Below are 48,084 nucleotides of genomic sequence, written 5' to 3' on the forward strand. Positions count from 1 at the left end.
ACGTCCTTCTTGATGCCGTCATAGACGAACCGGAAATCCTCCGGCGACAAGGGCGAGCCGGTAGAAGAGATGGTGCGCACGCTCCCCAGGTCGTGGCTCCTGATGGGCTTAAGCCCTGCCTTGCGCACGGAATCGATGAATTTCGCCGAGGTGCCGAAATAGGTCATCTTCTCGGCATCGGCGAAATCGAACAGCGCATTGCCGTCGGGATAGAAGGGCGAGCCGTCGTAAAGCAGAAGCGTCGCCCCCGAGGCGAGGCCCGAAACCAGCCAGTTCCACATCATCCAGCCGCAGGTGGTGAAATAGAAGAAGCGGTCGCCGTCGAGCAGGCCGGCGTGCAGCCGCTGCTCCTTGACGTGCTGGATCAACGTGCCGCCGGCCGAGTGCACGATGCATTTCGGGATCCCGGTCGTGCCGGAGGAGAACAGGATGTAGAGCGGGTGCGAAAACGGCAGCTGTTCGAAGGCAAGCGGTTTGGCGGCGAAGGGCGAAAGCGCTTCTTCCAGCGCCGCTGCCTTGTCGATGGTGGCGGCGACATCGACGGATGTGCCGAGATAATCGACGATCAGCACCTTGCGCACTGTCGCCAGTTTCCCGGCCACCGCCCGGACCTTGTCGGCGACCTCGATTGCCTTGCCGTTGTACCAATAGCCGTCGGGCGCGATGAAGACGACCGGCTCGATCTGGCCGAAACGGTCGAGCACGCCCTGTTCGCCGAAATCGGGCGAGCAGGAGGACCAGACCGCGCCGATCGAGGCGGCAGCCAGCATGGCGGCGACCGTCTCGGGCATGTTGGGCATCATGGCGGCGATGCGGTCGCCCTGCCTGACCCCAAGCGCCAGGAAGAGCTGCTGCAGGCGCGAGGTGAGCGTGTTGAGCTCATTCCACGACAGCCGTCGCTCGACCTTGTCCTCGCCGCGAAAGACGATTGCCAGACCGCCGCCGGTCTTCTTCAGCAGGTTCTCGGCGAAATTGAGTTTCGCGTCAGGGAAGAACGCAGCGCCCGGCATCTTCTCGCCGTCGACCAGACCCCGCTCGCCCTTGTCGCCGACAAGTCCGCAAAAATCCCAGATCAGGCTCCAGAATGCCTCGCGGTCGTCGATCGACCAGCGATGAAGCTCCGAGTAGCTGGAGAGACCCTCGCCCGCCTTTGCCGCCGCGGCTTTCATGAAGGCGGTCATCGGCGCGGAAGCGACCTGGTCCTGCGTCGGCGTCCACAAGGGGGTGTCGGCGGCCATGATCGTTCCTCCCAAGCACGTCGCGATTGCGGCAGTTAAGCCTGACGCCGCATACGTCGTTGTCCCAAAACCGGCGTGGCGTTTCGGGGGTCGACAGGTTTATCGCTTATGCATACCGCAGCGCAGCAGAGCAAGATTTTGTTGGAATGGCCGGCAGATAAGCGGCGCAAATGCCATGGCAAGGCCATAAAGACTTGAAAAGCGTCAGCGCTCGGTTACACCCGTCGGGCGATTTTGTCGGCAATGGGAAGCATACGGGGCGAGATGTCATCATCTTTGATCCGGCGCGGGGTATGGGTGATCGGCGTTGCGGTGCTGGTCATCGCGCTCGCCGTCGCCACCCTGCCGCTGATTGCCTCGACGCGCATCGTGCGCGACCGCATCGCCTGGGAATTGAGCGCCTGGAGCGGCTTGCGCGTGACGATCGACGGCTCGCCGCGCATCGAGGTGTGGCCGAAGTTCCGGGCAATCCTCAGCGACGTGACGCTGTCGCAATGGACAGAGACCGACGCGCCGCCGGTGATCGAAGCCGAGCGTGTCGAAGTCGACCTCTCCGCCATGGCCGCCTTGCAGGGCGACGTCCAGTTCTCGACCGCAAGGCTGGTGCGGCCGACCATCAGGGTCGAGCGCACGGCGAGCGGTCTCTATCTGCCGCCGCTGCCGACGGGCGGCCGCATCACGCGCTCGATCGACACCGCGCGCGGCGTCGTCACCGCGAACCCGCAGAAGCCCGACCTCGGCAGACTGCCTTCCGATCCGTTCGGCACAGTCGAGTTCCGCGACGGCCGCGTCGTGACCTCGGCGGGCGGCAAGGACAGCGAGATCCTGAGCAGCCTCAGCGGCCAGGTGAACTGGGCGGCCATGAACAGCGACGCCACGCTCACGGCGACCGGCATCTGGCGTGGCGAGAGCGTCCAGATCGATTTTTCCTCGGCGAGGCCGCTGGTGCTGTTTGCCGGAGGCAACGCGCCCGTCACGCTTGCCTTCAAGGCGGCGCCCGCCACGCTCTCCTTCGACGGCGTCGCCTCGATGTCGGAGAACGCCTATCTGGACGGCCAGGCGAAATTCGCCGCCCCTTCGCTGAGACGCCTGCTCGAATGGTCGCAGGCCGGAATCGCGCCTGGTGCCGCGATCGGATCCATCTCGGTCGCGAGCAAGGTGACTGCGTCGTCGGGACGAGCGAAATTCGAGAACACGACGGTGGCGCTGGACAACAATCCCGGCATGGGAGCGCTGGACTTTTCGTTCAGCGAGGCCCTGCCCGTCATTTCCGGCACGCTTGCCTTCGATACGCTCGATCTTCGATCGTTCCTTTCCGCTTTCACGCCGATCGCTCCGGCCGGCGAAGCGGGCCCCGGCGAGATCGACACCAGCTTCGCCGACAAGATCAACCTCGATCTCAGGCTGTCGGCGGCGCACGCCACCGTCGGCCCGATACAGCTCGCCGACGTCGCCGCGACCGCGCAGGTGAAGAACGGGCTCGCCGTCTTCGACATCTCCGACGCCTCGGCCTTCAACGGCAACATCCAGAGCAGCCTGCGTTTCGACCGCAAACCGGACGGCACTCAGGTCGAGTTGCGGCTCCTGGCGTCGGACGTCGACACCGGCGCCTTCGCCACCGCGGCAGGAATGACGCGGCTGGTGCCGGTCGGCACCGGAACCGTCTCGATCATCCTCAAAGGGCCGGGCAAGGCCTGGGACTCGATCTTCGAGAACGCCGACGGGTCCTTCTCGGCGACCTTCGGGCCGGGCTCGCTCAACGGGCTCAACCTGCCCGCCTTCCTCAAGCACAACGAACAGGGCGGGTTCTTCGCTCTCGACGACGTCGCCGACGGTTCGCTGCCGATCGACGGCGCCGAGATCAAGGCGAGCATCTCGAAAGGCGTGGCGCGGTTGGACAAGGCCGAAGTCAATGCACAGAAGTACAAGATCTGGCTTTCCGGCATCGCCTCCTATACCGGGCGCGGGCTGGCGCTCTCCGGCGGCATCGTTCCGAACGGGCAGCCTGCGCAGCCACAGCCTGCGCAGCAACAGCCGGCGCAGCAACCAGCCGCCAGCGGTCAGGCAGCCGTGCAGGCGCCGCCGCCCCCAAAGCAATCGCTGTTCTTCGTCGGCGGCAACTGGAGCACGCCGTTCATCTCGCCGATCAGCCGGGGCGTTTCGGGCCAATAATTTCTGGAAAAGCGCGCAAGCGACTCTCCATCAGGGATAGGAAGGACAAGGCGCAAGCAGCGCCCCGTCCCTTGCTCCTCACCCGCGCTGGGCTGCCTGCTCGTCGCGCTGGCGCTGGACCTCGCGGCGCTTGTTGGCGATCGAGGCGATGATGACGCCGATGGCGACCACGGCGATCAGGATGGTGCAGGCGGCGTTGATCTCCGGTGTCACGCCGAGGCGCACCTGGCTGTAGATCTTCATCGGCAGCGTCGTGGCGCCCGGACCGGAGGTGAAGGAGGCGATGACCAGATCGTCGAGCGAGAGCGTGAAGGCCAGCATCCAGCCCGAAATGATCGCCGGCAGGATGACCGGCAGCGTGATCTGGAAGAAGGTCTTCACCGGCGGCGCGCCGAGGTCCATTGCCGCCTCCTCGAGCGAGCGGTCGAAAGTGACCAGACGCGACTGCACGACGACGGCCACGAAGCACATGGTGAAAGTGGTGTGGGCAAGCGTGACCGTGAAGAAGCCGCGGTCGAGCCCAACGGCCACAAAAAGCAGGAGCAGCGACAGGCCGGTGATGACTTCCGGCATGACAAGCGGCGCAAAGACCATGCCGGAAAACAGCACCCGCCCCCTGAAGCGCGTGTAGCGCGTCAGCGTAATCGCGGCCAGCGTACCGAGCACCGTCGCAGCGGTGGCCGAAATGACGCCGACGCGCGCCGTCACCCAGGTGGCGTCCATCAGGCCCTGGTTGTGGAACAACGACACATACCATTTGGTCGAGAAGCCGCCCCAGACGGTGACGAGCTTCGATTCGTTGAAGGAAAAGACGATGAGCAGCATGATCGGCAGGTAGAGAAAGGCAAAGCCGAGCACGATCGAGGTCATGTTGAAGCGGCTCCAGGTGGCGTTCATTTGCCTTGCTCCTGGGCGCGCGCCTGAGCCTGCTGGAAGAACATGATCGGAATTATAAGCACCAGGAGCAGGATGACGGCCACCGCCGACGAGACCGGCCAGTCGCGGTTATTGAAGAACTCGTTCCACAGCGTCCTGCCGATCATCAGCGTCTGCGAGCCGCCGAGGAGATCCGGAATGACAAACTCGCCGACGGCCGGGATGAACACCAAAAGACAGCCGGCGATCACGCCGGGCAGCGACAACGGGAAGGTTATCTTCCAGAAGGCGCTGGTCGGCGGGCAGCCGAGGTCCTTGGCCGCCTCGATCAACAAGTAATCCATCTTCTCCAGCGACGAATAGAGCGGCAGCACCATGAAGGGCAGGTAGGAATAGACGATGCCGATGAAGATCGCGTTGTAGGTGTTGAGAATCTGCAGCTTATCGCTGACGATGTGCAGCGACAAAAGTAGCTCGTTGAGGAGCCCTTCCGGCTTGAGGATGCCGATCCAGGCATAGACGCGGATCAGGAACGAGGTCCAGAACGGCAGGATCACCAGCATGAGCAAGATCGGGCGGACCGTTGCCGGGGCGCGCGCCATGCCATAGGCGATCGGATAGCCGACGATCAGCGTGAGTATTGTCGAAATCCCGGCGATGATCACGCTCGTCACATAGGCGTTGAAGTAGAGCGCATCCTGGGTGAGCAAGGTGTAATTGTCGAAATTGAGCTCCCGGAAGCCTGCGAAGTATCCGGAAATGCCGTCGCTGAAATCGAGCACCGGCATGTAGGGTGGCATGGCGATCGCCGTCTGCGACAGCGAGATCTTGAAGACGATGATGAACGGGACGAGGAAGAAGAACAGCAGCCAGAGATAGGGAATGATGATGACGAGGCGATCGACGAAACCCTTCGCCAGTTGGGTCGGCAATGCAGCTGTTTCGGCTGACGGAGAAGCGGCGGCGGCGATGTTGGTCATGGCTCGCTCCTACCTGGTCAGCACGACGCCGGCGTCCGGCCGGAAGGAAACCCAGGCGCGGTCGTTCCAGGTCAGCGGGTCCTCGGTGACGCGCGAGGCGTTCAATGCGCTTGCCCGCACCATCTGACCGTCATCGAGCTTGATGTGGTAGACGGTCATGTCGCCGAGATAGGCGACATCGTAGACCTCGCCCTCCAGCGCGTTGACGGCGTCGGCCGGCTTTTTCGACGAGACCTTGATCTTTTCCGGCCGGATCGCGAAGACGATGTCGGCGCCATTGGCGGTTTCGGCGGCGTTCTCGACGACGATCTGCGCACCGGTCGCGCCGGTGATGCGCGTCGTGTTCGCCGCCCGCTCGGCGACCTTGCCCTCGAACATGTTCACATTGCCGACGAAATGCGCCACGAAGCGCGAGGTCGGGGCCTCGTAGATTTCCGCCGGCGTCGCCACCTGCATCACCTCGCCCTTGTCCATGATGGCGATTCGGTCGGCCATGGTCATGGCCTCCTCCTGATCGTGGGTGACGACGACGAAGGTCAGGCCGAGTTCCTGCTGCAGGTCCATCAGCTCGAACTGCGTCTCCTCGCGCAGCTTCTTGTCGAGCGCGCCGAGCGGTTCGTCCAGAAGAAGGACCTTCGGCCGCTTGGCGACCGAGCGGGCCAGCGCCACGCGCTGGCGCTGGCCGCCGGAAAGCTGATGCGGCTTGCGCTTGGCGAACTGCTCGAGCTTGACCAGCCTGAGCATCTCGGCGACGCGTTTTTCGATATCGGGGGCAGGCATGCCTTCCTGCTTGAGGCCGAAGGCGATGTTCTTCTCCACCGTCATATGCGGGAACAGCGCGTAGGACTGGAACATCATGTTCACCGGCCGCTTGTAGGGCGGGATGCCGCGCAGGTCCTGGCCGTCGAGCAAAATGCGGCCGGCCGTCGGCTCCTCGAAGCCGGCGAGCATCCTGAGCAAGGTCGACTTGCCGCAGCCTGAGGCGCCAAGCAGCGCGAAGAACTCGCGTTCGAAGATGGTCAGCGACAGATTGTTGACGGCGGTGAAGTCGCCGAACTTCTTGATCACCTTGTCGAACTGGATATACGGCTTGGCGTTCGGATCATTCCATGGCGCGAAATCCCTGCGGATGCTGCCAAGCGATTTCATAGTCCCCACTCCGGTTCTGCTTGATAATCAAAAGAAAGCGACCCCGGCAGTTGGCTGCCGGGGTCGCGTCTCAGTCCTTATTGGCCGGTGACGATCTTGGTCCAGGTGCGCGTGATGATGCGCTGTGTCTTGGGATCGTAGGGCTGAACGGTATAGAGCTTCTGCACCGTCGCATCGTCCGGATAGATTGCAGGATCGTCCAGGATCGCTTTGTCGACGAATTGCTGCGAGGCCTTGTTGCCGTTGGCGTAGAGCACGAAGTTCGAGGACTTGGCAATCACTTCCGGCTTCATCATGTAGTTGATGAGCTCATGCGCCTCGGCGACATGCGGCGCATCGGCCGGGATCGCCATCTGGTCGAACCATATCTGGGCGCCTTCCTTCGGCACCGAGTAGCCGATCTCGACACCCTGCTTGGCCTCCTCGGCGCGGTTGCGCGCCTGGAAGACGTCCCCGGAGAAGCCGATGGCCAGGCAGATGTCGCCGTTGGCAAGCGCGTTGATGTATTCGGACGAATGGAACTTGCGGATATAAGGCCGGACCTTGAGCAGCGCCTCCTCGGCCTTGGCAATGTCGTCGGCAGACGTGCTGTTCGGGTCAAGGTTAAGATATTTCAACGCCGCCGGTATCATGTCGGCGGGCGAATCCAGGACATAGACGCCGCAGTCTTTCAGCTTGGCCAGCGTGTCCGGATTGAAGAATACGTCCCAGCTGTCGATCTTGTCGGTGCCGAGCGCGGCCTGCACTTTCTTGACGTTATAGCCGATGCCGACGGTGCCCCACATGTAGTTGACCGAATATTCATTGCCCGGATCGTATTTGGCGGTGCGCTGGGAAATGACGTCCCACATGTTGGAGATATTCGGCAGCTTCGACTTGTCGAGCTTCTGGAACACCCCGGCCTGGATCTGGCGGGCAAGGAAATTGCCGCTGGGCACCACGACGTCGTAGCCGCTGCCGCCAGCCAGCAACTTGGTTTCGAGGATCTCGTTGGAATCGAAGGTGTCGTAGACGACCTTGATGCCAGTCTGCTTGGTGAAGTCCTCGATGACGGAGCTGTCGATGTAGTCCGACCAGTTGAAGACGTTGACGACGCGGTCCTCGGCGTGACCGCCCATGGTGAAAAGCGTCAAAAATGCCGACGTCGCCGAAAGCCAGAGCGCTTTGCGGATCATACTGTTCTCCTTTGGTGAGTGTTCCCGTGCCGGCTCGTCGCGACATGGGCGCGGGACGGCGTTTGGTTCAGACTATTGAGCTTTCCGGGGAGCGAGAAGCGAGCGCGCCCGGCGGTGCTTCGGATCGTTGAGTAGCGGTTGCGGCCCTTGCATCCCTTCCAGGAAGGTGCCCGGGCGGCGTCAGCGGCATTCGCCGCGGCGTAAGCAGAGATATAATGATGCGGTCCGGCCCCGATGAGGCCGGCGGAGACACTTGGCAAGATACGCCTGTCTTGTTGTTGCCGTAATTGCAGCCTGCCCGCCCGGCAGCGGAGTTGTCAATGGGGAAGACTCCCGAGCGTCAATTGGGAGACGGCAGCCCGGTGATGCCGGGCCGCTCGGGCCGGGTCTGCCGCTTGAATTCAAATGCGATATGCACAAGCAGCGCCGTGACCACGACCGCGCCGCCGATGATGGTGCGCACCGACGGCACTTCGGAATGGACGAGCCACACCCAGATCGGACCGAGGATCGGCTCGAAAGTGCCGAGCAGCGCCGCGACGGCCGCCGGTACCAGCCGGGCGCCCATGGCGAAGAAGGCAAGGCCGACGCCGAGATTGATCACGCCGAAGGCAAAGAGGAAACCCATGTCGCGCCCGGAGACGGCGAATTCCGTGGCCTGGGAGGCGGCAAAAGCACCGGCCAGCAGCGCGCCGAGGCACGTGGCCGGCACCATGCGCACATGGGCGAAGCGCCGGGTGATCACGGTCGCGAACGAAAACATCACCGCGATCAACAGCGCCAGCCCGTCACCGATCGGCGAGACGGCGCCGCCCAAGGATTCGGAGACCATGATGGCGACGCCGGTGATGACGGCGGCAATGGCGACCCAGGTCCTCGGGCTCACACGTTCGCGAAACAACACCCAGGCAAGCAGGGCCGCCAGAAGCGGCACGCCGGCCTGCATCAACAAGATGTTCGCGACCGTTGTGTAGGCGAGCGCGACGATGAAGCTCGTCGAGGCGGTGGCGAAGCATAGGGCGACGCCGAGCCCCGGCAGGCCCATGTCGCGGAACAGTTTCCAGGTGCCCCGCCAGCCGTCGCGCCAGAGCATGAAGGCGATGAGGAAGGCCACCGCCCAGAGCGAGCGCCAGAACACCACGGTCCAGCTGTCGCCGACATGGATGAAGCGGGCGATGGTGCCGCCAAAACTCCACATCAGCGCCGACAGGAAGACCAGCAGCATGCCGATCCGCTCCTCGCGCGGCGAGACGGCAGGCAAGGCAACGCGACGCGACGCGGTATCGGTCATGGACGGGACTGTCAGCGATTTGCGAGCGGCACGATCCACTATGGACGACCAGACTATATCCCATTCGCGTAGCGCAAATGCCGGAGCCAGGCGTGATCCAGCATCCGCTGACCTGTAGGACAAAGCCGACCTCCGCTCCCTCGGGACCGCCGCAAGCTTTGGCGGCAAGCACTATCCCTGGAAATCGAAGGCGCTGAGGCCCGTCACCATCTCGTCGAGACCGAGCGGTCGCGTCACCGGCGGCTCGGCGCGCGCCAGGCAGCCGACGCGCTCGCAGAGCCTGCAGGCCGGCCCGACCGGCGTCGCGAATGCCGTGCCTTGCGCGGCCTTGCCGGCCGACGGTCCCGGCAGCGCCGCGCCGTAGACGATCTCGTCGCGAAAGGCGATATCGCAGCCAAGCAGAAGTGCCGTGCGCCGCGGCCGCTCGGAGAATGCGCCTTGCGGCCCTTCGAGCGTGCGGGCGATGCAAAGGAACTCGGCGCCGTCCGGCATTTCCACCGCCTCGACCAGAATCCGCCCGGGCTGCGAAAAGGCCGCATGGACAGGAAGCTTCGGGCAGGCGCCGCCGAAACGGCTTTGCGGATAGCCCTGGCTGCCCGCCTTGCGGAAGCGGTTGCCGGCATTGTCGACCTCCAGCATGAAGAACGGCACGCCCGCCGCGCCAGGCCGCTGCAGCATGGTCAGGCGGTTCGCTGCCTGTTCGAAGGACACGCCGAAACGGGAACGCAGAACGTCGATATCGTAGCGGGCGCGCATCGCTGCCGCATGAAAGGCCGGATAGGGCATCATCAACGCATGTGCGGCATAGCGGCCGAGCTCGAAGCGGGCGAGCCGGCGCGCCTCGTCGGTGCCGAGCTTCAGCGCCTGGATCTCGCTCGCCACGGCCACCGTCATGCGCATCAGGCTCGCCTCCATGGCGACCTCGCGCAACTGATCGAAGGGAGACAGCCGCTCGGACAGGAACAGGCGTTGCGAATGGCGATCGTAGCGCCTGCGCCAGTTCGGCATGGTGGCGACCGGCAGCACCTTGACCACGATGCCGTGCTCTCGCCTCAGCCACGCCTTCAGCGCGCCGAACAGGTCGTCGCCGGGATCGAGCAGCGAAATGAAGGCTTCGGCTTCCTCCTCCAGCGCGGTGAAATGGTTCGGCCGACGCTCGAAGGTCTCGTGGACTTCATCGACAGGCAGGCGCGTGCTGGACAATGAGGTTGCCCTGCCCTCCCGCGCCAGAAGCTCATTGAGATCCGACAGCCGCTCGGCCTGCTCACGATAAGCGCGAAACAATTTCACCATCGCGGCGGAAGCGTTCGGAGCAATCTCGGCGAGATCGATCAGCTCCTGGTCGCCCGGCAGCTCGCCGGCCAGCAACGGATCGCCGAACACTTCCTTAAGCGCGGCGATCGACCCTTTGGTCTCGCCTTGCAATTCGTGCGGGTCGATCTTGTAGACGGACGCCAGCTTGAGGATCAGCTGCACCGTCAGCGGCCGCTGGTTGCGCTCGATGAGGTTGAGGTAGGACGGCGAGATGCCCAGCCCTTCGGCCATCGCCGTCTGGGTCAGGCCCTTGGCGTTGCGAAGCCGGCGGATGCGCGGCCCGGCGAAGATTTTCTGGTCGGCCAATCAGCTATCCTTGACAAGATTTTACACGAAATGGTGCGATCTGCGGGAGCCACTCCTTTACAATCGTGACAAATTTACAGCACCAACCTGTCAAACGCAATACAGGTTTTCCCTTATTTTACCCGAAAATCTCCGGTTTTTCTGGCCCATTTTGCGTCGCAATGTAAATGATGTCACACGTCTACGGCGCCGGATACCTTCCCAGAACGCGCCATCCGAACAAGCAGAACCGATCTGGAGCAACCGATGACCGATTTTTACAACCTCGTCCCGTCCGCGCCGGAAGGCCGTTTCGACGGCATTGAGCGGCCCTACTCGCCGGAGGACGTGAAGCGGCTGCGCGGCTCGGTCCAGATTCGCCAGACGCTTGCCGAAAATGGTGCGAATCGGCTGTGGAAGCTCATCCATGAAGAAGACTTCGTCAACGCGCTCGGTGCCATGTCGGGCAACCAGGCCATGCAGCAGGTCAGAGCGGGCTTGAAGGCGATCTATCTATCGGGCTGGCAGGTCGCGGCCGACGCCAACACCGCGTCCGCCATGTATCCGGACCAGTCGCTCTATCCGGCCAATGCAGCGCCGGAGCTGGTCAAGCGCATCAACCGCACGCTGCAGCGCGCCGACCAGATCGAGACGTCCGAAGGCAAGGGGCTTTCGGTCGACACCTGGTTCGCGCCGATCGTCGCCGACGCCGAAGCCGGCTTCGGTGGGCCGCTCAACGCGTTCGAGATCATGAAGGCCTTCATCGAGGCCGGCGCGGCAGGCGTCCATTACGAGGACCAGCTGGCGTCGGAGAAGAAGTGCGGCCATCTCGGGGGCAAGGTGCTGATCCCGACCGCGGCCCATATCCGCAACCTCAACGCGGCCCGGCTTGCGGCGGACGTGATGGGCACGCCGACACTGGTGGTGGCGCGCACCGACGCGGAGGCGGCAAAGCTGCTCACCTCGGATATCGACGAGCGCGACCGGCCTTTCGTCGACTATGACGCCGGCCGCACGGTCGAGGGCTTCTACCATGTCAGGAACGGCATCGAGCCATGCATCGCGCGCGCTGTCGCCTACGCGCCGCATGCGGATTTGATCTGGTGCGAGACCTCGAAACCCGATCTTGAGCAGGCAAAGAAGTTCGCCGAAGGCGTGCGCAAGCATCATCCCGGCAAGCTGCTCGCATACAATTGCTCGCCATCGTTCAACTGGAAAAAGAACCTGGACGACGCGACCATCGCGAAGTTCCAGAAGGAACTCGGCGCCATGGGCTACAAGTTCCAGTTCATCACGCTGGCCGGCTTCCACCAGTTGAACTTCGGCATGTTCGAACTGGCGCGCGGCTACAAGGATCGCCAGATGGCGGCCTATTCGGAACTGCAGGAGGCCGAGTTCGCGGCGGAGGCCCATGGCTATACCGCGACCAAGCATCAGCGCGAAGTCGGCACTGGCTATTTCGACGCCGTATCGATGGCGATCACCGGCGGTCAGTCTTCGACCACCGCCATGCATGAATCGACCGAGCACGCCCAATTCAGGCCGGCGGCCGAGTGACGACAACACCAGAGGAAACGCCCGAAGGGCACTTACGTCGAGGAGAACAGCAATGGCATCGATAAGCCGCGTCAAGGAACGGGCAGAAGAACAGTCGAGCGCAATGAGCGTCGATCAGCAGGCGACGATCCGCATGCTGGCCAACGACCTGCACAGGCTCAACCAGTCTGTGATGAAGGCGGTCGAGGCAGGCGTGTCCGTGGAACTGGTGCGCTCCGCCAGGCACCATGGCGGGGACGGCAACTGGGGTGATCTTTTGATCCCAGTGATCGTCACCCACCAGAGCCACAGTTGACGTTACGTCAAACAATCTCCGCGAGTGTCTCCCGTGCGCTATACGTTCGGGAGACTATCGCTTTTTTTCGAATTTCAATCCGTGATAAGGCGTAGGACTTACGACGAATATTAGCCTTTCTTGTTATATTGTCGTCTTCGACTATTTCTGCTTGACACCGCTGGCGATCTCGCGCCAATTGCGCTCAGGTTTCAACCCTGCATTGAACCAGAGCGCCCGCCCGCCATGTGCCCCACCAATCGTGACGATCCTCGAAAACCAATAAAACCGGCGGAGCGTGGCGCGGCAGCGCGGCTGCCGGCGGACTTCTCCAAGGTGCTTGTGGTCGGCAAATCGTCGATCAACCGGGTCGTGGTGTCGAAGATCGTGGAGAAATCCGGGCTGAAGCCGATTTCGGAGTCGCCCGATACGGCCGAGAAAGCCCTGGCCGGCCTGGTGCCCGGCGTAGTGATCCTGGACGGCGGGCCGGACGACAAGGACTGCGACAGGCTGTTGTCCGGCATCGATGCGCTGCGGCGCGCTTCCGGCAAGGCGCTGCCCGCCGTGATCCTGCTCTCAACCAGGAATGGCACGCCAGACAGCCTCGGCCTGTCGAGCCTCGTGGACACCGTGGTTGCCAAGCCGATCACGCCCGAGAGACTGCAACCGGTGATCGATCGCCTGGTCGGCCGCGGCTAGACCGAACGGATTCACCCTGCTTTGGCGATGGCCTCGACCAGCGCCGGCAAATCGCCGAGATCTGATATCTCGCGAAAACGCGGCGCCGCGACGGGCGCCTCGGCATGCTCCACAGCCCAGGTAAATTCGTGCGGCACATGGATGCCCCAGCCGCCGGCCTCGATGGCCGGCACCACGTCCGACTTGAGCGAGTTACCGACCATCATGCTGTTTTGCGGACCGTCGCCATGGCGGCTGAAGATGCGGGCATAGGTGGCGGCGCTCTTGTCGCTGACGATCTCGACGGCATCGAAGAGATCGCCCATTCCCGACTGCGCGAGCTTGCGTTCCTGATCGAAGAGGTCGCCCTTGGTGATCAGCACCAGATGGTAGGAACCCGCAAGCTTTTCGACCGTCTCGCGCGCATGCGGCAGCGGCTCGATCGGGTGGCTGAGCATCTCGCGGCCGGCAGCCAGAATTTCGCCGATGACCGAACCTGGGACTTCACCGTTGGTAATCGCAACGGCCGTCTCGATCATCGACAGGGTAAAGCCTTTGATGCCGAAGCCGTAGAGGGCGAGGTTGCGCCTTTCCGCCTCGAGCAGCCTTGCAGCGATATGCTCATGATCGCCGTGTTCGGCCAGCAAGGCAGCGAAGCGCTTCTCGGTCATGCGGAAGAACTGCTCGTTCTGCCACAGCGTGTCGTCGGCGTCGAAGCCGATCGTGGTCAAACGTGGAGCGGACATGTGCAGACCCTTTGTGGATAGGCTCATCTAGACTTTGTTGCGCCGTGCCGCCAGCGACAAGACGGACGGCGCTTCGGTGCGACGAACCCCTGGGCCTCCCCTTCCCTTCCCCTATAGCGCCCGGCTATACTTCGAAATCCGCAACACAATCTGGTGAATGATGCCGCCTGAAAAAAAGGGAGTCCGTCCGTCGAGCCGGGGGGGACGCGCCCGCATGCCTGCCTTCCTGAAAAACGAACGCGGTGTGAAGAACTGGAAGGAAGCCAGCGCCTGGCTGGAGTGGCGCGGCATCGAGGACATCGAATGCATCACGCCGGACCAGGCCGGCGTTGCCCGCGGCAAGATGATGCCGTCGAAGAAATTCACCTCCAACACATCGCTGGCGCTGCCTTCGGCGGTGTTCATGACGACGATCTCCGGCGGCTATCCCGAAGACGGCAACGGCTTCCACTATCCGGAGGACGACGGCGACCTGAAGCTTTTGCCCGACCTTTCGACGCTGACCGTCGTGCCCTGGGAAGAAGACCCGACGGCCGCCGTGATCTGCGACCTCGTCCACCAGGACGGCCGCTCGGTGGAATTCACGCCGCGCAATGTGCTGAAGCGCGTGCTGGCCGCCTATGACGAGCGCGGCCTCAGGCCCGTGGTGGCACCCGAGATCGAATTCTATCTGGTGCGCAAGAACCCCGACCCGGACTATCCGCTGACGCCGCCCGTCGGACGCTCGGGGCGGCCGATCGGCGGCGGCGCCGGCTATTCGATCGCCGGCGTCAACGAGTTCGACGAACTGATCGACGACATCTACCATTTCTCCGAGCGGCAGGGCCTGGAGATCGACACGCTGATCCACGAGGAGGGTGCCGGCCAGCTCGAGATCAATCTGCGCCACGGCGATCCGATCGAGCTCGCCGACCAGGTCTTCATGTTCAAGCGGACCATCCGCGAAGCGGCGCTGAAGCACGAGATTTATGCCACCTTCATGGCCAAGCCCATCCAGGGCCAGCCCGGCTCGGCCATGCATATCCACCAGTCGGTCATCAACAAGAAGACCGGCAGGAACATCTTCTCGGCCGAGGACGGCTCCGAGACCGACGCGTTCTTCCATTTCATCGGCGGCATGCAGAAACATGTGCCGAACGCGCTGGTGATGCTGGCACCCTATGTCAATTCCTACCGCCGGCTGACCCAGGCGGCCTCGGCGCCGGTCAACAACAAATGGGGCTACGACAACCGCACCACGGCCTTCCGCGTGCCGCGCTCCGATCCGGCGGCGCGGCGCGTCGAAAACCGCATCCCGTCGTCGGACGCCAATCCCTATCTGGCGCTGGCCGCTTCGCTTGCCTGCGGGCTGATCGGCATGGTCAGCAAGGCCAAGGCTTCCGCACCGGTGCTGACCACCGCCAACGAAGACGAGATCGACTTGCCGCGCAGCCTGCTTGAAGCCGTCGACCTGTTCGAGGCGGACAAGGAACTGGGCGCGATCCTCGGCAAGTCCTTCGCCGCCACCTATGCCGCGATCAAACGGGCCGAGTTCGAGACCTTTATGGAAGTGATCAGCCCGTGGGAGCGGGAGTATCTGTTGTTGAATGTGTGAGCGGCGACTTCGTCGCGTGAATGGTGAATAGTGAATGGTGAGTAGTTTCATATTGGACGGGTGAACGCGGCCAGTGCGCCTTCGCAAAGCCATTCACCATTCACTGGCGTTCTCATGCCCTACCAATCCCCCATTTCCCCCGGCCGTTCCTGGTATGAGGATACGGCCGGGCCCCGCCCCGAGTATCCCTCGCTCGATGGCGATCGGACGTGCGACGTTGTCATCGTCGGTGGAGGCTTCACCGGCCTTTCGGCAGCGGCGCATCTTGCCAAGGCCGGCACAGATGTCGTGCTCATCGATGCCTACCGCTTTGGCGACGGCGCATCGGGGCGCAATGGCGGCCAGCTCGGCACCGGCCAGCGCGCCTGGGCTGAGGAACTCGAGACCGAATACGGGTTTTCACGAGCCAAGGCGCTGTTCGATCTCGCGGAAGAGGCCAAGACGCATCTTCTCGATTTCGCGACGGCCAACCGGATCGAGATCGACTACATGCCCGGCCAATTGTCGGTAGCGCATAAGAGGCGCTATGTCGACGACTACAAGGCCCATGCCGAGATCATGGGGAGCCGCTTCGGTTATCCGCACATCTCCTTCACGGATGCCGGCGAGACCGCCGAGCGTCTGGGCTCGACGCGCTATTTCGGCGGCACGCGCGACACCGGCACCGGGCATATCCACCCGCTGAAGCTGGTGATCGGCACGGCAAAAGTGGCCGCCGCGGCCGGCGCGCATCTGTTCGAGCGGACGCCCTCGACCGGCATTGTTTCCGCTGGCGGCAGGGTGAGGGTCACGACGCCCAAGGGCACCATCACAGCCGAGAAATGCCTGGTCGCGGTCAACGCCTATGGCGGCAATCTGGAGCCCGTCAGCGCCGCGCATATCATGCCGATCGGCTCCTTCATCGGCGCGACCGTGCCGCTCGACGCTCAGTCCAAGGTGCTGCCGGGTGGCGAGTCGGTGGACGATTCCCGTTTCGTCGTGCGCTATTTCCGCAAGTCGAAGGACGGCCGGCTTTTGTTCGGCGGTCGCGAGGTCTATGCCGTCAACGATCCGAAGGACATCCATATCCACATCCGCCGGCAGATCGCCGAGCTCTTTCCGGCGCTAAAGGATGTCGAGATCACCCATGGCTGGGGCGGCTATGTCGGCATCACCGTGCCGAGGAAACCGTTCGTGCGCGAGGTGATGCCGAACGTGATCTCGATGGGCGGCTATTCCGGACACGGGGTCATGCTCGCGAACTTCTTCGGCAAGCTCTATGCCGAAACGATCGCCGGCAACCGCGACCGGCTGAAGCTTATCGAGGACCTGAAGATTCCCGCTTTCCCGGGTGGCCGTCGTTTTCGCGCGCCGCTGCTGTTTCTGGCGCTCAACTGGTTCGCGCTGCGCGACAGGATTTGAGGCCGGACATCGGCAAAAGCCGTTGATTCGACAGGGCCGCTTCCCTAGCGGCACGTTGCAGAATCCTTAATGAACGCGCAGAATTTCGAAAAAAGGCGCACTGATGCCATAATCGGCGGCAAAAGATGCCGGTTCTGGGCGATAGCACGGGGATTTGCGCGGGCCTGCCCGCTGGAATTTCGGGACCGATGCCGATCAACCGCGAAATATTGCGGCAAGATCGAAAGAACGTCGGCCCGTTAGTTGGAGGTGGTTTAGTGTACGAGCCCTTCAGTTTCGGTGCGCCGGAACGACGGCGCTTCGCGGTGCAGTTTGGCTATGACATGCGGCCCTCGTTCTGGCAGGGTCTGCAGTCGAACGCGCATCTGGTGATAGCGGCCGTCGGCACCGCGGCGCTGCTTGGCGTGGCGGCGGTGGCGCTTTGGCTGGCCCTGCCGGCCAATGAACGGCAGGCGATCGCAAGCGCGGAGCAGACCGTGCCCGCGATGCCAGTCAAGACGAAGAAAATCGCCCCGGCCGCGGCGAGCGCCATCAGTGTCGCCGCGCCGCAAGCCGCGCGCAAGGCCGATGCGGTTTCGCCCGTGACTGCAGCCCGAGAAGCCACCATTCCGGCGCTGGCATCCAACAACCCCCGCTGGAACGGCACGGGTGGTGAGCCTGCGCCTGCTGCGGCAGATGCTCCGCCGGCCTCGTCCGCTCAGGCCGCGGATAAGCCGGCGACGCAGAGCGACAAGCCGGCCGTTGCGGCCTTCGCCGAATCCGCGCCGGCGAATGATGCTTCGAGCGCCTTGTCCAAGGTGGCCGCTCCCGCTGCGACAAATGATCCGCCGACCACGGAGAAAAAGGCGGACGACAAGATGGACGGCTCCCAGACCGCCGCCATATCGGCAACAAAACCGCAGGCTCTCGACGATCAGACGGCAGCAACCGAGGACCAGGCCAAGCCTGACCCTGAAAAGGTAAGCGCGGTCGCCAACGGACGTATCCTGCGGGCAGTGACAATGCGAGCAGGTCCAAAACAGAAGGCGGCCGCCATGCTCACCGTGCCCGCTAAAACTTCCGTGCAAGTGCTAAGCTGCAAGAAATGGTGCGAGATCGTCTATAACGGCAAGCGCGGCTGGATCTACAAAAGCTACGTCAAGACTGGCGCCTGATCCAGACATCGTTGGCGGCCTGCCGCCGCAACGTCAATTCAGATGCAGCGCCCGCCGTCGACCTCCAGCGCCACGCCGGTGATGAAGGCCGCCTCGTCCGAAGCCAGCCAGAGCGCCGCATTGGCGATGTCGAGCGGCGTCGAGAGCCGGCCGAGCGGGATCGAGGCGCGGAACTTCTCGCGGATCTCCGGCGTGTCGGCGCCCATGAACTTCTCCAGCATGCCGGTCTCGCCCGCGACCGGGCAGAGGCAATTGACGCGGATGTTCTTCGGCGCGAGCTCGACCGCCATCGACTTGGTGGCGGTGATCGCCCATCCCTTGGAGGCGTTATACCAGGTGAGGCCCGGCCGCGGCCTGATGCCGGCCGTCGAGGCCGTGGTGAGGATGACGCCGCCGCCCTGCCGGTCCATGATCGGCACAACGGCAAGGGCGGCATGATAGATCGCCTTCATGTTGACGGCGGTGATCAGGTCGAAGGTTTCCTCGTCGACACCCAGCATGTCGCCGTTGCGATGGGTATAACCGGCGTTGTTGACCATGATGTCGACGCGGCCGAAGGCGCTCTTGGCGGCATAGACCATCTCGTCGAATTCGGAGCGCTGCGACACGTCGGTTTGGGTCCAGATCGCGCTGTCGCCGATTTCCTCCGCCACCCGCTCGGCGCCTTTGGCGTTGAGGTCGGCGACCACGACACGCGCGCCCTCTTCAGCGAAGCGCTTCGCCATGCCCTCGCCGAATCCCGACGCCGCGCCGGTGATGATGGCCACCTTGTTTTCCAGACGCATGGTTTTCCCGCTCATTGCGATCATCCCGTCTCGAGGAGGGCGGCTGCCGCCATTCTCCCTTAGCTTTCGTCACATTCACGTTCTATGTTGCAGGCGCGAACGCTGCCGGAAAGCCATCGTTTGCCGACAAGCCTGCCGGTAGCGCCAGTGTCAAGGACACATGTGGACCCAATCAATGGCAAGAGGTTGGTCCTGGATGTGACACCATGGCACTGGAAAATTTAAATCGATTAGAATATACCAGCTGCGCTACCGCGACCGGCATCAAATCGGACTGACCATGACCAGCCAGATCATTCCCGTCGATCCCTTCGACTTCATCATCTTCGGCGGCACCGGCGACCTGTCGGAACGCAAGCTTCTGCCCTCGCTCTACCATCGCCAGCGCGGCCAGCAATTCTCCGAGCCGACGCGCATCATCGGCACGTCGCGCGCGAAAATGACCGACGCCGAGTTTCAGACCTTCGCTAAGAAGGCGATATCCGAGCACGTGAAGCAGGCCGACGTCGATGCCAAGGAGCTCGAGACCTTCCTGGCGCGGCTTTCCTACGTCTCGGCCGACGCGACCACCGGCGCCGGCTTCGACAAGCTCAAGAAGGCGATCGGCGACAGCGACCGCATCCGCGCCTTCTATCTGGCGGTGGCGCCGGCCCTGTTCGGCGACATCTCGCACCAGCTCAAAGAGCACAGGCTGATCACGCCGAACTCGCGCATCGTGCTGGAGAAGCCGATCGGGCGGGATCTCACCTCGGCGCGGGCGCTCAACGACGCGGTTGGCGATGATTTCCACGAAAGCCAGATCTTCCGCATCGATCACTATCTCGGCAAGGAAACGGTGCAGAACCTGATGGCGCTGCGCTTTGCCAATGCGCTCTACGAGCCGTTGTGGAATTCCGCGCATATCGATCATGTGCAAATCACGGTGGCCGAAACCGTGGGTCTCGAGGACCGCGTCACCTATTACGACAAGGCCGGCGCGCTGCGCGACATGGTGCAGAACCACATCCTGCAGCTGCTTTGCCTGGTTGCCATGGAAACGCCATCGTCGATGGACGCAGACGCGGTACGCGACGAGAAGCTGAAGGTGCTGAGGGCATTGAAGCGCATCAACGGCAACGAGGCGCCCAAGCACACCGTGCGCGGTCAGTATCGCGCCGGCGCCTCGGCAGGCGGAGCCGTCAAAGGCTATGTCGAGGAACTCGGCAAGGACAGCAACACCGAGACCTTCGTCGCAGTAAAGGCCGAGATCGGCAACTGGCGTTGGGCCGGCGTTCCCTTCTATCTCAGGACCGGCAAGCGGCTGGCGACCCGCGTTTCGGAGATCGTCATCGAGTTCAAGCCGATCCCCTATTCGATCTTCGGCGACAGCGCCGGTCCGATCTTCGCCAATCAGCTGGTCATCCGCCTGCAGCCGGACGAAGGCGTCAAGCAGTACATCATGATCAAGGATCCGGGGCCGGGCGGCATGCGGCTGCGCCAGATTTCGCTCGATATGAGCTTCGCGCAGTCCTTCCAGGGCCGGGCGCCGGACGCCTATGAGCGGCTGATCATGGATGTGGTGCGCGGCAATCAGACGCTGTTCATGCGACGTGACGAAGTCGAGGCGGCCTGGAAATGGATCGACCCGATCCAGAACGCCTGGGAAAGCGCCAGGCAGGAAGCGCAGGGCTATACGGCCGGCACCTGGGGCCCCTCGGCCTCCATCGCGCTCATCGAACGTGACGGACGGACATGGCACGAGAGCAATTGAGCGGCGCCGCCTACGCCTGGAACGGCTTTGCCGACCGCCAGCAGCTGGCGGCAGCACTTGCCGGCCAAGTCGCCGCGCGGTTGACCAAAGCGATCGACAAGCGCGGCACGGGTCTGCTCGCGGTCTCCGGCGGGACGACGCCGGCAAAATTCTTCGCCGCGCTGTCCGCCATACCGATCGCCTGGGACAAGGTCACGGTGACGCTGGTCGACGAGCGTTTCGTGCCGCCCACCTCGCCGCGCTCGAATGCCGGGCTGGTGGCCGCCAACCTGCTCCAGAACAAGGCAGCGGCAGCGCGCTTCGTGCCGCTCTATCATGAGGCGGCGAGCATCGAGGACGCAGCCGCTTCGGACAGCGAGGCCCTGCGGTCATTGGCCTGGCCGCTGGACGTCGTCGTGCTCGGCATGGGTGGCGACGGCCACACGGCCTCGTTCTTTCCCGATGCCGGCAACCTCGCTGAATTGCTCGACCCCTCCTCGCGACGGATCGTGCTGCCGGTGCATGCGCCGAGCGGCGGCGAGCCGCGGCTGACCCTGTCGATGGCGCGGATCGTTGCCGCCGGCTTCATCGCGCTCCACATCGAGGGAGAGGACAAGCGCATTGCCTTCGACGGCGCGATGGGAGCGGGCATGAAGAAGCCCATCCGCAACGTGCTCGAGGCAGCGCCGATACCGGTAGAGGTGTTCTGGGCACCCTGATTTCACCAAAGGAACAGCCCCGGAGGCTATGGGAGGACGTTTCCGGGGCTCGAAAGGACAAGCCATGACAGCCAGACGCGACATCGAAGCCATCACGGAACGCATCCGCCAACGCTCGAAAGCCGGCCGCGAGGCCTATCTCGGCCGCATCGCGGAGGGATCAGGCCGCGCCGCCAACCGCGCGGTGCTGTCCTGCGGCAACCTGGCCCACGGCTTTGCCGTCTGCAGCCCGTCGGAGAAGGTCGCGCTCGGCGGCGACCGCGTGCCCAACCTCGGTATCATCACCTCCTACAACGACATGTTGTCGGCGCATCAGCCCTTCGAGACCTTTCCGGCGCTGATCAAGGAAGCGGCGCGCGAGGCCGGCGGCATCGCCCAGGTCGCCGGCGGCGTGCCGGCAATGTGCGATGGCGTCACGCAAGGCCAGCCCGGCATGGAACTGTCGCTGTTCTCGCGCGACGTGATCGCCATGGCGGCCGCGATCGGCCTCTCGCACAACATGTTCGACGCCGCCGTCTTCCTCGGCGTCTGCGACAAGATCGTGCCGGGGCTGGTGATCGCAGCACTCACCTTCGGGCACCTGCCGGCGGTCTTCATCCCCGCCGGACCAATGACCACGGGCATCCCGAACGACGAGAAGGCCAAGGTCCGCCAACTCTATGCCGAGGGCAAGGTGGGACGGGCCGAACTGCTGGAGGCCGAGTCCAAATCCTACCACGGTCCGGGCACCTGCACCTTCTACGGCACCGCCAATTCCAACCAGATGCTGATGGAGATCATGGGCCTGCACACGCCCGGCGCCTCCTTCGTCAATCCGGGCACGCCGCTGCGCGACGCGCTGACGAAGGAAGCGGCGAAGCGCGCGCTGGCGATCACCGCGCTCGGCAATGCCTATACGCCGGTCGGGCGCATGATCGACGAGCGCTCGATCGTCAACGGCGTGGTCGGCCTGCACGCCACCGGCGGTTCGACCAATCACACCATCCACCTGATCGCGATGGCCGCGGCGGCTGGCATCGCTCTCACCTGGCAGGACATTTCCGACCTGTCGGAGGCCGTGCCGCTGCTCGCACGCGTCTATCCGAACGGACTTGCCGACGTGAACCATTTCCATGCCGCCGGCGGGCTCGGTTTCCTGATCCGCGAGCTGCTCGACGAAGGCATCCTGCACGAGGACGTGCAGACGGTGTGGGGCGAAGGCCTGCGGCCCTATGCCGTCGAGGCCAGGCTCGGCGCCGACGGCAGCGTCGTGCGTGAAGCGGCGCCGCTGGAGAGCGGCGACGAGAAGGTACTGGCACCGTTCAAGAAGGCTTTCCAGCCGACCGGCGGCCTAAAAGTGCTTGCCGGCAATCTCGGCCATGCGGTCATCAAAACCTCGGCCGTCAAGCCCGAGCGGCGGGTCATCGAGGCGCCGGCTAAGGTGTTTGACAGCCAGCAGGGACTGAACGATGCCTTCAAGGCCGGCACGCTCACCGGCGACTTCGTCGCCGTCATCCGCTTCCAGGGGCCGAAGGCCAACGGCATGCCGGAACTGCACAAGCTGACCACCGTGCTCGGCATCCTGCAGGACCGCGGCCAGCGCGTCGCGCTGGTGACGGACGGGCGCATGTCCGGCGCCTCCGGCAAGGTGCCGGCGGCGATCCATGTGACGCCGGAAGCGGTCGAGGACGGGCCGATCGCCAGGATCCACGACGGCGACATCATCCGCCTTGACGCCGATGCCGGCACGCTGGAAGTGCTGGTGCCGGGGACGGAATTCGCGCTGCGCCGCACGGCCGATGCCGATCTCATCGGCAACGAGTTCGGCTTCGGCCGCGAGCTGTTCGCCGGGTTCCGCCAACTGGTCGGCCGCGCCGACCACGGCGCCGCCGCCTTCGCAAACGCCTGACGTCTTCCCCCAACGTGCCTCACGAAAAAGGGCGGCTCGGAGCCGCCCTTTTTCGTCTATTCGCGGACCGCGATGCCTACTGAACGGTGACCTCGGTCCGCTCGCCGGCCTTGATCGTCACCGGTGTTTCCTTGTCCTGGCCCTGGTCGGAGGCGTGACGCACGACGACATAGTCGCCGGCCGGAATCGTCTGCTGCCAGCTGTCGCCATAGCTTAAGCCCAGCGACTTGCGCTTGCCTTCTATGTCCTTCTTCGACGAGAACACCTCGATCGAATAGGCGCCGGGCGCCGACATCGCCAGCACGCCGGCGTCGAGCGCCACCTTCACGTCCTGATTGTCGCCGGCCTTGATGCTGAAGGGCTGCTCGACAACGGAGAGATCGAGCGTGGTGAGCGCGACGTAGTCGTCCGGCGGCAGCCAGAACTTGCTGTCAGGCCCGTAGGAATGCTCCACGCTCTCGCGCGAGCCGTCGATCTTCTTCTTTGCCTTGACGATCTCGAAGCCGATGCCGGAACTGTCGGCCTTGTCGCCGCCGGCGGTGTAATAGGCATTGAGCATGGCATGGCCGACGCCGACGACGATGTCCTTCTCCACGGTCTGCCCGGCGGCAAGCTGGACGGTCTCGGTCACCGTGCCGGCACCGATCTGGACCGTCACTTTCTGCTCGCCCGCGGGCACGGTGGCTTTGGCATCACCATAGTGGGTTGTGCTGCCGCCCGGATAGGCGAAGTCGACACGCGCCTCGCCGCTGATCTCCGAGCCCTGGCTGGCATGCGGATGGATGACCAGAGTGCCGCCGTTCAGCGTGAACAGCGGGTCGTAGGTCTTGCCAGCCTCTATCTTGATCTTCTGCTCGCTCCTTGCCTCGTCGTCACGGCCGACAACGATATAGTCGCCCGGATCGAGATTGGTCTTGAGCTCGCCATACTCTGTCATGACCTGATCGCCGCGTGTGCCGTCGGCCGCGGCTTTATAAATCTCCCAGGCATTGCCATCGGTGATCGGATCGCCGCCTTCGGCCATGACCACGCTCGGCGTGAAATTGAATTCAGACTTGGCGGGTGAGGGCGCCGGCGCGGGGGCAGGAGCGGGTTCAGGCGCGGGAGCCGGCACTGCCACGGTCTCGACCAGCGCTTGCTGCAGCGCCTTCTCGTCGGAGGCCTGGATGTATTTGCCGCCGGTGTTTTCGGCGAGGCAGGCGATCTGCTTGCCTTCGTCGGCGGTCAGACCGAAGCCGACGACGTCGGCGGTGAAGTCGACGCCGGTTTCCTTCAGCTCCTTGCCGAGCGCGCACGGATCGCCGCCGCAGGTCTCCAGCCCATCGGTGATGAGGACGACGGTCGCCTTGTCCTCGGTGTATTTCAGCGCCTCGGCAGCCTGCTTGACGGCCGCCGTCAGCGGCGTCTTGCCGAGGAATTTCATGCTGTCGGCGGCGGCCGAAATCGCGCTCGCCGAACCGGCCTGCGGCGGCACGATCAGCTCGATGTCCTCGCAGCTGCCCTTCTGGCGATGGCCATAGGCCATGAAGCCGATCTCGTCGTCGGCCGGCACCGACTGCAGCACGGTGCGCAGCGATTCGCGCGCGATCTCGAGCTTCGGCTTGCCGTCGATCTGGGCCCACATGGAGCCCGATGCATCGAGAATGATGATGACCTTGTTGGCGGCAAAGCCAAACGTGGTCGTCGACAAAAGGAGGATCGCCGCAGCGACGCTCCGTGCCAGTCCCGCCATGAAAATCTCCTGAGTGAGCCCCCTGTCCGCGTCGGGAAAACTATTTGAGGCGGCGTCGCGGCACAAGCCTGCAGGCGCCGCTTCCTGCTCAGGCTCGCTCGCGGAGGCTTGGAGTTTTAGTATGTGGTGCGACGCTCTTCCGACGGCGGGCGGCCGAATTGCAGCCGATAGCTTTGCGCGAAATAGGAGTGCGAGGTGAAGCCGGTGGCGATCGCCACGTCGAGGATCGGCATGTTGGTCTGGCGCAGCAATTCGCGCGCCCGCTCAAGCCTGAGCCGCATGTAATAACGGCCCGGCGTCACATTGAGATGGCGCAGGAACAGCCGCTCGACCTGGCGCACCGACAGGCCCGCCGACTTGGCAAGCTGCACCGCCGACAGAGGCTCGTCGAGATGATCCGCCATCAGCTCGACGATGCGCCTGAGCTTCTCGGATTTGCCGGTGAGGTCGCGCTCGGGGCCGACGCGCTGGCGGTCGCCGGCCGAGCGGATGCGCTCGTGTTGGAACTGGTTGGCCACGCCATTGGCGAGGTTGGAGCCGAAATCGCCGCGCACGATCTCCAGCATCAGGTCGATCGAGGTGGTGCCGCCGGCGCAGGTGTAGCGCTTGCGGTCGATCTCGAAGACGTTGCCAGTGCAATTGATATCGGGAAAGCGCTCCATGAAGCCGGCGCGATTTTCCCAATGGATGGTGCAGCGATAGCCGTCGAGCTGCCCGGCCTCTGCCAGCAGGTAGGAGCCGACCGACAGCGCGCCGAGCGCATTGCCGCGCCGGCCCCAGCTGCGCAGCGCCGCCAGCACCTTGCTCTTGCCGGGGAATTCGGTGGTCAGCCCGACCGACACGAACAGAATATCGACCGGCGGCATGTCGGCGACGGAATAGTCGATCTTCAGCGGCAGGCCGTTGGAGGCCATGACCGCGTCGCCATCCGCCGATATCGTCGTCCAGCCGTAGAAATCACGGCCCAGCAGACGGTTGGCCGAGCGGAAGCAATCGATCGCCGCGGCCAGCGAGAACATCGAGAATTTGTCGACCAGCAGGAAACCGAACTGCCGCCCGCCCTGAACGGGATCGCCCATGACCGGCCGTTCAACAGGAGCGGTAAGATTCGGCAAGGATGCTGCTTTCTGATCAGAAGGACGGCCGCTTCAATCCGGCCGCGAGGTAGGCGGAAGCTACAGTGTTGGCCATCAGCATGGCAATGGTCATCGGTCCGACGCCGCCGGGGACCGGCGTGATGGCGCCGGCAGCCTTCGCCGCCTCGGCATAGGCCACGTCGCCGACCAGCCGCGACTTGCCTTCGCCTTTCTCGGGCGCGGGGATGCGGTTGATGCCGACATCGATGACGGTGGCGCCGGGCTTCACCCAGTCGCCCTTGACCATTTCCGGGCGACCGACGGCGGCGACCAGGATGTCGGCGGTGCGGGCCAGTGCCGGCAGGTCTTTCGTGCGGCTATGGGCGACGGTGACGGTACAGTTGGCGGCGAGCAGCAGATTGGCCATCGGCTTGCCGACGATGTTGGAGCGGCCGACGACGACGGCATTGAGACCGGAAAGGTCCTTGCCGCGCACGCGCTCGATCAGCAGCATCGAGCCTGCCGGCGTGCAGGGCACGAAGGCCGTCTCGAGCTCGCCGGTGCCGAGCTTGCCGACATTGATGAAATGGAAGCCGTCGACATCCTTCTCCGGCGCGATCGTCTGGATGACCTTGCCGGCATCGATATGGCCCGGAAGCGGCAGCTGCACGAGGATGCCGTGGATCGACGGATCAGCGTTGAGATCGCCGATGATCTTCAGCAGCTGCTCTTCAGTCGTCTCGGCCGGCAGCGTGTGCTGGAGCGAATGGAAGCCGCATTCCTTGGCCGTGCGCGATTTCGAGGCGACATAGACCTGGCTCGCCGGATCCTCGCCGACGATCACCACCGCAAGGCCAGGCCTTGTCGCTCCCCTGGCCGACAGCTCGGCGGTCAGCGCCTTGACCTTTTGAACCACGTCTTCGGCGACACTCTTCCCGTCGATCACTTCGGCCATCATTCACCTTCAACACTGTTCCGCGGCCGCGCTCGCGCGCCGCCCTGATCCTCAATCCAGCATCGCGATCCGCCAGGCGCCGAGCGCGGGCGGTCGAATGCAGCGCGGCATTTTCACGAAAATTCGACAGGGCAATCCCGTCAAAACGTCGTCGGATGCCGTAAACCGAAACCGGCTGCTTTTATCGGAGGCTGCTTCTATCGAAGGCCAGCTTTTATCGAAGAGGGGGCGTTTTAGAAATAGCGGCGGCGCGTGCGGCTCTCGGTCAGGTCGCGCACCGCCTCGCGGAATTCGCGCAGGCTGGCCCGGAGCTCGTCGACCTGGCCCTGCTGGTCGGCAGAGGGCTCGCGCATCTCGGCGACCGGCGGTTGCAAATGGGAAGAAGCGCTCGACGAGGAATACGCATCGTCGGATGATCCGGCAGGCCGCGGGCTGTCCGGCCGATAGGAATAGCCTTGCGCGGGCGATGCCTCGAAGCTGCGATCCAATATCGGCGCGCTCCCGGCACGTGCGGACTGCTCTGAATCGGCGCCGATTGGCTTGTCCGACCTGCGCAGCATGAAATCGTGCAGCGACGAAGCCAGTGATCCGAAGAATCCCGGCCGGCCCGCATGATTGGTGGGGACAGGCGATGGTGTGAACGGTGCAACCGGCGGGGACGCGGGTGGCGTAGGGCTCGGCGGCGGCGCTTGATATGCCCTGTCCTCGAAGGCCGGCGCACGCTTTTCGGGGCTGCGGCGGGGGCGGGTATCCGCCGTCTCGCGCAGGCTGGCATAGACGCCGCGCAGCGCGCCGAGGCCGATGCCGGCGAAAAAGCCGGCAAGCAGGCCGGCCAGCGCCGTTATCGCGCGTGACGGCCCCTTGGCTTCGAGCGGCGGGTAGGCTTCTGAAATCAAGCTGATGTTGGCGGTGTTGATGTCCTTCTGCTCGCCGGTTTCCTTGGCGCGCAGCAGGAACTGCTCGTAGACCGAACGCTTGGCGGCGGCCTCGCGCTCGAGCTCGCGCAGCGAAACCAGGTCGTTGTTGACGTCGCCGCTCTGCACCTTGGCCTGCGCCAAACGCGACGCAAGGTCCTGCTCGAGCTGGACGGAGCGCTTCAGATCGACCTGCAGCGAGGACGCGATGCGCTGCAGTTCGGCGCTGATGCGCTCGCGCGCGCCGGCAAGCTGGGCGTTGAGCGCCTGCAGCTCCGGATGCCGCGGCCCGAACTTGATCGCGGCCCGATCCGCCTCCTGTTTCAGCGCCGCATATTGCGAACGCAGCTCGCCCATCGTGTTGGAGTTGATCTCTTCCGGCAAGGTGCCGTTGAGAACCGCGTTGACGTTCAGCGCGCGCGCCGAGGCGGCACGGGCGTTGAGTTCCAGCGTGCGGGCGCGGGCGACGGAGAGCTGCTCGTTGAGCTTGAGCATCTGGTCGTCGCTGATCAAATGACCCTGCGCGTCGACAAGGTCGTGCGTGGCCCTGAAATCCTCCACCTTGCGCTCGGCCGTCTCGACGCCCTTGCGCAATTCGTCGAGTCTGGCCGTAAGTTCGTCGGTGGCGCGGCCCGCCGTGTTGGACTGGAGGTCGCTGGAGATCTGCTGGAAGGCAGTCCTCATGGTATTGGCGATCAGGGCCGACTTGTCGGGGCTTTCGGTCGTGGCGGTTATCGAAACGACGAAGGTCTTGCCGCCGCGCTCGACGTCCAGGCTCTCCGCCAGATTGCCGACTGCCAATGCGCGCCGACGCGCCTCGTCGGCGGGCCCCGACGCATCCTGCCGCGACAGGATCGAGCGGAGCATCGACATCAGGCCGAGGCCGCCCTTGCCCTGGCCGTTGAACTCGGGGTCGTTTGTGAGGTTGAGGTCCGTGACGACCTTGTTGAGCACCGTACCCGAAGTAAGAATGCGGGCCTGGTTCTCGACGATGGCGAGTGTCGCATCCGAGGCGATCACGTTCTGCGTCAGGTCGCGATCGGTGAGCTTGAGGTCGCGCGGGTCGACGATGACCTCGGTGGTGGCCTCATATTTCTTCGGCGACGACAGCGCGACGGCAATGCCGAGCGCGGCGCCCAGGATCGTCGTCGAGAGGATCAGCGCCTTGGAGCGAGTGATGCCGCGAATGACCTGCATCGGGTCGATCAGCGGCTTCCATTCCTGTATGTCGGGATCGCTGGCGTGCAGCGGCCGGCTTGCGTAGCGAGGTTCCGCATAGCGCGGCTCGAACGCAGTCTGCGAAGAATATTCGGGGGAACGGCTCTCTTCACGCTTTCCGATTTGTGGATGGGCTTCGCGCTCTACCCGGTCGTCCTGAGCCTGGATGGTTTGAGAAATTGGAGCGACCTGAGGTTGATCGGGCTCGTCTATGTTTGCTGGTTGCGCGTTCGACCGCCCTTCGCGCTCGAAGCGCGCGGCGCGATGGCGCGCGGCGGCATCCTCGCGCCAGGATGGGTTGGCCTTGTCGCCGATGGAGACCAGCGAGGCGTCGCAACTGTCCTCGCCGCGCACGGCTTGGCCGAGCGCAAGCAAAGAGCGCTCGCGCCTCCAATCGTCACGGTTTTCCCTGTCGACCATGTCTTGGAACTTACTCTCTGGCGGCTTGGGGAGCGGCGGTCGGCCAATCGTTAAGTCACGCTAAACAGGCATGGAAAATAAAAAGTTAATTTTGGGCCTCGAAACGCACAGTTTCTCGTCCCGATTGCATCGTCTGCGCAGGGGGCAGCGCAACCGCCAGAACGGCACGTTAAGCTTTCCGTCCTAGTTTTGATCGACACATGACCCAGACCAGCGACATACCGCAAAGGCGGACGCTCGCGCGGATCGGCTACTTTGTGGCCGCGCGCCGGAAGCTGGTTTTCGACTATTTTTCGGCCATCAGCGGCGCCGGCGGGCGGCTGGTGTTCTCGCTTGCCTATTTCGTGGCTTTGGCCAACACGCTTTCCATCGCCGAATTCGGCATGTTCGCTACCGCTTCCGCGGCGGGCGTGATGCTGTCGCGCGTGCTTGCCTTCGGCTTCATCTCGGCGCTCTACCGCACCGCGACGATCCGGCCCAATCTTATCGGCACCTTCACGGCCGGCTTCCTGCTCCTCGGTGCGGCCTCGCTACCGGTCCTCGCCGCCGCGTCCTATGTCGTCTACCTGATCTTCTTCGCCAGCACGGTGCCGCTGTCGGTCTTTGCCGCGGTCGTCTTCGCCGAAGCACTTCTGTGGCGGCCGGTCGAGGTGGTGCTGATCGTCAACAACGGCCTTGGCAAGTTCGGCCGCGCCGCGGTGCTCGCAATCCTGGCGACGGCGCTCAGGGCGATCGGCGCGGTGCTGTTCATGCTCGCCGCGCAACGCACCATCGGCGTCTGGTCGTGGTTTTATATCGGCGCCAACGCCGTTTCGCTGATCGTCGCCTTCACCTTCTTCTACCCGCGCCAGCGGCTCAGGCTGCGCACCGAGCTTTATTTCCGGCGGCTCGCCGATTCCGCCTATGTGGCGGGGTCGGAGGTGCTGTTCTATTTGCAGATGGAGTTCGACAAGCTGTTGGTGCTGTCGATCGGCGGACCGCATCTCGCCGGTATCTATGCCATCATCATGCGGCTGGTCGATCTCACGGCAATTCCGATCCGCACCTTCTCGATGATGCTGGTGCAGCGCATGATGCGTGCGCCCGAGCTCCTGTCCCGGCTGGCGGTCAAGAGCGGCATCGAAGGCGGCGTGTTCGTGGTCTCGACGCTGGCGCTCCTGTCGCTCGGCGTCGTGCTGCACTTTTTCCCGAATGCGCTGGGCAGGAACGTTGCCGAGGCGGCGCCTCTGGTGGCGTTTGCGGTCTGCGTGCCGGGCCTGCGTAATCTCGTCGAATACCAGGCCGAGCTTCTGTTTGCGCGCGGCCAGACCGCGGTGCGGGCGATCAATCTCGGGCTGCTCGCCGGCTTGAAGGCGGTGCTGCTGACCTACGTGCTGACGACGATCCTCGACACGCCCGATCTGGTGCTGTCGCTCAACATCGTCTTCCTGCTGCTCTATCTCGCCTCGATGCTGCTGACCTATTCGGCGATGCGGCGTCCAGCGAAGGCGATCTAGATTCAGATGAGGCCAGCTGAAACCCGGCGCAGCCTAATCAAGCCCGATCAAACGGCGGATGCGGCCGACATCGGTGCCGATGAAGGACTGCATGCCGATCGCCACCTGCTCGGGCGCCATGGCGTCGACAAAGCGGCGGAATTCCTCGTCCGACAGCGCCTCGCCATTCCAGTGGACGCGGCAGAATTCCTCCGCACCATGGAAATGGCCGGCGCCCTCCAGCACGTCGTCGACGTATCGGCCATAGATCATGCATTCGGAGAATCTGCGCGCCGAGCCGATGACGCTGACCCAGTCGCGGCCGTGCATCTTTTCGATCCGCTCGCACATCGCATTGACGGTCTCGCGGCGCCAGGCGATCAGGGTCGAGATGTAATCGTGGGTCGAAAGCTTCGCCGGTTCGATGCCGAGCGCAGAGCCGGCATTGCGCGACCAGATGCGATGCTCGTCGTGGCCGGCATCGGCCAGCACGCCGTCGCGCCGGAACAGCCGCGCCTTGCCGTCGCGCCAGAAGGCGCTCGCGTCGAACGGCTTGAGGAAGGCAACGTCGGAATCGCAAAAGACGAGCACGTCCTCTCCGGCATGCGCGGCAATGGCGATGCGGCGAAGCTGCTGCACGTGCCAGCCGCGGAGCGGCTGGGTTCTGAAACTCAGCCAGACGCGGCGGTGAAACAGGCTGAGCGGATCGTCAAAGACGCGCAGCCAGCGCGGCAAAAGATCCCGTTCGTCGACGATCGTGCGGCGGCTGCCCTCAAGCTGGCGAAACAGCGCCGCGTCGCGGTGCTCGACCAGGATGTAGTGGCGCGCGACGCCGGTCACATGGCGGTCTATGGTTTCGCACAGCAGCCGGCAGCGCTCGAAATCCGGCGCGTAGCTCGCCGTCACGACCGCCGCCGAAGGCGTGCGCGGCAGTGGCTCGATCCTGGTGGCGGCATCGGGCACGAAACGGCTGTTCAACGGCGCGCCTCCGCTGGCCGCGGCCCGTGCGATAATTTCTGCTTGAGGACACGCCACAGGAAGAGCGGATTGCCGACCACGTAACGGCGCCACAGGCGGCCGGGTTCGATCCACAGGCGAAACAGCCATTCGAGCCTGAGGCGACGCATCCAGAGCGGAGCGCGCGGCACGGTGCCGCTCAGGAAATCGAGCAGCGCGCCGACTGCGATCGGCAGCGTGCAATGGCGGGCATCGATATGGCGCGCGATCCACAATTCCTGGCGCGGCACACCCATGGCGACCAGCAGAATGTCCGGCCGCAGCCTGGCGATGCGCTCGACGATCGCCGGCTCGTCGGCCGGGGAAAAATACCCGTCATGGATGACGACGAATTTGTGCTGCACGGCGAGCGCGGACAGCTTGACGGATGCCGCCTCGGCGTTGACCCGCGTCGCGCCGAGCAACGCCACGGTCAACGGCCGCGTCGATGCCTGCAGGAAAGCCGGGATGAAATCGGTGCCGTTGAGGTTGTCGGGGAAAGGCGCGCCGTAGAGCAGCTTTGCGGCGATGTCGACGCCGACACCGTCCGGCAGCACGAGAAAGTCATCGAGCGCTTCGGCAAACACCGGATCGCCGTGGGCGAGGTTGGCATTGTGGGCGTTGAGGAAGCTCACCTTGGTGAAGCGCCGCTCGGCGATCAGCCGCGAGAGCAGCGCTATCGCCTCGTCCCAGCGGATGGCAAGCACGGAGATGCCGAGGATCCTCCTCAGCGTGTCGAAACCGAAGGCGGCGCGGGCGGTATGCATGTTCATGCAGCGACCTCGTGCCTGACGGCGCCGAGTTTCTCCAGCCCAAGCCCGATCGCGGCATCGAGCGCTCTCACCTGCCGGCGATGGAAGGCGCTGCCGTCGACATCCCGCACGTCGGCTGCCGCCGCCTCGAGCGCCGAGGCGAAGGCGACGGGATCGTCGGTAACGACACAGTTTTGCGGCCGATAGCCGATGCCGCGCAAGGAGCGGCCGGTGGCGACGGAAGGCAGGCCAAGCTCGAAGGTCTCGATGGTCTTCAACTGCACGCCGCTGCCGGCGGTGCTGATCAGCGGAATGACGGCGCCGCCGCGCACGAAGGCCTGGGCATCCGGAACCCTGCCGACAAACTGGACGCCGGAATGTGTCGATGCCACGCCCGACGGCATGTTGCCGGCGATCCTGATGCGGAAATCCGGCCTGAGATGCGGAACGACCTTGGTCAAGAACCAATCGAGGCCGATGCGGTTGGGCTGCCAGGTCCAGGTACCGATCAGCGCGGCATCGCAGTCGATGTGGCGCAGACCCTTCTTCGTCGGCGCTTCGGCGCGGGTCACCAGCGGCAGCACGGCCGAACGGTCGTCGGAGGCAACACCAAGTGCTGCGCGGTCCTCTTCGGCCAGCGTGAAGACGAAGCGCGCGGCGCGGCAGAGACGCTCTTCCATGACTTGGAGCAGCCTGGCCTCGCGCCGGAACAGCCAGCGTTGAAGGGCACTGCCAGTCGCCGCGGCGTTCTCCTCGGCCGAGCGATGCTCGACATTGTGCGCGACGAAGATCGAACGCCGGTCGCCGAAGAGGCCCTCAAAGGCGCCGGCAAATTGCACGGAGTTGAGGACATAGCCATCGAACGGGCCGGCGCGTTCGATCGCGGCGCGCACGTCCGCATCGGAAACGACGCGCAGCTTGACCGAGGCGAAGGTGAGACCGGTCAGCATCGCCTTGGCCACCCAGGCCAGCTTCTGCTGTGGCGAGACGCTCTCGGTGCGCACATCGATCGCGCCGAGCACGATGGTGTTCTCAGGATCGGCGACAGGCTTTCCCGGCCAGCTGAAGCCGATCACCGTGACGCGCGCGCCGGCACGCCGCAGCGCGTCGATGATCGCGGCGTTGGCAATCTCGTAGCCCGAAGCGAGAGCGCCGTCGGGCACGATCGATGTGGCGAACAGCAGATGCATTTCACCTATCCCTTGGTGCAGCCGGTAGCAAAGCGCGGTGAAGCCTTGATTAAATGGCACCGTCAAAGGCCGGACGCCCCGGTTTTGCCGAGCCTGCCCGTGAAGGTGATTAACGAAACGTTATCATCGGGCTGCTATCGAGAGCCGAACCCACTCGGCTGGAAACGGATGCTCCCTTTGCCATCGGACGCTTTGGTATCGACCGCGGGGGTATCGATCGCGGGGCGGTCTCCGGGGCTCGCCGCCGAGACCGTCGAAGCGGTCGTGACGCTGCCGACCTTCAAGCGGCCCCGGCTGCTCCTGGAAACGCTGGCATCGCTCAAGGCCCAGAAAACCGCGCGCCGCTTCGCCGTCATCGTCATGGAAAACGAGGCCGAGGCGCGCGAGGGCGCCAAGGCGGCATTGCCGCTGTTCGAGCACGGCGAGATGCCGGGCCTGGTGATCATCGCGCATGAGCGCGGCAATTGCAGCGCCTACAATGCCGGCTGGCAGACGGCGATGCTGCAGTTCGCCAACTTCAAGCATCTGCTGGTGATCGACGACGACGAGATCGCCGAGCCCGGCTGGCTGGAGCGCATGTGCAAGGCCGCCGAGACGCTTCGAGCCGACATCGTCGGCGGGCCGCAGGTGCCGGTCTTTGCCGATCCTTCCCATGCGAGATGGGCCGACCATCCCGTTTTCGCGCCGCCATATCGTGAAACCGGCCGCGTGCCGGCGCTCTATTCGTCCGGCAATCTGCTGGTCGGGCGCAACGTGCTTGCGGCCATGGGGTCGCCCTTCCTCGATCTGAGGTTCAACTTCATGGGCGGTGGCGATTCCGATTTCCTGAGCCGCGCCGCGCAGAAGGGCTTCGCGCTCGGCTGGTGCGCCGAGGCAAGGGTCGAGGAAACGGTCCCAGCGCGCCGCGTCGAGGCCGACTGGATCCGCGCCCGCAGCCTGCGCAACGGCGTCATCTCGACCCTGGTGGAAAAGAAGAAGCGCGCGGGCACGCCGTTCGCCGGCACCAAGGTTATTTTGAAAAGCCTGGCGCTGCTTGCCGCCTCGCCGCTGCGCGGCGCGATAAGGCTGGCGCGCACGGGTTCGCTGGCAACAGGTCTCTATCCCGTCTATGTCGCGCTCGGCCGGGTGCTTGCCGAATTCGGATATTCCAATGAGCAGTACCGGCAGCCTGAGAAGAACTGAGCGCGCGCCGCTCAGCGCCGCCTTCACGCGCGAGGGCGTCGCGACGGCGATCGCTGCGCTGCTTTTTGCCACCATCATCATCTCGTTCCGGCCCTTCCAGCCTGCCGGCGCCGAACTCACCGGCGACGGCGGCGATATCGTCAACCAGCTCGGCTTCGGCTCGCTCGGCGCGATCTCGATCTTCTCGCTGCTCGCCTTCGCCGATCCGCGCGTAGTGCGCTCGCTCATCAGCCCGTCCTGGGCGCTGATGCTGGGCTTCTTCTTCCTGTCGGTGATCCTTGCGACCGATCCGCCATCGGCGATGCGAGCGGCCTCCTTCACCATGATCGGCATCATCACCATGGCGACGATCCTGGTGCTGCCGCGCGATGCGGACTCCTTCGCCAGGGTCATCATCTTCACCGCCGTCGTGGTGATGGGGCTTTCTTATGTCGGCCTCATCGTCTTTCCGAACGAGGCTCTCCACACCGCCGACTCGCAGGAGCCGGAACATGCCGGCTTGTGGCGCGGGGTCTTCACCCACAAGAACATCGCGGGACCGGTGATGGCCTGCTTCAGCTTCGCCGGGCTCTATCTCTGGCGGCGCGGGCAACGCTGGTGGGGTATCGGCATCTTCTCAGCGGCGATGATCTTCGTGCTGCATACCGGCTCGAAGACGACCGTCGGACTGGTGCCGTTCTCCATCCTGATCGTGGTGCTGCCCAGCCTCATCGGCATGCGGCTCGGCACGCCGGTGCTATTCCTGTGCGCAATCATCGCGACGGCGGTCGGCACACTGGGCATCGTCTTCATTCCGCCGGTGAAGCACCTGGCGGCGGTCTATTTCCCTGATCTCACCTATACCGGCCGCACCACGCTATGGGAGTTTGCCGGCGAGATGCTGGCGAAGAAGCCCTGGACCGGCTACGGCTATGAAAGCTTCTGGGGAACGCCGCTGCTGCTCAACCAGGACCAGCCTTTCGACCGGCCCTGGGACATCCGCACCATTGTGCACGGTCATGACGGCTATCTCGACATCGCGGTGCTGATGGGCATCCCCGCGCTCTGCGTCGCGGTCTATACTTTTCTCATCGCGCCCTTGCGCGACTATATGCGCATCCCGCCGCGCAAGGAGAACATCTATCTCGGCGACTTCTTTATGATGGTGGTGCTGTTTGCGGCGCTGAACGGATTTCTCGAAAGCTTCTTCTTCCGCCGCGCCGACCCCGTCTGGCTGCTCTTCGTGCTCAGCTTGCTTGGCCTGCGGCAAGTGTCGCTGCGACCTCTCCCGGTTCGCCGTCCCAAATGAACTGGCCGATCGATCTCCGTGCGACTGGACTTTTCCGTAGCCGCGCAAGCGGCTAAGACAGCCGTCTTTACGGAGGTTTCGATGACCATCAGGCTCGTTCTCGCCGGTTGCGGCAATATGGGTTACGCCATGCTTTCCGGCTGGCTGAAGTCCGGCAAGCTCGAGCCATCGGCGGTGTTCGTGGTCGAGCCCAATGCCGAACTGCGCAAGCGCGCCGAACATCTGGGTTGCAGCACCGCGGCCGACGCATTCGCCATTCCGGCCGATGCGGTGCCCGATCTCGTCGTCATCGCCGTGAAGCCGCAGGTCATCCGCGATGTGACGGCAAGCTACAAGCGCTTCGGCGACGGCAGGACCACCTTCGTCAGCATCGCCGCGGGCACGCCGGTCGCGACCTTCGAGGAGATCCTGGGCGAGCTCGCGCCGATTGTCCGCTGCATGCCGAACACGCCGGCGGCGATCGGCAAGGGCATGATGGTGGTGTTTTCCAACCCACTCGTCTTGGACGACGTCAGGCGCTTCGTCGCCGAGCTGCTCTCGGCGAGCGGCGTCGTGACGACGATCGAGGACGAGAGCCTGATGGACGCGGTAACCGCCGTCTCCGGTTCCGGCCCTGCCTATATCTTCCATTTCATCGAGGCGCTGACCGTTGCCGCCGAGAAGGCAGGCCTGCCGGCCGAGACTGCCAAGCTGCTCGCCATGCAGACCGTCTATGGCGCCGCCTCGCTTGCCGCCGAAAGCGACGAGGAGCCGGGCGTCCTGCGCCAGCAGGTCACCAGCCCCAAGGGCACGACCGCGGCCGCACTTGCCGTGCTGATGGGCGAAGACGGGCTGACGAAACTTTTGACCGACGCGGTGGAAGCGGCGCGGCTCAGGTCGATAGAGCTGGGGAAGTAGCGCTCACGCCGTACAACATCTCGTCCTGCAACCGACGCAGAGCATAAAGCCTGGTCGTCTCGTCAGGCGCGGCGTTGTCCGCGGTCAACAGCTCGCCTTTCTTGACCGGCTTCAGCACCTTGCCGCCTTCGAGCAGTCCGACCGGCACGGCGCGGCTGGCGCGCGCCTCGGCGACCGTCATGGTCCAGGAGCGGTAGCAGGTCTCGCCGATGGCGTCGAAAGTCTCGCCGGCGGCGACATCACGCTTGGCGACCGCGCAGACCTCGGCCACCGGCTTCGGCAGCGGCACCATGTCGGGCCTGCCGTAGAGCATGATGCGGGCCGCAGTCAGCGGCACCTCCAACGAGGTCAGGTGGTATGGCCTGAAGAAGCTGTAGTAAGGGCCGTGGCCAACATGGAGATCGTCCATGCGCTCGACAACGCGCGGGTGCGTCGCCTCGACGATGACGAAGACGCCGGGCGCCACGCCCTTGCCGATGGTGTAGTCGACGACGCCCTTCTTCGACAGGATGCCGCCATCCTCGCGCGGGATGAGCACCTTGGCCAATTGGTCGCGATCGGCCTTCGGGCCATGCATGCCTGGGACATCGGGCACCAGGCCGGTGGCGTTGGCGATGGCGCACATCTCCACCATGGTCTTGGAACCGTCGACGAACTCGACCAGCATGCGCGGGTTCATGTTGCGGCGCAGCGCTTCCTCGCGATAGTCGTCGGGAACGGCGTCGTGGTTGAGCGGGTTGTTCTTGCCCTTGCCGGCCGAGACTATGGTGTAGCCGAGCGCCGAGGCGAACTCGATCAGCTCCATGCAGCTCGAGGGCTCATCGCCGGCGCCGACCGAATAGACGACGCCGAGCCGATCCGCCTGCTGCTTGAGGTAACAGCCGATGGTGACGTCGGCCTCGACATTCATCATCACCAGATGCTTGCCATGCTGCATGGCCATCAGGTCGAAATCGGCGGCGACGCCGGGTTTGCCCGTGGCATCGATGACGACGTCGATCAGCGGATTGGTGACCAGCATCTCGTTCGAGGTAATGGCTATCCTGCCGCTTTCGATCGCCTGGCTGACCCTAGAGGCGGTCTCGGCTTCGGCAGCCATTGCATCGTCGCCATAAGCGATGCGGATCGCGTCGCGAGCCGTGTGCGGACGGCGCGTGGAGATGGCCGCAACCGAAATGCCCGGCATCAGCATGCCCTGGGTTACCAGATCGGTGCCCATCTCGCCGGAGCCGATGACGCCGATGCGCACGGGGCGGCCCTCGGCGGCGCGCCGGGCGAGATCGCGGGCAAGCCCGGTCAGGGCGACATTTGTCATACAAGAACGTCCATGCTTTGCTTCAGCCCGCAATACAGGGAACGATCCCCGTTTGCCAACAAAACCAGCCAGGCATGGCGATTTCCAGCGCACGCCTTGCAGAACCGGAGCAGATTTTTCGCAGCAATCGGCAACCTGCACGTGTTTGCAGCGCGACCATGTCCGGGCGAGGACGGAATCGATCGAACCGCCAAGGGTGGCATCGGTTAGCGGCGCCTGGGGCGATTCCTCTATGCGGACTTGCTATTTATTAAGGAAAATCGCGATCGCGGGCGGTTTCAACTGAATGGCGCCCCGGCCGGGCATCGTATCTGTGCCATTTTTGCTACATCCGCCGGGACTAATGGCTGGAATCCTCGCTTTTAAAGCACTCTAAATCAATAAGTGCTCACATCCCCGAAAAATCTGATAGATACTCACCGCAAGCTCTGGTGGCAGGCTTGGGCAAATAAGCGCCGACAAAAACAAAAGGGCGCGGGGATAGTCACGGGGTAGAAATGACCAGGACGGGTAAAGTGACCGTCGGCTGGCGTATTGCGCTTGCTGTTACGGTGTCGATGCTGGCTTGCGGAAGCGCCAGCGCACTCACACTCAAGGAAGCTGTAGCGGTCGCCGTCGAGTCCAATCCTGAGATTGGGCAGGCGATCGAAAACCGCGAAGCCATCGAATTCGAGCTGCGCCAGGCGAAAGGCCTCTATCTTCCGAGTGTCGATCTGGAAGCGTCGACGGGCGTTCGCCGCCTCGACAATTCTTCCCGGCGCGCGCTCGACGAGGATAACGACGCCCTCTCCCCGAACGAGGCCGACCTCACCGTCACGCAGACGCTTTATGACAGCGGCGCAAGACGGGCCGAATTGAACCGCCAGGCCTCGCGTGTCGATGGAGCTTCCTTCAGGGTGCTGGAACGGTCCGAATTCATCGGGCTTTCCGTCGTCCAGGACTATCTCGAATATATGCTGCAGGCGTCGATCGTCGCCGAAGCGAAGAAGAACCTCGCCTTCCATCAGTCTATACTCGGCGACATCAAGCAGGGCATCGCCGGCGGTGCGCTCAACGATGCCGACCGGCAGCAGGCCGAGGAGCGGCTTTACGCCGCCAAGGCGCGGATGCAGGAGGCGACCGAGGAACTGGAGGCGGCCAAGATCCGCTTCTTTAAGAATGTCGGCAAGCCGCTGACCAATCCGTCACGGCCGGCCGATGTGGCCGGCGCGCTGCCGCGCTCGCTCGATGACGCGATCGGGCTTGCCAGGCAGAACAATCCGCGCGTCCATATGGCCAACAGCGACATCGACGCCGCCGCCTCGCTGGTCGACGCAGCGCGGGCCAAATACGGTCCCACGATTACCGCCGAGGGCGTCGCCCGGGGCGGATATGACATCGACGGCGACGACGGCGACACCAGCGACCTGCAGGCTCGGGTCGTGCTGCGCTGGAACCTTTATCGGGGCGGCATCGACAAGGCCAACGAGCAGGAGCAGATCCGCCGCACCAGCGAGCAACGCCTTGCGCTGCATCAGGTGCTGCGCGAGATCGAGGAAGCCGTGCGCACATCGTGGGACCGCCGCTTCCGCCAGGCGGAACTTTCGCAGACGCTGCGCCTGCAGGCAGCCACCAACGAAAAGCTGGTTGCGTCCTATCGCGAGCAGTTCAAGGTCGGACAGCGCTCGCTGCTCGACGTGCTCGATGCGCAGAACACGCGCTTCAACACCGCGACGCTGGCCGACACCTCGTCCTATGCATCGCTGTTTGCCGAATACCGGCTGCTGGCCGCGACCGGAGAGTTGCTGAAGACGCTGAACATCCAGCCGGCCAAGCAAGCCGCGGCCTATGCGCGAACGGAATTCGGCGTGCCGGCAACGGCCGATACCGAAACCTATGCGCGCACGCCGTCGGAGCAGAAGAACGATCTGCCGTTCGACATCCTCGCGCCGGTCAGGAAAAAGCAGCCGATGTAAGCATCGATCTCTGGTCCTTCGGGGCGGATCGTGAATCAGCAGCCCAACATCATCTCGCCCAAGGAGGCTTTCAAAGCCTGCTTCTCGGCGATTGCGGCCTATCTCGGCCGGCCGAGCGCGGAGACCGTGCTGTTTGCCGGGGTGCCGATTTCGGACACGCGCATCGAGCCGGACGATATCAGGCACCTGGCCGAACGCATCGGCCTCGAGGTCCAGGCGTTCAGCCATCGCGATTTCGTGCGTGGCCGCGTCGATCTTCCGGCCATCGTCTTCCGCGTCAGCCAGTTGCCGGTTGCGCTGCTCGCCGAGACAGAGTCCGGGCAATATCTGACGGCGCCGCAGGAAAACGGCCGCACCTCGATCGGCAAATCCGAGCTCGCCGAGAGCTATATCAGCGGCGGCGCCTCATTCTCGATCACCTATGCCAACACCGCCGAGGAGATGACGGTCGGCACGGCGCCCAGGATCGAAAGGCGCCATTGGCTGACCGGAACGATGGGGGCGTTCTGGCGCACCTATTCGAAGGTCGTGTTGTCGGCCGTCTTCATCAACCTCCTGGCGATCGCCTCGCCGATCTTCACCATGAACGTCTACGACCGCATCCTGCCGAACAAGGCGATGTCGACGCTCTGGGTGCTGGCGCTCGGGATCGGCGCGGCCATCCTGTTCGATCTGTTGCTGAAAACCGCCCGCGCCTCGCTCATCGACTATGCCGGGCGCAAGGCGGATCTGAGGATTTCCTATCTGCTGTTCGAGAAAGTGCTCAACTCGTCGCTTTCGGCGCGGCCGGGTTCGACCGGCGAATACGCGAACCGCGTCACGCAGTACGAGTTCGTGCGCGAGTTCTTCACCTCGAACACCATCAGCGTGTTCATCGACACGGTTTTCGTCTTCGTCTTCCTGCTGGTCATCTACGCCATTGGCGGCTGGCTGGTGATCATACCGGCTCTGGCCTTCGTGATCGCCGTCATTGTCGGGCTGGTGACGCAGCGGCGCATCGGCAAGCGGGTCGCCGCCTCGATGAACGAGGCAGCCCAGCGCCAGGCCCTCCTGGTCGAATCCATTTCCACGCTGGAGACGATCAAGTCGCTGCGCGCTGAGGCCTATCTGCTGCGCAAATGGGGCGAGCACTCGAAGAACGCGGCCAACACGTCGGAGAAGATCAAGGAGCTTTCGGCCGCCGCCGGCAACATCACCGGCGCCATCCAGCAATTTGTGACCGTCGCCCTGGTGGTTGCAGGCGCCTACGCCTTCTCGGAAGGCGAGGTCTCGACAGGCGCGATCATCGGCACCGTCATGCTGGCGAGCCGTGCGGTCGCGCCGCTCGGCCAGATCGCCATCACGCTCTCCCGCTTCCGGCAGGCCATGCTGTCGCTCAGGATCGTCAACACGATCATGGCGCAGCCGGAGGACCGGCCCGACACGGTCGGCTTCGTCAACCGGCCGATCCGCAGCGGCGCGATGCTCTTCAAGAATGTCGGCTTTGCCTATCCGGGCACCGAAAACGAGGTTCTGAACGGGCTCAACATCGCAGTCCGGCCCGGCGAGCGTATCGGCATCATCGGCCGCATCGGCTCCGGCAAGACCACGATGGGCCGCCTGATCGGCCGGCTCTTCCTGCCGACTTCCGGAGAGCTGCTCATCGACGGCATTGACATCCGCCAATACCACCCTTCGGAAGTCCGCGCCGCGGTCGGCATCGTCGCGCAGGCCGGCGACCTGTTTTCGGGCACCATCAAGGAAAACCTTCTGATGGCCGCTCCGGAAGCGACCGACGAGGAGATCATCGATGCCGCGAAGGCCGCCGGCGTCGATGACTTCGTCTCGCGGCATCCGCGCGGCTACGACATGAATGTCGGCGAGCGGGGCACCAATCTCTCGGGGGGCCAAAGGCAGGCGGTGGCGATCGCGCGGCTGCTTTTGACCAAGCCGAAAATCGTCTTCCTAGACGAGCCGTCGGGTTCGATGGATCTCGCCTCGGAACGGCAGTTGATCAAGCAGCTCAGAGTGGCGTTCGACCGCAACACGACGCTGATCGTGTCGACCCATCGCTACAGCATGCTGGAGCTGGTCGACCGCCTCATCGTCATCGAGCAGGGCCGTGTAGTCGCGGACGGAGCGAAGGAACAAGTCATCCAGGCATTGCAAAAGGCGAATGCCTGACCGGGGCACGTTGGGGAATGTTTGCAAAAGAAGACCGGCCGCCGCTTTTCGCATCGGCGTCCGTCTACATCATAGGGGCGCTGTTCGCGGCCTTCACCGCCTGGGCATCCTTTGCCGAGGTCGATGAGATCGCGCGCGGCGACGGCAAGGTCATTCCCGCTTCCAAGACCCAGATCATACAGGCGAGCGAAGCCGGCGTCGTTCAGGAAATCGCGGTCAAGATCGGCCAGACGGTCAAGAAGAACGACCTGATCATCCGCCTCGATAACACAGGTAACACTTCGAGCCTGGGCGAGGAGCAGGCCAAGGCGCGGGCGCTGCAGGCGCGCATCGCCAGGCTCAAATTCGAGCAGAGCGGCACCCTCGAGGGCGCGTTCCCCTGTCCGTCCAATATCCAGAAGATCGCGCCGGAAATCTGCGACAACGAGCAGAAGCTGCTCATTGCGCGCCGCGACAACTTCCAAGTGAAGCTGTCGGTGCTGAAGTCGCGTCTCGATCAGCGCGAGAAGGAGCTCGACGAGGCGACCGCCAATTCCGACCGCCTGTCCAAGAGCCTGGCCGTCAGCGACCAGGAAACGGCGCTGATCGAACCCATGGTCAAGAAGGGCCTGATGGCCAGGACCGAACAGATCCGCGTCGAGCGCGAGCAGACCGATCTGCGTGGGCAGCTCAACCTTGCCGGAGAGACCATCAAGAAGAGCAAGGCGGCCATCACCGAGGCGCAGCTTCAAGTCGACGAACTCGGCCTGCAATTGCAGCAGGAAGCATTGAGCGACTTGACGCAGGCGCTGGCGGACCTCTCGGTGGTGGACGAAACCATCCGCGGCGCCACCGACAAGGTGGCGCGGACCGATATCCGCTCGCCTGTCGACGGCATCGTCAACACGCTCGACGTCAACACGCTCGGCGCTTTCGTGCAGCCGGGCGCGGTCGTGGCCGGTATCGTGCCGACCTCGGAGACGCTGCTGGTCGAGGCGCGGGTCTCGCCGCGCGACGTCGCCTTCATCCAGCCGGACCAGGACGCGCTGATCAAGGTCACGGCTTATGATTTTTCGATCTTCGGCGGCATCGAGGGCAAGGTCTCGAACATCACCGCCGACAGCCTGGTCGACCAGAAGACGGGCGAACCCTATTACCAGGTGCGCGTCGCGACCGAGAAATCCACGCTGCAAAGAAACGGCAAGACCTATTCCATCATCCCCGGCATGATCTGCTCGGTCGACATCAAGACCGGCCGCAAGACGATCCTCAACTATCTTTTGAAGCCCATCAACAAGGCGCGTCAGGAGGCGATGAGTGAACGATAGCGCCTCCCGCCCCGGTGCTCCGCGCGAACGACTGCTGCCGTTGCTCGTGGCCGAGGATTTCGGCCCGGAGTTCCGGGTCGTGGCACGCGGCGGTGTGCGGCGCGGCATCCGGCTGGAGCGCGCCTTCTGGGCCTCGCTGAAGCAGATGGCCGAAAGCCGCAAATGCACGATCGGCATGCTGGTCGAGGAGATCGCCGAAAATCATCCGGACCAAGGGAATCTCACCTCGGCGATCCGGGTCGCGTGCATGCGTGGCCTCGCCGAGGAAAGCACGGAGTTGCGCAAGCTCGCCTCGATCCGGACGATCAACGCGATCCTGGTCGCCTGTCCCTCGCCCGCCTTCGCGCTGTCGTCGTCCAAGAAGATCCTGGCGTTCAACACGTCGTTTCAGCAATTGGTCAGGCGTCAGTTGCCGAGCGCACCGGGCGAAGACGGCAAACAGGACCTCAAGCTGGCGCTGGACTTGAACGTCACCGACGTTTTTGCCCGGCTCGACGCCAACGGCGACACCCCGGTCACCACCGGCTTTGTCATCGGCGCCGGCGAGCGCCGCTACCGGGGCCAGCTCAGCGCCGTGCGCGCGCCCGTCACAGAGCCGGAACTGTTGATGGCGTTCGTCTTCAACGGCTAGACGGGCGGTCTATCTCGCACCCAAACCAGATGTTGCGGGCGTCACCGCCGTATCCGGCGAAGAGCCTTCGCCGGGCGCCACCGTCGCGAAACCGCCGGCGATGTCTGCGATCTGGGAACCGGACTTCTTTCCGTGGATCCAGGCGCGATCGGTGCTGAAGGAGTAGAGCGGGACATAGTCGGGAAGGTCGCTATCCATCGCCACATTGTTGCTGAGGCTGTCCAGGATAAAGGCGCCGCTTCCCGTGCTCACGGACAGGACGGCGTGGAAGAATTTCCGGCGGCGATCCTGCAGCACGACGAGCGACATGCTCTGCGCCGGGATCCCGGCGCGCAACAGCGCCGCCATCTTCAGTATGGCGAAATCCTCGCAGTCGCCGGCGCGATGCTCGAGGATCTCCGATGGTTTCGCCCAGTAGTCGAGCTTGCCGTAGACGACGCTGTCCTTGCGATAGGCGATCAGGCGGTTGATGCTGCTGTTGACGAAAGCCAGCTTGTCGCGAAAACCCTTGTTGCTGGCGATGTCGACGATTCCGGCAAAGGCGGCGTTCTCGCGATCGCAGGGACTTCCGGCCGTGCAGTCGAGGATCGCCTGGTAGACAGGGGCCCAGCGCGCGGCGACCGGGAAGTTGTGCATGGACAAGGCGACCGACCCGAACACGCCCGGAATGATCGCCGCCGTCCGGATCGGATCGATGCCAGGGGCGGCCTCTCCGTTTGAAGAACCTGCCGTCGGGTGGGCTTCGAGGGGGCTATAGACGCTGACGACACCGGTTATCCGGTAGGCGGCGACAGGCTGCCAGAGCTGCAATCTGGCCAGCGAAACGCCGCCGAGATTGACCGGCGCAGACACCGTCTGAAGGGCTGGATTTCCAATGGAGATCGCGCCGGCGGATGACGCATTCGGCAGACCGGCGAGGCCGATTGCCAGCAGCAGAACCTTGACCCCCGACGCCGCCGGGGCAGCTTTTTGTATTTTCATAACGCCCACCTTTGACTGTGGACGCTACCAATCTTGTCTCAAATTATCGGAAATGAAGGTGGGTAAAGTTCCGCGAATCAATCTATTCTGTTTTACGTCAAATTTTATTCAAATTAATACTCTCGTTTACCGAACCGTCGTCGCGCTTCTCAACCGATCCCAAGGCACCTTCGGGAATACATAGCTGGGTATATCATGACGATTTACCAAGTGTAAAAAATGCAAATCCATACATATTCAGATATATGAAAAAGATTGAAGGTGTGTTGTAAAGTTCGATGCTCGCATGTCTCTTTCCGGGAAATGCCAGAGGGGCTTGAGCTATGACGAACAGTATCGAATTCGACACCGTTTCCAATTCCTGGGACGAGCACGCGACTGTCGGCGAACACCCGATTTCGGGTGTCCAAGTCGCACAGGCCTCCGGCGGCCAGGCGGCACCCGCAGCAGGCGAGCCTGTGCCGGTCGATGTGGGAAGCGGCGCGCCGGCGCAGGGCGCGGCCAACGCACAGAACGTACAAGAGGCAGACAAGCCGGGGGCAGACAAGCCGGCGGCCGACGCCAACGCCCCTGCATCCAACGCTCCTGCCGGAAACGCACCGGCGGCGAACGCAGCGGCCTCGAATGTTCCACATGAATATCACGCCGAGGCCGGCAATGTCGTGAAGCTTCCGGCCAATGTCTCTATCGACAACATCAAGGTCGACGGCCACAATCTGGTGCTGGTGCAGCCCGACGGATCCGAGATCGTCATCAAGGACGGCGCGCTGAACGTGCCGACCTTCATCATCGGCGACGTCGAGGTGCCGCGCGTTGCCCTGATCGCGGCCCTTGAAGCGAGCCATGTCGATGTCGCCTTCGGCGCCGACGGCTCGATCTCGGCCGGCGGAAACGGGTCGCCAAGCAGCGCCGGTGGAAATTTCGAACAGCCTCCGGGCGGGATCGGCGACGGATTCGGCCTGACGGCGCTTTTGCCGCCGACCGCATTGCAGTTCGGGCAGCCGGAGAACCGTGAGCTGTTTCCCTCCGTCGCCACCGACAAGGGCGTTTCCGTTGTGGCAGTGTCGCTGCTCAACCCGGACGAGGCGGCCAGCGGGTTTCCGTTGTGGCAGTGTCGCTGCTCAACCCGGACGAGGCGGCCAGCGAGACCGGCTTGAACGGCGGGCCGACACAGTCACCGGGCAGCGACGCGCCGAGTAACGCGGAAACGTCCAGCATCGGAACGATCACTATCGACGCGCCGGATGGCATCGGATCGATCGTCATCAACGGGGTCATCGTCACCGGCACGGGCCAGCAGATCCAGGGCCAGTTCGGCTACATCACGATCGTCTCCTTCGATCCGGGCACCGGTGCTATCGAATATAATTACACGGTGACCGAGTCGGTCACCCATCCCGAACATACGAACGGATACGATCAGAACGATACGGTTCCGGACAATTTCAGCATCACCGTCACGGACTCCGACGGCGATACGGCCAGCACCACTTTTGCCGTCGCCATCATCGACGACGTGCCGACGGCGATCGCCGACACCGACAGCGTCGCGGCCGGCCAGGTCGGCCCGGCGACGGGCAATGTGCTGGTTGGCGGCACCGATGCGGGCGATACCAATACGACGGACGGCGTTGCCGATACCCAAGGCGCCGATGGCGCGACGGTGGTTGGCGTTGCCAAGGGTACCACGAATGCCGATCTGGTCGACGCAAGCACGCTCGACGTGCAGGTCCAGGGTGCCTACGGCAAGCTGACGCTCCACTCCGACGGCAGCTACACCTATGCGCGCGACGCCAACACGCCCGGCGGCGTTAACGACGTCTTCACCTACACGATCAAGGACGGCGACGGCGACACCTCGCACACCACGCTGACGATCGCGATCGGCAACTCGACGCCAACCATCAGCGACCTGACGCCGGAGGCCAACGGAGGCGACACGATCGTTTACGAGAAGGGCCTGCCAGCAAGCTCAGGATCGGAGGGTTCCGGCGAAGCGCAGAATCCTGCACCCGAGACCGACCAATCCGAGACCAATACCGGGACATTCACGATCTCTTCGCCCGACGGCATCGCCTCGCTGAAGATCGACGGACACGACTTCATCACCAACGGCGTGTTTACCGGTGGTTCCTTCACGACGGCGCTCGGCAACACACTGACGGTGACCGGCTATGATGCCGGCACCGGCCAGGTCACCTATACCTACACGCTCGTCGACAACGAGGCGCACGACCCGGTTCAGGGCGCCAACAGCCTGTTCGAGAATTTCACCGTTACGCTGACCGACCTGGACGGCCAGAGCGACAACGGCACGCTGAGCGTCAAGATCGTCGATGATGTGCCAACGGCTAGCACGGAAGCCTCGCAGAACATCGCCGAAGGCGCGACGATCACCGGCACGCTGGACTTCGTCGCAGGCGCCGATGGCGCCACGGTGACGCATATCGACGGCACGCTGCTGGTCTTCGGCCAAGACGGCTACTCGCAGGCGATCGACATCGGCGACGGCTTCATCAAGGTCAAGGCCGACGGCAGCTATTCCTTCACCGCCGACAATCCGGTGATCGGCACGGGCGCCGCCTCCGCCACCTACACGGTGACCGACGGCGACGGCGACACGGCGACGGCC

General features: G+C 64.0%; 38 protein-coding genes (1 of these 38 cut by a window edge). 20 read left to right on the plus strand and 18 right to left on the minus strand.

Translation table 11 applies throughout. The features are described from left to right. Positions 1–1,238: the 5' portion of an acetoacetate--CoA ligase gene (locus AU465_RS12215; protein ID WP_192247250.1), read on the minus strand. The gene continues 721 nt to the left of window position 1, outside the view; only the first 1,238 of its 1,959 coding nucleotides appear in the window; it begins with the start codon at positions 1,236–1,238; the stop codon falls past the left edge of the window. A gap of 264 nt (positions 1,239–1,502) precedes the next feature. Here AU465_RS12215 and AU465_RS12220 point away from each other — a divergent pair, with 264 nt between their 5' ends. Then, entirely contained in the window at positions 1,503–3,410 is a 1,908-nt protein-coding gene (locus tag AU465_RS12220) for an AsmA family protein (RefSeq protein WP_192247252.1), read from the plus strand. A gap of 78 nt (positions 3,411–3,488) precedes the next feature. Here the strand turns inward: AU465_RS12220 and AU465_RS12225 are convergent, their stop codons facing one another. The 6 genes from AU465_RS12225 to AU465_RS12250 form a co-directional block, all read right to left on the minus strand. Beyond that, positions 3,489–4,307, minus strand: coding sequence for an ABC transporter permease subunit (locus AU465_RS12225; protein WP_192247254.1), 819 nt, complete (start codon positions 4,305–4,307; stop codon positions 3,489–3,491). Next, the gene (locus AU465_RS12230) at positions 4,304–5,266 is read right to left on the minus strand and encodes an ABC transporter permease subunit (protein ID WP_192247256.1); all 963 of its coding nucleotides are present in this window, start codon (positions 5,264–5,266) and stop codon (positions 4,304–4,306) included. Before AU465_RS12230 ends, AU465_RS12225 begins: the two co-directional genes overlap by 4 nt. A 9-nt stretch (positions 5,267–5,275) precedes the next feature. Then, positions 5,276–6,415 carry an ABC transporter ATP-binding protein gene (locus AU465_RS12235; protein ID WP_192247258.1) on the minus strand — a complete coding sequence of 380 codons (1,140 nt, stop codon included), beginning with the start codon at positions 6,413–6,415 and terminating at the stop codon, positions 5,276–5,278. A 77-nt stretch (positions 6,416–6,492) separates the two neighbouring features. Beyond that, on the minus strand, positions 6,493–7,590 hold the full coding sequence (locus AU465_RS12240) for a polyamine ABC transporter substrate-binding protein (protein WP_192247260.1): 1,098 nt from the start codon (positions 7,588–7,590) through the stop codon (positions 6,493–6,495). A 340-nt stretch (positions 7,591–7,930) separates the two neighbouring features. Next, complete coding sequence (locus AU465_RS12245; protein WP_192247262.1) at positions 7,931–8,881, minus strand: DMT family transporter; 951 nt, start codon at positions 8,879–8,881, stop codon at positions 7,931–7,933. Positions 8,882–9,052: 171 nt separating this feature from the next. Further along, positions 9,053–10,501 (minus strand): helix-turn-helix domain-containing protein, encoded by a 1,449-nt coding sequence (locus AU465_RS12250; RefSeq protein WP_192247264.1) that lies wholly within the window; start codon positions 10,499–10,501, stop codon positions 9,053–9,055. Positions 10,502–10,747: 246 nt separating this feature from the next. Between AU465_RS12250 and aceA the strand changes: the two genes are divergently transcribed. The 3 genes from aceA (at position 10,748) to AU465_RS12265 (ending at position 13,010) form a co-directional block, all read left to right on the plus strand. Continuing rightward, positions 10,748–12,037, plus strand: coding sequence for an isocitrate lyase (aceA, locus tag AU465_RS12255; RefSeq protein ID WP_192247266.1), 1,290 nt, complete (start codon positions 10,748–10,750; stop codon positions 12,035–12,037). 52 nt (positions 12,038–12,089) lie between these two features. Next, positions 12,090–12,332 (plus strand): SMc00767 family acetate metabolism repressor, encoded by a 243-nt coding sequence (locus AU465_RS12260; protein ID WP_127858903.1) that lies wholly within the window; start codon positions 12,090–12,092, stop codon positions 12,330–12,332. A gap of 225 nt (positions 12,333–12,557) precedes the next feature. After that, complete coding sequence (locus AU465_RS12265) at positions 12,558–13,010, plus strand: DNA-binding transcriptional response regulator (protein WP_246506045.1); 453 nt, start codon at positions 12,558–12,560, stop codon at positions 13,008–13,010. An 11-nt stretch (positions 13,011–13,021) separates the two neighbouring features. Here AU465_RS12265 and AU465_RS12270 read toward each other — a convergent pair whose 3' ends face one another. Beyond that, positions 13,022–13,735 (minus strand): HAD family hydrolase, encoded by a 714-nt coding sequence (locus AU465_RS12270; protein ID WP_192247268.1) that lies wholly within the window; start codon positions 13,733–13,735, stop codon positions 13,022–13,024. Between the two features lie 157 nt (positions 13,736–13,892). Between AU465_RS12270 and AU465_RS12275 the strand changes: the two genes are divergently transcribed. From AU465_RS12275 to AU465_RS12285, 3 genes are all read left to right on the plus strand, one after another. Further along, positions 13,893–15,329 carry a glutamine synthetase family protein gene (locus AU465_RS12275; protein WP_192247270.1) on the plus strand — a complete coding sequence of 479 codons (1,437 nt, stop codon included), beginning with the start codon at positions 13,893–13,895 and terminating at the stop codon, positions 15,327–15,329. A gap of 114 nt (positions 15,330–15,443) precedes the next feature. After that, positions 15,444–16,730, plus strand: coding sequence for an NAD(P)/FAD-dependent oxidoreductase (locus tag AU465_RS12280; RefSeq protein ID WP_192247272.1), 1,287 nt, complete (start codon positions 15,444–15,446; stop codon positions 16,728–16,730). Between the two features lie 188 nt (positions 16,731–16,918). After that, positions 16,919–17,884, plus strand: coding sequence for an SH3 domain-containing protein (locus tag AU465_RS12285; RefSeq protein ID WP_210325077.1), 966 nt, complete (start codon positions 16,919–16,921; stop codon positions 17,882–17,884). A gap of 38 nt (positions 17,885–17,922) precedes the next feature. On the opposite strand, the gene AU465_RS12290 is transcribed toward AU465_RS12285, so the two are convergent. After that, on the minus strand, positions 17,923–18,669 hold the full coding sequence (locus AU465_RS12290; protein ID WP_192247321.1) for an SDR family oxidoreductase: 747 nt from the start codon (positions 18,667–18,669) through the stop codon (positions 17,923–17,925). A 280-nt stretch (positions 18,670–18,949) separates the two neighbouring features. Between AU465_RS12290 and zwf the strand changes: the two genes are divergently transcribed. The 3 genes from zwf (at position 18,950) to edd (ending at position 23,005) form a co-directional block, all read left to right on the plus strand. After that, positions 18,950–20,419 carry a glucose-6-phosphate dehydrogenase gene (gene zwf, locus AU465_RS12295; RefSeq protein ID WP_192247274.1) on the plus strand — a complete coding sequence of 490 codons (1,470 nt, stop codon included), beginning with the start codon at positions 18,950–18,952 and terminating at the stop codon, positions 20,417–20,419. Then, on the plus strand, positions 20,401–21,117 hold the full coding sequence (gene pgl / locus AU465_RS12300; RefSeq protein WP_192247276.1) for a 6-phosphogluconolactonase: 717 nt from the start codon (positions 20,401–20,403) through the stop codon (positions 21,115–21,117). The genes zwf and pgl overlap by 19 nt, the downstream gene beginning before the upstream one ends. Before the next feature lie 64 nt (positions 21,118–21,181). Beyond that, positions 21,182–23,005, plus strand: coding sequence for a phosphogluconate dehydratase (edd, locus tag AU465_RS12305; protein ID WP_192247278.1), 1,824 nt, complete (start codon positions 21,182–21,184; stop codon positions 23,003–23,005). Positions 23,006–23,081: 76 nt separating this feature from the next. Here the strand turns inward: edd and AU465_RS12310 are convergent, their stop codons facing one another. From AU465_RS12310 to AU465_RS12325, 4 genes are all read right to left on the minus strand, one after another. Then, positions 23,082–24,737: a vWA domain-containing protein gene (locus AU465_RS12310; protein WP_192247280.1), complete on the minus strand. Its 1,656-nt coding sequence runs from the start codon at positions 24,735–24,737 to the stop codon at positions 23,082–23,084. Between the two features lie 116 nt (positions 24,738–24,853). Beyond that, positions 24,854–25,816, minus strand: coding sequence for a GlxA family transcriptional regulator (locus tag AU465_RS12315; RefSeq protein WP_095814808.1), 963 nt, complete (start codon positions 25,814–25,816; stop codon positions 24,854–24,856). 52 nt (positions 25,817–25,868) lie between these two features. Then, positions 25,869–26,768: a bifunctional methylenetetrahydrofolate dehydrogenase/methenyltetrahydrofolate cyclohydrolase FolD gene (folD, locus tag AU465_RS12320; RefSeq protein WP_192247282.1), complete on the minus strand. Its 900-nt coding sequence runs from the start codon at positions 26,766–26,768 to the stop codon at positions 25,869–25,871. 233 nt (positions 26,769–27,001) lie between these two features. Next, the gene (locus AU465_RS12325; RefSeq protein ID WP_192247284.1) at positions 27,002–29,320 is read right to left on the minus strand and encodes a GumC family protein; all 2,319 of its coding nucleotides are present in this window, start codon (positions 29,318–29,320) and stop codon (positions 27,002–27,004) included. Positions 29,321–29,520: 200 nt separating this feature from the next. Here AU465_RS12325 and AU465_RS12330 point away from each other — a divergent pair, with 200 nt between their 5' ends. Beyond that, a complete protein-coding gene (locus tag AU465_RS12330) occupies positions 29,521–30,816 on the plus strand; it encodes a lipopolysaccharide biosynthesis protein (protein ID WP_192247286.1) in 1,296 nt (431 codons plus the stop codon). Positions 30,817–30,849: 33 nt separating this feature from the next. Here the strand turns inward: AU465_RS12330 and AU465_RS12335 are convergent, their stop codons facing one another. Genes AU465_RS12335 through AU465_RS12345 form a run of 3 tightly spaced genes read right to left on the minus strand, consistent with a single transcriptional unit; the run spans position 30,850 to position 33,733 of the window. Continuing rightward, complete coding sequence (locus AU465_RS12335; RefSeq protein ID WP_192247288.1) at positions 30,850–31,773, minus strand: DUF6492 family protein; 924 nt, start codon at positions 31,771–31,773, stop codon at positions 30,850–30,852. Further along, positions 31,770–32,564: a WecB/TagA/CpsF family glycosyltransferase gene (locus AU465_RS12340; protein ID WP_192247290.1), complete on the minus strand. Its 795-nt coding sequence runs from the start codon at positions 32,562–32,564 to the stop codon at positions 31,770–31,772. The genes AU465_RS12335 and AU465_RS12340 overlap by 4 nt, the downstream gene beginning before the upstream one ends. Then, positions 32,561–33,733 (minus strand): glycosyltransferase, encoded by a 1,173-nt coding sequence (locus tag AU465_RS12345; RefSeq protein ID WP_192247292.1) that lies wholly within the window; start codon positions 33,731–33,733, stop codon positions 32,561–32,563. The genes AU465_RS12340 and AU465_RS12345 overlap by 4 nt, the downstream gene beginning before the upstream one ends. A gap of 168 nt (positions 33,734–33,901) precedes the next feature. On the opposite strand from AU465_RS12345, the gene AU465_RS12350 reads away from it, so the two are divergent. From AU465_RS12350 to proC, 3 genes are all read left to right on the plus strand, one after another. Further along, a complete protein-coding gene (locus AU465_RS12350; protein WP_192247294.1) occupies positions 33,902–34,915 on the plus strand; it encodes a glycosyltransferase family 2 protein in 1,014 nt (337 codons plus the stop codon). Then, positions 34,884–36,203, plus strand: a complete 1,320-nt coding sequence (locus tag AU465_RS12355) for an O-antigen ligase family protein (RefSeq protein ID WP_192247296.1) — start codon at positions 34,884–34,886, stop codon at positions 36,201–36,203. Before AU465_RS12350 ends, AU465_RS12355 begins: the two co-directional genes overlap by 32 nt. An 81-nt stretch (positions 36,204–36,284) precedes the next feature. Further along, the gene (gene proC, locus AU465_RS12360) at positions 36,285–37,100 is read left to right on the plus strand and encodes a pyrroline-5-carboxylate reductase (protein WP_192247298.1); all 816 of its coding nucleotides are present in this window, start codon (positions 36,285–36,287) and stop codon (positions 37,098–37,100) included. Here proC and AU465_RS12365 read toward each other — a convergent pair. Next, positions 37,075–38,415 (minus strand): NAD(P)H-dependent oxidoreductase, encoded by a 1,341-nt coding sequence (locus AU465_RS12365; protein ID WP_192247300.1) that lies wholly within the window; start codon positions 38,413–38,415, stop codon positions 37,075–37,077. The two genes, proC and AU465_RS12365, sit on opposite strands and share 26 nt — an antisense overlap. Positions 38,416–38,912: 497 nt before the next feature. Here AU465_RS12365 and AU465_RS12370 point away from each other — a divergent pair, with 497 nt between their 5' ends. From AU465_RS12370 to AU465_RS12385, 4 genes are read left to right on the plus strand one after another with little or no spacing between them, the layout of a single operon-like run. After that, a complete protein-coding gene (locus tag AU465_RS12370) occupies positions 38,913–40,370 on the plus strand; it encodes a TolC family outer membrane protein (protein WP_192247302.1) in 1,458 nt (485 codons plus the stop codon). 30 nt (positions 40,371–40,400) lie between these two features. Next, positions 40,401–42,533, plus strand: a complete 2,133-nt coding sequence (locus tag AU465_RS12375; RefSeq protein ID WP_192247305.1) for a type I secretion system permease/ATPase — start codon at positions 40,401–40,403, stop codon at positions 42,531–42,533. A gap of 17 nt (positions 42,534–42,550) precedes the next feature. Further along, the gene (locus AU465_RS12380) at positions 42,551–43,840 is read left to right on the plus strand and encodes an HlyD family type I secretion periplasmic adaptor subunit (RefSeq protein WP_192247307.1); all 1,290 of its coding nucleotides are present in this window, start codon (positions 42,551–42,553) and stop codon (positions 43,838–43,840) included. Beyond that, positions 43,830–44,471, plus strand: coding sequence for a ribbon-helix-helix domain-containing protein (locus AU465_RS12385; protein ID WP_192247309.1), 642 nt, complete (start codon positions 43,830–43,832; stop codon positions 44,469–44,471). Before AU465_RS12380 ends, AU465_RS12385 begins: the two co-directional genes overlap by 11 nt. Positions 44,472–44,480: 9 nt before the next feature. Here AU465_RS12385 and AU465_RS12390 read toward each other — a convergent pair whose 3' ends face one another. Beyond that, on the minus strand, positions 44,481–45,452 hold the full coding sequence (locus AU465_RS12390) for a transglutaminase-like cysteine peptidase (RefSeq protein ID WP_192247310.1): 972 nt from the start codon (positions 45,450–45,452) through the stop codon (positions 44,481–44,483). 323 nt (positions 45,453–45,775) lie between these two features. Here AU465_RS12390 and AU465_RS12395 point away from each other — a divergent pair, with 323 nt between their 5' ends. Further along, positions 45,776–46,609 carry a hypothetical protein gene (locus AU465_RS12395; RefSeq protein WP_192247312.1) on the plus strand — a complete coding sequence of 278 codons (834 nt, stop codon included), beginning with the start codon at positions 45,776–45,778 and terminating at the stop codon, positions 46,607–46,609. Beyond that, positions 46,558–48,084: Ig-like domain-containing protein (locus tag AU465_RS12400; RefSeq protein ID WP_210325078.1), on the plus strand; the 1,527-nt coding region annotated here is incomplete at its 3' end. The genes AU465_RS12395 and AU465_RS12400, both read left to right, overlap by 52 nt.

The sequence above is a fragment of the Mesorhizobium silamurunense genome (assembly GCF_014843905.1).
In the GTDB taxonomy this organism is placed as follows: Bacteria; Pseudomonadota; Alphaproteobacteria; order Rhizobiales; family Rhizobiaceae; genus Mesorhizobium; species Mesorhizobium silamurunense.

Coding starts and splice junctions, on each gene's coding strand:
- AU465_RS12280 (WP_192247272.1), top strand. CDS start 15,444: ATGCCCTACCAATCCCCCATTTCCCCCGGCCGTTCCTGGTATGAGGAT.
- AU465_RS12380 (WP_192247307.1), top strand. CDS start 42,551: ATGTTTGCAAAAGAAGACCGGCCGCCGCTTTTCGCATCGGCGTCCGTC.
- AU465_RS12355 (WP_192247296.1), top strand. CDS start 34,884: ATGAGCAGTACCGGCAGCCTGAGAAGAACTGAGCGCGCGCCGCTCAGC.
- AU465_RS12290 (WP_192247321.1), bottom strand. CDS start 18,669: ATGCGTCTGGAAAACAAGGTGGCCATCATCACCGGCGCGGCGTCGGGA.
- AU465_RS12285 (WP_210325077.1), top strand. CDS start 16,919: ATGCCGATCAACCGCGAAATATTGCGGCAAGATCGAAAGAACGTCGGC.
- AU465_RS12350 (WP_192247294.1), top strand. CDS start 33,902: ATGCTCCCTTTGCCATCGGACGCTTTGGTATCGACCGCGGGGGTATCG.
- AU465_RS12370 (WP_192247302.1), top strand. CDS start 38,913: ATGACCAGGACGGGTAAAGTGACCGTCGGCTGGCGTATTGCGCTTGCT.
- AU465_RS12220 (WP_192247252.1), top strand. CDS start 1,503: ATGTCATCATCTTTGATCCGGCGCGGGGTATGGGTGATCGGCGTTGCG.
- AU465_RS12265 (WP_246506045.1), top strand. CDS start 12,558: ATGTGCCCCACCAATCGTGACGATCCTCGAAAACCAATAAAACCGGCG.
- AU465_RS12330 (WP_192247286.1), top strand. CDS start 29,521: ATGACCCAGACCAGCGACATACCGCAAAGGCGGACGCTCGCGCGGATC.
- AU465_RS12365 (WP_192247300.1), bottom strand. CDS start 38,415: ATGACAAATGTCGCCCTGACCGGGCTTGCCCGCGATCTCGCCCGGCGC.
- AU465_RS12275 (WP_192247270.1), top strand. CDS start 13,893: ATGATGCCGCCTGAAAAAAAGGGAGTCCGTCCGTCGAGCCGGGGGGGA.
- AU465_RS12390 (WP_192247310.1), bottom strand. CDS start 45,452: ATGAAAATACAAAAAGCTGCCCCGGCGGCGTCGGGGGTCAAGGTTCTG.
- AU465_RS12245 (WP_192247262.1), bottom strand. CDS start 8,881: ATGACCGATACCGCGTCGCGTCGCGTTGCCTTGCCTGCCGTCTCGCCG.
- folD (WP_192247282.1), bottom strand. CDS start 26,768: ATGGCCGAAGTGATCGACGGGAAGAGTGTCGCCGAAGACGTGGTTCAA.
- AU465_RS12395 (WP_192247312.1), top strand. CDS start 45,776: ATGACGAACAGTATCGAATTCGACACCGTTTCCAATTCCTGGGACGAG.
- edd (WP_192247278.1), top strand. CDS start 21,182: ATGACAGCCAGACGCGACATCGAAGCCATCACGGAACGCATCCGCCAA.
- proC (WP_192247298.1), top strand. CDS start 36,285: ATGACCATCAGGCTCGTTCTCGCCGGTTGCGGCAATATGGGTTACGCC.
- AU465_RS12340 (WP_192247290.1), bottom strand. CDS start 32,564: ATGAACATGCATACCGCCCGCGCCGCCTTCGGTTTCGACACGCTGAGG.
- AU465_RS12270 (WP_192247268.1), bottom strand. CDS start 13,735: ATGTCCGCTCCACGTTTGACCACGATCGGCTTCGACGCCGACGACACG.
- pgl (WP_192247276.1), top strand. CDS start 20,401: ATGGCACGAGAGCAATTGAGCGGCGCCGCCTACGCCTGGAACGGCTTT.
- AU465_RS12225 (WP_192247254.1), bottom strand. CDS start 4,307: ATGAACGCCACCTGGAGCCGCTTCAACATGACCTCGATCGTGCTCGGC.
- AU465_RS12325 (WP_192247284.1), bottom strand. CDS start 29,320: ATGGTCGACAGGGAAAACCGTGACGATTGGAGGCGCGAGCGCTCTTTG.
- AU465_RS12235 (WP_192247258.1), bottom strand. CDS start 6,415: ATGAAATCGCTTGGCAGCATCCGCAGGGATTTCGCGCCATGGAATGAT.
- AU465_RS12310 (WP_192247280.1), bottom strand. CDS start 24,737: ATGGCGGGACTGGCACGGAGCGTCGCTGCGGCGATCCTCCTTTTGTCG.
- zwf (WP_192247274.1), top strand. CDS start 18,950: ATGACCAGCCAGATCATTCCCGTCGATCCCTTCGACTTCATCATCTTC.
- AU465_RS12345 (WP_192247292.1), bottom strand. CDS start 33,733: ATGCATCTGCTGTTCGCCACATCGATCGTGCCCGACGGCGCTCTCGCT.
- AU465_RS12260 (WP_127858903.1), top strand. CDS start 12,090: ATGGCATCGATAAGCCGCGTCAAGGAACGGGCAGAAGAACAGTCGAGC.
- AU465_RS12230 (WP_192247256.1), bottom strand. CDS start 5,266: ATGACCAACATCGCCGCCGCCGCTTCTCCGTCAGCCGAAACAGCTGCA.
- AU465_RS12240 (WP_192247260.1), bottom strand. CDS start 7,590: ATGATCCGCAAAGCGCTCTGGCTTTCGGCGACGTCGGCATTTTTGACG.
- AU465_RS12315 (WP_095814808.1), bottom strand. CDS start 25,816: ATGGGCGATCCCGTTCAGGGCGGGCGGCAGTTCGGTTTCCTGCTGGTC.
- aceA (WP_192247266.1), top strand. CDS start 10,748: ATGACCGATTTTTACAACCTCGTCCCGTCCGCGCCGGAAGGCCGTTTC.